Origin of the sequence: Thalassobacillus sp. B23F22_16 (assembly GCF_043496955.1) — a bacterium.
Classification (GTDB): domain Bacteria; phylum Bacillota; class Bacilli; order Bacillales; family Halobacillaceae; genus Thalassobacillus; species Thalassobacillus devorans_A.
Map to the genome: position 1 here is coordinate 57,434 of NZ_JBIEKD010000010.1, position 56,438 is coordinate 113,871.

At 41.1% G+C, this 56,438-nt stretch carries 65 protein-coding genes and 2 riboswitches (2 of these 67 running past the window's edge); of the genes, 14 read left to right on the forward strand and 51 right to left on the reverse strand.

Annotated features, from left to right (window positions below; all coding sequences use genetic code 11):
- Positions 1-510 carry the 5' portion of an NAD(P)/FAD-dependent oxidoreductase gene (locus ACGTNI_RS09730; protein ID WP_394461938.1) on the reverse strand. The gene continues 711 nt to the left of window position 1, outside the view, so 510 of the gene's 1,221 nt are visible here — the first part of the coding sequence; it begins with the start codon at positions 508-510; the stop codon falls past the left edge of the window.
- A 322-nt stretch (positions 511-832) separates the two neighbouring features.
- On the opposite strand from ACGTNI_RS09730, the gene ACGTNI_RS09735 reads away from it, so the two are divergent.
- Positions 833-1,822, forward strand: coding sequence for an NAD(P)/FAD-dependent oxidoreductase (locus ACGTNI_RS09735; protein WP_394461940.1), 990 nt, complete (start codon positions 833-835; stop codon positions 1,820-1,822).
- A gap of 71 nt (positions 1,823-1,893) precedes the next feature.
- On the opposite strand, the gene ACGTNI_RS09740 is transcribed toward ACGTNI_RS09735, so the two are convergent.
- The 5 genes from ACGTNI_RS09740 to ACGTNI_RS09760 all read right to left on the reverse strand — a co-directional run bounded on the left by ACGTNI_RS09740 (position 1,894) and on the right by ACGTNI_RS09760 (position 4,846).
- The gene (locus tag ACGTNI_RS09740) at positions 1,894-2,511 is read right to left on the reverse strand and encodes a hypothetical protein (RefSeq protein ID WP_394461942.1); all 618 of its coding nucleotides are present in this window, start codon (positions 2,509-2,511) and stop codon (positions 1,894-1,896) included.
- Positions 2,512-2,745: 234 nt separating this feature from the next.
- The gene (locus ACGTNI_RS09745; RefSeq protein ID WP_062440854.1) at positions 2,746-3,108 is read right to left on the reverse strand and encodes a HesB/IscA family protein; all 363 of its coding nucleotides are present in this window, start codon (positions 3,106-3,108) and stop codon (positions 2,746-2,748) included.
- 70 nt (positions 3,109-3,178) lie between these two features.
- On the reverse strand, positions 3,179-4,030 hold the full coding sequence (dapF, locus tag ACGTNI_RS09750) for a diaminopimelate epimerase (RefSeq protein WP_394461944.1): 852 nt from the start codon (positions 4,028-4,030) through the stop codon (positions 3,179-3,181).
- Positions 4,031-4,195: 165 nt separating this feature from the next.
- Positions 4,196-4,432 carry a YuzB family protein gene (locus ACGTNI_RS09755; protein ID WP_085505725.1) on the reverse strand — a complete coding sequence of 79 codons (237 nt, stop codon included), beginning with the start codon at positions 4,430-4,432 and terminating at the stop codon, positions 4,196-4,198.
- Between the two features lie 84 nt (positions 4,433-4,516).
- Positions 4,517-4,846 (reverse strand): YuzD family protein, encoded by a 330-nt coding sequence (locus tag ACGTNI_RS09760; RefSeq protein ID WP_394461946.1) that lies wholly within the window; start codon positions 4,844-4,846, stop codon positions 4,517-4,519.
- A gap of 383 nt (positions 4,847-5,229) precedes the next feature.
- Here ACGTNI_RS09760 and ACGTNI_RS09765 point away from each other — a divergent pair, with 383 nt between their 5' ends.
- Positions 5,230-5,451 carry a NifU family protein gene (locus ACGTNI_RS09765; protein ID WP_062440865.1) on the forward strand — a complete coding sequence of 74 codons (222 nt, stop codon included), beginning with the start codon at positions 5,230-5,232 and terminating at the stop codon, positions 5,449-5,451.
- 96 nt (positions 5,452-5,547) lie between these two features.
- Here ACGTNI_RS09765 and ACGTNI_RS09770 read toward each other — a convergent pair whose 3' ends face one another.
- Positions 5,548-6,513 carry a 2-hydroxyacid dehydrogenase gene (locus ACGTNI_RS09770; protein ID WP_394461948.1) on the reverse strand — a complete coding sequence of 322 codons (966 nt, stop codon included), beginning with the start codon at positions 6,511-6,513 and terminating at the stop codon, positions 5,548-5,550.
- Positions 6,514-6,618: 105 nt separating this feature from the next.
- On the reverse strand, positions 6,619-7,584 hold the full coding sequence (locus tag ACGTNI_RS09775) for a YutH/CotS family kinase-like spore coat protein (RefSeq protein WP_394461950.1): 966 nt from the start codon (positions 7,582-7,584) through the stop codon (positions 6,619-6,621).
- A 132-nt stretch (positions 7,585-7,716) separates the two neighbouring features.
- Between ACGTNI_RS09775 and ACGTNI_RS09780 the strand changes: the two genes are divergently transcribed.
- Positions 7,717-8,217: a phosphatidylglycerophosphatase A family protein gene (locus ACGTNI_RS09780; protein WP_394461952.1), complete on the forward strand. Its 501-nt coding sequence runs from the start codon at positions 7,717-7,719 to the stop codon at positions 8,215-8,217.
- 113 nt (positions 8,218-8,330) lie between these two features.
- Here ACGTNI_RS09780 and nucF read toward each other — a convergent pair whose 3' ends face one another.
- The 3 genes from nucF to ACGTNI_RS09795 all read right to left on the reverse strand — a co-directional run bounded on the left by nucF (position 8,331) and on the right by ACGTNI_RS09795 (position 10,317).
- Entirely contained in the window at positions 8,331-9,101 is a 771-nt protein-coding gene (gene nucF, locus ACGTNI_RS09785; RefSeq protein ID WP_394461954.1) for a 5' nucleotidase NucF, read from the reverse strand.
- 61 nt (positions 9,102-9,162) lie between these two features.
- Positions 9,163-9,792, reverse strand: a complete 630-nt coding sequence (locus ACGTNI_RS09790) for a helix-turn-helix transcriptional regulator (protein ID WP_394462072.1) — start codon at positions 9,790-9,792, stop codon at positions 9,163-9,165.
- A gap of 87 nt (positions 9,793-9,879) precedes the next feature.
- Complete coding sequence (locus tag ACGTNI_RS09795) at positions 9,880-10,317, reverse strand: DUF86 domain-containing protein (protein ID WP_085505732.1); 438 nt, start codon at positions 10,315-10,317, stop codon at positions 9,880-9,882.
- Between the two features lie 149 nt (positions 10,318-10,466).
- Here ACGTNI_RS09795 and glpX point away from each other — a divergent pair, with 149 nt between their 5' ends.
- Both glpX and ACGTNI_RS09805 read left to right on the forward strand, forming a co-directional pair.
- On the forward strand, positions 10,467-11,441 hold the full coding sequence (gene glpX / locus ACGTNI_RS09800) for a class II fructose-bisphosphatase (protein WP_085505733.1): 975 nt from the start codon (positions 10,467-10,469) through the stop codon (positions 11,439-11,441).
- Between the two features lie 13 nt (positions 11,442-11,454).
- Complete coding sequence (locus ACGTNI_RS09805; RefSeq protein WP_394461957.1) at positions 11,455-11,724, forward strand: DUF3055 domain-containing protein; 270 nt, start codon at positions 11,455-11,457, stop codon at positions 11,722-11,724.
- Between the two features lie 48 nt (positions 11,725-11,772).
- On the opposite strand, the gene ACGTNI_RS09810 is transcribed toward ACGTNI_RS09805, so the two are convergent.
- Entirely contained in the window at positions 11,773-12,045 is a 273-nt protein-coding gene (locus ACGTNI_RS09810) for a YutD family protein (protein ID WP_062440890.1), read from the reverse strand.
- 135 nt (positions 12,046-12,180) lie between these two features.
- On the opposite strand from ACGTNI_RS09810, the gene ACGTNI_RS09815 reads away from it, so the two are divergent.
- Positions 12,181-12,828 carry a YhcN/YlaJ family sporulation lipoprotein gene (locus ACGTNI_RS09815; protein ID WP_394461959.1) on the forward strand — a complete coding sequence of 216 codons (648 nt, stop codon included), beginning with the start codon at positions 12,181-12,183 and terminating at the stop codon, positions 12,826-12,828.
- Positions 12,829-12,951: 123 nt separating this feature from the next.
- Complete coding sequence (locus tag ACGTNI_RS09820; RefSeq protein ID WP_085505736.1) at positions 12,952-13,941, forward strand: M23 family metallopeptidase; 990 nt, start codon at positions 12,952-12,954, stop codon at positions 13,939-13,941.
- 47 nt (positions 13,942-13,988) lie between these two features.
- Here ACGTNI_RS09820 and ACGTNI_RS09825 read toward each other — a convergent pair whose 3' ends face one another.
- The 17 genes from ACGTNI_RS09825 to ACGTNI_RS09905 form a co-directional block, all read right to left on the reverse strand.
- Entirely contained in the window at positions 13,989-14,093 is a 105-nt protein-coding gene (locus ACGTNI_RS09825; RefSeq protein WP_085505737.1) for a methionine/alanine import family NSS transporter small subunit, read from the reverse strand.
- A 1-nt stretch (position 14,094) separates the two neighbouring features.
- Positions 14,095-15,630: a sodium-dependent transporter gene (locus tag ACGTNI_RS09830; protein WP_085505738.1), complete on the reverse strand. Its 1,536-nt coding sequence runs from the start codon at positions 15,628-15,630 to the stop codon at positions 14,095-14,097.
- A gap of 230 nt (positions 15,631-15,860) precedes the next feature.
- A complete protein-coding gene (locus ACGTNI_RS09835; protein WP_394461962.1) occupies positions 15,861-17,444 on the reverse strand; it encodes a Na+/H+ antiporter NhaC family protein in 1,584 nt (527 codons plus the stop codon).
- 170 nt (positions 17,445-17,614) lie between these two features.
- Positions 17,615-17,799, reverse strand: a riboswitch (Lysine riboswitch).
- Between the two features lie 81 nt (positions 17,800-17,880).
- Positions 17,881-18,666 (reverse strand): sporulation protein YunB, encoded by a 786-nt coding sequence (gene yunB / locus ACGTNI_RS09840; protein ID WP_254901714.1) that lies wholly within the window; start codon positions 18,664-18,666, stop codon positions 17,881-17,883.
- 219 nt (positions 18,667-18,885) lie between these two features.
- Positions 18,886-19,197: a YunC family protein gene (locus tag ACGTNI_RS09845; RefSeq protein ID WP_085506696.1), complete on the reverse strand. Its 312-nt coding sequence runs from the start codon at positions 19,195-19,197 to the stop codon at positions 18,886-18,888.
- Positions 19,198-19,297: 100 nt separating this feature from the next.
- Positions 19,298-20,689 carry a bifunctional metallophosphatase/5'-nucleotidase gene (locus tag ACGTNI_RS09850; protein ID WP_176223916.1) on the reverse strand — a complete coding sequence of 464 codons (1,392 nt, stop codon included), beginning with the start codon at positions 20,687-20,689 and terminating at the stop codon, positions 19,298-19,300.
- A 12-nt stretch (positions 20,690-20,701) separates the two neighbouring features.
- On the reverse strand, positions 20,702-21,529 hold the full coding sequence (locus ACGTNI_RS09855) for a sulfite exporter TauE/SafE family protein (protein ID WP_085505741.1): 828 nt from the start codon (positions 21,527-21,529) through the stop codon (positions 20,702-20,704).
- A 170-nt stretch (positions 21,530-21,699) separates the two neighbouring features.
- Positions 21,700-23,097: a Fe-S cluster assembly protein SufB gene (gene sufB / locus ACGTNI_RS09860; protein WP_028783597.1), complete on the reverse strand. Its 1,398-nt coding sequence runs from the start codon at positions 23,095-23,097 to the stop codon at positions 21,700-21,702.
- A gap of 33 nt (positions 23,098-23,130) precedes the next feature.
- Positions 23,131-23,577: a Fe-S cluster assembly sulfur transfer protein SufU gene (sufU, locus tag ACGTNI_RS09865; RefSeq protein ID WP_394461964.1), complete on the reverse strand. Its 447-nt coding sequence runs from the start codon at positions 23,575-23,577 to the stop codon at positions 23,131-23,133.
- Positions 23,567-24,787: a cysteine desulfurase gene (locus tag ACGTNI_RS09870; protein ID WP_394461965.1), complete on the reverse strand. Its 1,221-nt coding sequence runs from the start codon at positions 24,785-24,787 to the stop codon at positions 23,567-23,569. The genes sufU and ACGTNI_RS09870 overlap by 11 nt, the downstream gene beginning before the upstream one ends.
- Positions 24,787-26,097, reverse strand: a complete 1,311-nt coding sequence (gene sufD / locus ACGTNI_RS09875) for a Fe-S cluster assembly protein SufD (protein ID WP_394461967.1) — start codon at positions 26,095-26,097, stop codon at positions 24,787-24,789. Before sufD ends, ACGTNI_RS09870 begins: the two co-directional genes overlap by 1 nt.
- 18 nt (positions 26,098-26,115) lie before the next feature.
- Positions 26,116-26,901: a Fe-S cluster assembly ATPase SufC gene (gene sufC, locus ACGTNI_RS09880; protein ID WP_394461969.1), complete on the reverse strand. Its 786-nt coding sequence runs from the start codon at positions 26,899-26,901 to the stop codon at positions 26,116-26,118.
- A 247-nt stretch (positions 26,902-27,148) separates the two neighbouring features.
- Positions 27,149-27,289: a YuzK family famiily protein gene (locus ACGTNI_RS09885; RefSeq protein ID WP_166761380.1), complete on the reverse strand. Its 141-nt coding sequence runs from the start codon at positions 27,287-27,289 to the stop codon at positions 27,149-27,151.
- A 235-nt stretch (positions 27,290-27,524) separates the two neighbouring features.
- Positions 27,525-27,890 carry a carboxymuconolactone decarboxylase family protein gene (locus tag ACGTNI_RS09890; protein ID WP_062440922.1) on the reverse strand — a complete coding sequence of 122 codons (366 nt, stop codon included), beginning with the start codon at positions 27,888-27,890 and terminating at the stop codon, positions 27,525-27,527.
- Between the two features lie 86 nt (positions 27,891-27,976).
- Positions 27,977-28,813, reverse strand: a complete 837-nt coding sequence (locus ACGTNI_RS09895) for a MetQ/NlpA family ABC transporter substrate-binding protein (RefSeq protein WP_394461972.1) — start codon at positions 28,811-28,813, stop codon at positions 27,977-27,979.
- 25 nt (positions 28,814-28,838) lie between these two features.
- On the reverse strand, positions 28,839-29,507 hold the full coding sequence (locus tag ACGTNI_RS09900; protein ID WP_394461974.1) for a methionine ABC transporter permease: 669 nt from the start codon (positions 29,505-29,507) through the stop codon (positions 28,839-28,841).
- Complete coding sequence (locus ACGTNI_RS09905) at positions 29,500-30,525, reverse strand: methionine ABC transporter ATP-binding protein (protein ID WP_394461976.1); 1,026 nt, start codon at positions 30,523-30,525, stop codon at positions 29,500-29,502. The genes ACGTNI_RS09900 and ACGTNI_RS09905 overlap by 8 nt, the downstream gene beginning before the upstream one ends.
- 181 nt (positions 30,526-30,706) lie before the next feature.
- A riboswitch (SAM riboswitch) is annotated at positions 30,707-30,820 on the reverse strand.
- A 198-nt stretch (positions 30,821-31,018) separates the two neighbouring features.
- On the opposite strand from ACGTNI_RS09905, the gene ACGTNI_RS09910 reads away from it, so the two are divergent.
- Complete coding sequence (locus ACGTNI_RS09910) at positions 31,019-31,438, forward strand: TlpA family protein disulfide reductase (RefSeq protein ID WP_394461978.1); 420 nt, start codon at positions 31,019-31,021, stop codon at positions 31,436-31,438.
- 123 nt (positions 31,439-31,561) lie between these two features.
- On the opposite strand, the gene ACGTNI_RS09915 is transcribed toward ACGTNI_RS09910, so the two are convergent.
- The 9 genes from ACGTNI_RS09915 to ACGTNI_RS09955 form a co-directional block, all read right to left on the reverse strand.
- Positions 31,562-31,876 carry a thioredoxin family protein gene (locus ACGTNI_RS09915; protein ID WP_394461980.1) on the reverse strand — a complete coding sequence of 105 codons (315 nt, stop codon included), beginning with the start codon at positions 31,874-31,876 and terminating at the stop codon, positions 31,562-31,564.
- 11 nt (positions 31,877-31,887) lie between these two features.
- Positions 31,888-32,250 carry a toprim domain-containing protein gene (locus ACGTNI_RS09920; RefSeq protein WP_394461982.1) on the reverse strand — a complete coding sequence of 121 codons (363 nt, stop codon included), beginning with the start codon at positions 32,248-32,250 and terminating at the stop codon, positions 31,888-31,890.
- Between the two features lie 78 nt (positions 32,251-32,328).
- The gene (locus tag ACGTNI_RS09925; RefSeq protein WP_394461984.1) at positions 32,329-32,454 is read right to left on the reverse strand and encodes a hypothetical protein; all 126 of its coding nucleotides are present in this window, start codon (positions 32,452-32,454) and stop codon (positions 32,329-32,331) included.
- A 43-nt stretch (positions 32,455-32,497) separates the two neighbouring features.
- Positions 32,498-32,881: a glycine cleavage system protein GcvH gene (gene gcvH / locus ACGTNI_RS09930; RefSeq protein WP_394461986.1), complete on the reverse strand. Its 384-nt coding sequence runs from the start codon at positions 32,879-32,881 to the stop codon at positions 32,498-32,500.
- Positions 32,882-32,981: 100 nt separating this feature from the next.
- Positions 32,982-33,338: an arsenate reductase family protein gene (locus tag ACGTNI_RS09935; protein WP_394461988.1), complete on the reverse strand. Its 357-nt coding sequence runs from the start codon at positions 33,336-33,338 to the stop codon at positions 32,982-32,984.
- 195 nt (positions 33,339-33,533) lie between these two features.
- Positions 33,534-35,315, reverse strand: coding sequence for an acyl-CoA dehydrogenase FadE (locus tag ACGTNI_RS09940; protein WP_394461990.1), 1,782 nt, complete (start codon positions 35,313-35,315; stop codon positions 33,534-33,536).
- Between the two features lie 15 nt (positions 35,316-35,330).
- A complete protein-coding gene (locus tag ACGTNI_RS09945) occupies positions 35,331-36,506 on the reverse strand; it encodes an acetyl-CoA C-acetyltransferase (protein ID WP_394461992.1) in 1,176 nt (391 codons plus the stop codon).
- Between the two features lie 32 nt (positions 36,507-36,538).
- The gene (locus tag ACGTNI_RS09950; protein WP_394461994.1) at positions 36,539-38,938 is read right to left on the reverse strand and encodes a 3-hydroxyacyl-CoA dehydrogenase/enoyl-CoA hydratase family protein; all 2,400 of its coding nucleotides are present in this window, start codon (positions 38,936-38,938) and stop codon (positions 36,539-36,541) included.
- 229 nt (positions 38,939-39,167) lie between these two features.
- Entirely contained in the window at positions 39,168-40,085 is a 918-nt protein-coding gene (locus tag ACGTNI_RS09955) for a proline dehydrogenase family protein (protein ID WP_394461996.1), read from the reverse strand.
- A gap of 235 nt (positions 40,086-40,320) precedes the next feature.
- Here ACGTNI_RS09955 and ACGTNI_RS09960 point away from each other — a divergent pair, with 235 nt between their 5' ends.
- Together ACGTNI_RS09960 and ACGTNI_RS09965 are read left to right on the forward strand one after the other, a co-directional pair.
- Complete coding sequence (locus ACGTNI_RS09960) at positions 40,321-40,578, forward strand: hypothetical protein (RefSeq protein ID WP_394461998.1); 258 nt, start codon at positions 40,321-40,323, stop codon at positions 40,576-40,578.
- A 17-nt stretch (positions 40,579-40,595) separates the two neighbouring features.
- Positions 40,596-40,922 carry a spore coat protein gene (locus ACGTNI_RS09965; protein ID WP_394462000.1) on the forward strand — a complete coding sequence of 109 codons (327 nt, stop codon included), beginning with the start codon at positions 40,596-40,598 and terminating at the stop codon, positions 40,920-40,922.
- Between the two features lie 155 nt (positions 40,923-41,077).
- On the opposite strand, the gene copZ is transcribed toward ACGTNI_RS09965, so the two are convergent.
- From copZ to ACGTNI_RS09985, 4 genes are all read right to left on the reverse strand, one after another.
- Entirely contained in the window at positions 41,078-41,284 is a 207-nt protein-coding gene (gene copZ / locus ACGTNI_RS09970; protein ID WP_028783617.1) for a copper chaperone CopZ, read from the reverse strand.
- Between the two features lie 31 nt (positions 41,285-41,315).
- Positions 41,316-43,700, reverse strand: a complete 2,385-nt coding sequence (locus ACGTNI_RS09975; protein ID WP_394462002.1) for a heavy metal translocating P-type ATPase — start codon at positions 43,698-43,700, stop codon at positions 41,316-41,318.
- Positions 43,701-43,711: 11 nt separating this feature from the next.
- Positions 43,712-44,026 (reverse strand): metal-sensing transcriptional repressor, encoded by a 315-nt coding sequence (locus tag ACGTNI_RS09980; RefSeq protein ID WP_394462004.1) that lies wholly within the window; start codon positions 44,024-44,026, stop codon positions 43,712-43,714.
- A 153-nt stretch (positions 44,027-44,179) separates the two neighbouring features.
- Positions 44,180-44,563 (reverse strand): DUF302 domain-containing protein, encoded by a 384-nt coding sequence (locus tag ACGTNI_RS09985; RefSeq protein ID WP_394462006.1) that lies wholly within the window; start codon positions 44,561-44,563, stop codon positions 44,180-44,182.
- Positions 44,564-44,835: 272 nt separating this feature from the next.
- Here ACGTNI_RS09985 and ACGTNI_RS09990 point away from each other — a divergent pair, with 272 nt between their 5' ends.
- On the forward strand, positions 44,836-45,000 hold the full coding sequence (locus tag ACGTNI_RS09990) for a hypothetical protein (protein WP_394462008.1): 165 nt from the start codon (positions 44,836-44,838) through the stop codon (positions 44,998-45,000).
- A gap of 58 nt (positions 45,001-45,058) precedes the next feature.
- On the opposite strand, the gene ACGTNI_RS09995 is transcribed toward ACGTNI_RS09990, so the two are convergent.
- The 4 genes from ACGTNI_RS09995 to ACGTNI_RS10010 are packed head-to-tail and all read right to left on the reverse strand — an operon-like array spanning position 45,059 to position 47,147.
- Entirely contained in the window at positions 45,059-45,820 is a 762-nt protein-coding gene (locus ACGTNI_RS09995; protein ID WP_394462010.1) for an STAS domain-containing protein, read from the reverse strand.
- Positions 45,807-46,469 (reverse strand): cobalamin B12-binding domain-containing protein, encoded by a 663-nt coding sequence (locus tag ACGTNI_RS10000; protein WP_394462012.1) that lies wholly within the window; start codon positions 46,467-46,469, stop codon positions 45,807-45,809. The genes ACGTNI_RS09995 and ACGTNI_RS10000 overlap by 14 nt, the downstream gene beginning before the upstream one ends.
- Before the next feature lie 13 nt (positions 46,470-46,482).
- Positions 46,483-46,845 (reverse strand): hypothetical protein, encoded by a 363-nt coding sequence (locus ACGTNI_RS10005; RefSeq protein ID WP_394462014.1) that lies wholly within the window; start codon positions 46,843-46,845, stop codon positions 46,483-46,485.
- Positions 46,842-47,147 (reverse strand): antibiotic biosynthesis monooxygenase family protein, encoded by a 306-nt coding sequence (locus ACGTNI_RS10010; protein ID WP_394462016.1) that lies wholly within the window; start codon positions 47,145-47,147, stop codon positions 46,842-46,844. The genes ACGTNI_RS10005 and ACGTNI_RS10010 overlap by 4 nt, the downstream gene beginning before the upstream one ends.
- A 289-nt stretch (positions 47,148-47,436) precedes the next feature.
- On the opposite strand from ACGTNI_RS10010, the gene ACGTNI_RS10015 reads away from it, so the two are divergent.
- Positions 47,437-48,957, forward strand: a complete 1,521-nt coding sequence (locus tag ACGTNI_RS10015) for an AbgT family transporter (RefSeq protein ID WP_394462018.1) — start codon at positions 47,437-47,439, stop codon at positions 48,955-48,957.
- A 64-nt stretch (positions 48,958-49,021) separates the two neighbouring features.
- On the opposite strand, the gene ACGTNI_RS10020 is transcribed toward ACGTNI_RS10015, so the two are convergent.
- The 3 genes from ACGTNI_RS10020 to ACGTNI_RS10030 form a co-directional block, all read right to left on the reverse strand.
- Positions 49,022-49,825, reverse strand: a complete 804-nt coding sequence (locus tag ACGTNI_RS10020; RefSeq protein WP_394462020.1) for a VLRF1 family aeRF1-type release factor — start codon at positions 49,823-49,825, stop codon at positions 49,022-49,024.
- Positions 49,826-50,000: 175 nt separating this feature from the next.
- On the reverse strand, positions 50,001-51,497 hold the full coding sequence (locus tag ACGTNI_RS10025) for an esterase/lipase family protein (RefSeq protein WP_394462022.1): 1,497 nt from the start codon (positions 51,495-51,497) through the stop codon (positions 50,001-50,003).
- A 317-nt stretch (positions 51,498-51,814) separates the two neighbouring features.
- Positions 51,815-52,708, reverse strand: a complete 894-nt coding sequence (locus ACGTNI_RS10030) for a glycine betaine ABC transporter substrate-binding protein (protein WP_085505827.1) — start codon at positions 52,706-52,708, stop codon at positions 51,815-51,817.
- Between the two features lie 307 nt (positions 52,709-53,015).
- On the opposite strand from ACGTNI_RS10030, the gene ACGTNI_RS10035 reads away from it, so the two are divergent.
- Positions 53,016-54,482, forward strand: a complete 1,467-nt coding sequence (locus ACGTNI_RS10035; RefSeq protein WP_394462024.1) for a UDP-N-acetylmuramoyl-L-alanyl-D-glutamate--2,6-diaminopimelate ligase — start codon at positions 53,016-53,018, stop codon at positions 54,480-54,482.
- Between the two features lie 9 nt (positions 54,483-54,491).
- Here the strand turns inward: ACGTNI_RS10035 and ACGTNI_RS10040 are convergent, their stop codons facing one another.
- Both ACGTNI_RS10040 and ACGTNI_RS10045 read right to left on the reverse strand, forming a co-directional pair.
- Positions 54,492-54,863 (reverse strand): VOC family protein, encoded by a 372-nt coding sequence (locus tag ACGTNI_RS10040; protein ID WP_394462026.1) that lies wholly within the window; start codon positions 54,861-54,863, stop codon positions 54,492-54,494.
- A gap of 150 nt (positions 54,864-55,013) precedes the next feature.
- Positions 55,014-55,199 (reverse strand): YfhD family protein, encoded by a 186-nt coding sequence (locus ACGTNI_RS10045; RefSeq protein ID WP_394462028.1) that lies wholly within the window; start codon positions 55,197-55,199, stop codon positions 55,014-55,016.
- A gap of 402 nt (positions 55,200-55,601) precedes the next feature.
- Here ACGTNI_RS10045 and ACGTNI_RS10050 point away from each other — a divergent pair, with 402 nt between their 5' ends.
- On the forward strand, positions 55,602-56,438 hold the 5' portion of the coding sequence (locus ACGTNI_RS10050; protein ID WP_444875587.1) for an IS1182 family transposase. 831 nt of this gene lie beyond the right edge of the window; 837 of the gene's 1,668 nt are visible here — the first part of the coding sequence; it begins with the start codon at positions 55,602-55,604; its stop codon lies beyond the right edge, outside the window.

Sequence of the window (56,438 nt, forward strand, 5' to 3'; positions counted from 1 at the left end):
CTCAATTCCAGTAAAGCCAGCTCCGCCTACTACGATGTTAAGCAGCTCTTCCCCTGGATCTTTGATATTATTGTATTTAGCAAAGTTGTATTCAATATGCTGACGGATCAAACGGGAACTGTTGATGTTACTGATTCCATATGCATGCTCTTTCAATCCTGGAATTCCAAACGTCTCCGCTTCAAAACCTAGTCCAATAACCAGGTAGTCATAGTCCAGAGTTGTATTTTCAAGCGTAACCTTTTTCTCATCAGGCTGAATCGAGAGAACTGTATCCTGGATGAAATCAATTTTGCTTGTATCGATCACATCTTTGATTTGGATACGCGTACGGTCATGATGCAATGTACCGGCAGCATTTTCATGAAGCCAAGTAGTCTGGTAATGATAGCTGTGCTTATTGACTAGCTTGATGTTTGCTTCATTGACACCTAAACTCTTTTGCAATTTGACTGCAGTCATAATCCCGCCATAACCGGCACCGAGAATGACAATATTAGGTTTCTTCATCATAATCACTTCCAATTAGTATTTTTCTGCATGTTTTCCTACTCTGCTTCATAGAGATTTACAATGTATGTGACAGTTTTCACACATGATTCCATAAAAAAAGAGCAGAATCATTTGTTATTTTGTCACAAAATCGTAATAACTTTTTCTAGTCACCATCTTAGACTCTTTTAAAATAATTTTCAACCCTTTCTCTATTAATCCGAATGTTAAGAATTTTCCTTTATGCGTAATTGGAATATTTCCACAAGAGCCCAAAAGGTTTTGTTTTATGATAAAATGGAAAAGGCTGCACAATTTAGTTGGAATAGGGGGAAAAGTTATGAGTAAAAAAGTACATGACATTACGGTCATCGGGGGAGGACCGGTCGGCTTATTTACTGCATTTTATGGTGGAATGAGGCAAGCAAGTGTAAATATTATAGAAAGTCTGCCAGAACTTGGCGGACAATTGACTGCCTTATATCCGGAAAAGTACATCTATGATGTCGCAGGCTTTCCTAAGGTTAGAGCTCAGGAACTTGTTGATAATCTGAAACAACAAGCAATGGCTTTCAATCCTACTGTTTCTCTGGATCAAGCTGTGGAGAAAATAGAAAGATTAGAGGATGAAACGTTCAAACTGACTACAACAAAAGGAGAGCATTATTCCAGAACTATTATTATTACAGCTGGTAATGGCGCGTTCAGCCCGCGTAAACTGGAGCTTCCTAATTGTTCCGATTACGAAGGAGTAAACCTTCATTACCACGTGCCCGATATGAATAAATTCGCAGGGAAGAAAGTAATGGTTTGCGGTGGTGGAGATTCTGCTGTCGACTGGGCTTTAATGCTGGAACCCATTGCAGATGAAGTTACACTCGTGCACCGGCGCGATAAATTCCGCGCTCATGAACATAGTGTGGAGAAATTGATGGCATCATCTGTCAATGTCAAGACACCATTTGCCCCAGAAGAAGTAATTGGCGAGGACTGCATCAGACAGGTTGTCCTTAAAGAGACGAAGGGTGACCGTGTAGAAACTACTGATGTTGATGACCTCATCATCAACTACGGATTCATATCTTCCTTAGGTCCGATCAAGGAATGGGATCTCGAAATAGAAAAAAACAGCATTGTCGTCAATTCAAAAATGGAAACGAACATCCCTGGCATTTATGCAGCGGGTGATATTTGTACCTACCCTGGCAAGGTAAAACTGATTGCTTCCGGCTTCGGCGAAGGTCCAACCGCTGTGAACAATGCAAAAGCATTTATGGATCCTGACGCAAGAGTACAACCGAAACACTCAACCAGTATGTTCGGACAATAAATTGAAAGAAAAGCCGCGATTCTTTTGGAGTCGCGGCTTTATTATAAAGAAACCCTCTTGGTTTATTTCGGTTATTTCAGCTCAATTTTGACCTTATGGCTATCATCTTCAGTGGAGTTTTCGTTTTCAGCTATTCTTGATTTCCAATTTAACTCAATCCACTCTATATCAGCGGCTTTACCATTCTCAGGATAAAAAATAAGCTGCCCTTCTTTTTTCTCTTCTTCATGGAGATCCCCTCCTAAATCATCAGAAAAAATCTCATCTGCCTCTACTTTTTCACCTGTTGAAGTGACTAAAATAGATTCATCTATATTTGTAGAATAGACGTTAGAGTCAGAATTGTTTTCCACCTTTATAGTCATACCCAGAGCCGATGTGGACACTCGTTCTCCTTCATCATTAATCATAGGAGCGTCATCGCTTACACCGATATCCTGAATCGTATAGCTCACCTCTTCAAATTCTTCGGATGCTTTTACCTCTTCATAGTATGTCCATGTATCCCCTGCTGTCTCTTCTTTTCTATCTTCACGAGAATTATGGCTGTTTTCCTCCGGCGTATCTTCATTCATTTCCGTCGTTTTATCGTTATTATCATCTGTTTTATCTACTTCTTCGTCTATGTTGCAGGCAGATAATATCAGCATAATAGCTACAATATAAAATGATTGAAAAAAGAGATTCATTCTTTAACTCCTTTAGTCTTGTTTTAATAAAGTAACACCTAAACCTGTTATAATAAAGCAGGCATTTACAAAGTAACTATGGATATAAAATTATTAAAACTGCTCTATTCCATAACAAAAGCCCCCTTACAATGAAGTTTATCACTCACTGTTTAGAGGGCCTTCAGGAAGAGCTGTTTTAAATTGCCATGACCTTATATCAATTAAAAAGGATCTTCATCCGATTGCTCAAATTCAGCAGTTTTCATCAGGTGTCCCGGCATTTGTGGCGGTTTTGAATGACGAGCCACAGCCGCATGAAACAATAGCGTTCGGATTATCTATTGTAAAACCTCCACCCATCATATTCTGCTTAAAGTCGATGGTGGTTCCTTCGATAATCGGCACATCTTGACGATGGATGACGACAGGGATGCCATTAGCATCTTCTAACACATCCAGCTCTTCGTTTATATCCTCTTCAAATCCCATCGCGTAGGATAAACCACTGCAGCCTCCACCTTTAACACCAAAGCGCAGACGAATGTTTGCAGATTCTTCTTCCTTCATCATCTCTTTGATTTGCGAGCTGGCAGCATCCGTAATATTGAGAACCATCCGTGTCTCCCCTTTCGTTTCTTTATATTCAGTATACTAAACAATCGCATTTACTTTCAAATATGTGGAATCAATAGTAATAGGTACCCTCTGCAATGATTAATGCCGGGCCAGTCATCCATACCCTGTCCTCTTCATCCCAGCGGATGATTAAATCTCCACCACTCAGATGGACGAGAATCTCGGAGTTTTTACGTGCATAACCGTTCAGGACGGCTGCGACCCCGGCTGCACAGGCGCCTGTACCACAGGCCTGAGTAACACCAGACCCTCTTTCCCATACCCGGAAATGCATTTCTTGTTCTGAAATGACTTCAACAAATTCTACATTAACTCCTTCGTGGAAACGTTGATCTTCCGTAATTATAGGACCTAACTCATAAAGTGGTGCAGCCTGAATATCTTCAACAAAGAAAACAGCATGCGGGTTTCCCATCGATACTGCTGTCAATTCGAGAGGGTGGTGACTGACTTCAAATTGTTCCGCTACCACTTGCTCCGCTTTTGGACCTGCCATTGGAATGAGGGCACGCTCTAGCATCGGTTTCCCCATATCGATTGTAATATCCGTTACTTCCTTATCTTCCACCGAAACAGAAGCCTCTACAACCCCTGATTTTGCTTCAATTTTAAAAGAAGTCTGATCGACCAGTCCATATTCATAAGCATATTTCGCCACACACCGAAGCCCGTTTCCACAATTTCTCCCCTCGGATCCATCTTTATTGAAGATACGCATACCGACTTCTGCCAGGTCGCTCGGGTGAATCAGGATGAGACCATCAGAGCCGATACCTGTATGGATGTCTGAGACCTTTCTGGCCAGCGCCGGAAGAATATCCTCTTCTAAATTAACCTTAAATGTATCAATGAATATGTAGTTATTGCCCAACCCATGCATTTTAATAAATGGTATTTTCATCTCTGCCACATCCTTGATTCATTATGATGAGAAAGGCTCTGCTTGTCGCCTTCCTTTTTATAGCGAAAGCTTGTGTTTGAACAGTCAAACTTTCCATGAAGTATAAAAATAAGCCGTACAACTGGTGCACGGCTTTCCGCTGCTTTTCACCATGAGAACAGGCACTTAAAAAAGGGGATTCTCTTCTAGGTGCTGATAAATGTTTTCCACAAGCTCTTCAGCACTATCTGCCGTAACCCGTTCACCATTGACTAAAGCAAACAAACTCTGGGCGCATAGCCCACAATGGCTTAAACAGCCATACTCTATAACATCAAGATCCGGATCCTTTTCCAGCTCTTCCATAGCCTTTTGGGAACCACTTGCTAAGTTGTTAATACAAAATTCAATAATCGGATTCATCTGCGTCACCTCTTCAACCTAGATGAATCCCCCACTAATCATCAATATTATCATATCCAGTTTTATTCGGACAACACTGATGTTTTAAGAAACAGGCTGAAATCCTTTTTCATCGAGTACCTGATAAATAGATTTCAACCTGGGGTTCCCTTCCCCGACAATTTCCCCATCCAAAACCACCAATGGATAAAATAATTCATCATCCAGCAGCTGCTGAATATAATGCTGGTGTTCTTCATTGTTAGGATTCGAATAAATATCAATATATTTATAATGAATGCCATTTTCGCCATACTTTCTTGAGATAGCCGCTTGCAGCCATTCATACGTTTCTTTTGAACCAGGTGAGTTAACACAACTGGCACACACCTGATCCGCTCCATACACAACCAGCTGTACAGAATCCTTCTTCATGTAACCGCCTCCACAATTGTTCTGAACCTATATTTCCATTTTACAAAATAACCAAAAAAAGATAAAATGAAAATAGTTCTCAATACAATCAAAGGCGGAGGCGACCGCTCAGCGACGATTGGACTGGACTGAACCGCAGGAGATAAAGAAGACACAAAGAGCGTAGCGATTTGATGTCGCCTTATCGTACGGAGGTGAAGGAAGTACACGAGACGCTGGGAGCCGGAGCTAGATGCCATTGTATCAATGGCGGGGGCGACCGCTTAACAGCATTTGTAAGAAAAACCTCCGGAGAACATCCTTATAGAGATATTAAAACCAATAGATAGATTTTTATTTCTATCCGTTTTATAATGTGAATATGAGAAAGGGGAAGATTGCTTATGCAAACGCAGGTCCAAGAAGTACTGAATAAGCTACGTCCATTTTTACTTCGTGACGGTGGGGATGTGGAATTAGTGGATGTGGAAGAAGGAATTGTCCGTCTACGTCTGATGGGTGCATGCGGAAGCTGCCCAAGTTCTACCATCACATTGAAAGCTGGTATTGAACGCGCACTTGTCGAAGAAGTACCTGGTATCCGTGAGGTAGAACAGGTATTCTAAACACATAATTTAAATATTCAGGGGCTGTCCCACCGGGATAGCCCCTTTCTTTTATGCTCACCTGCTACACTTCCAAATAACCTCTATTATTACGAATCAGTTCACGGGCGTTTTTGGCTTTTCGCCCTTGAGAACCTTCCAGGCATTCTCCAGGCACAGCTCCATCATAGCTGTTCGAGTTTCCGTACTTGCCGATCCAATATGAGGAAGACATACCACTTGATCCAGCTCTAAAAGCGGATGATTCGCATCGATTGGCTCTTTTTCAAATACATCCAACCCTGCAGACTTTACTTCTCCACTAACCAGAGCTTCGTATAAGGCACTTTCATCCACTAGCGCTCCCCGGGAAGCATTAACAAAAATAGCACTGCTTTTCATTTTTTTAAAGGCTTCCTGATTAAACATGCCTCTTGTTTCCTCCGTCAATGGGGCTAAGCAAACCACATAATCGGCTTTCTCTAATAAATCATCAAAGCTATGATAAGAAGCTCCAAGTTCCCTTTCCGCCTCTTCTTTGCGGGAGCGGTTGTGATAAAGAATTTCCATACCGAAACCCTTAGCCCTGCGTGCTACTGCCTGGCCTATTCTCCCCATACCTACAATGCCGATCGATTTATGATGAACATCGGTCCCAGCCATAAATAACGGCGACCAGTTCTCCCATTTACCTTCTTTAATATGCTCGTTCGCTTCAATAATCCTGCGTGCGGCCGCCATCAACAAGGTAAACGTCAAGTCGGCTGTTGTTTCTGTTAAAACATCAGGAGTATTGGTTATCTGAATTCCGTGTTTATCAGCAGCCTGAATGTCTACATTGTCATATCCTACTGCCATATTAGCAATGATTTTCAGATGTTTCCCCTGATCCATCAACTCATCGTCAACTCGATCGGTAAGCATGGTAATCAGACCATCACACTGCCCAGCCTCCTGTAAAAGTCTTGTCCGGTCTACAGGCTCCTCTTCACTGTCCCACATGGTTATCTCCATGTTTTCTCTGAATTTATTCACTACCTCTTCTGGCAGCTTGCGAGCTATAAACACCTTAGGTTTTCCCATTACTAATCCCCTTCCCAATTAAGAAAATCTTATCACTGATTTTAGCATAAGCTTATCAGTAAAAGAAAAGACTTCCCATCATCCATGGTGGATGTGGGAAAGTCTTTACCAATCAAGTACAGGAATTTTCAATGGTACTGGATTAATCCCTAACGAATGGAAGAAATGGCGAAGTTGTTTTTCATATCGCTTCTGCCGCTTGAAAAGGATCCTTGTTTCTTTTAATAACGCTTCATCAAAAGGATTTTGGTATACTTCATCAAACTTATCGAGGAGATGAACCGGGAATAGCAGCCGGGCATATACTAATCGCAAACCAAATATGGATAACGGAGACCTCGTGTGGTAATTGTAAAAAAATGAAGTTAATTGTTCAGGAGAACGATCCCTCAGCATATAATTTCTCAATGCTTCCGCTAAATCCCGGGCCGGATGGTCATATCTTATTTGATCAAACCATAGCAGCCGTTTCTTATCAGATAAATATCTGTCAAAAGTAAATGTTGCCTGGTCCTTTCTTTGGTGGCGGGTTTCCTGTTCACTTTCTTGCACATACTGGATAGCATTTTCTCCTAAGCCAATAATATAAGGGGCAGTATCGACCCACAACCGGTGCATTTCACCTACCGGCCTCTGTTCATGCCAATGACGGATTCCAGCTTCAAACTGGTCGATTCGGTTCCCCCATAATGTTTTCCATTGTCCATAGGTTGATATGCCAGGAAGATGATAAGGATAAGAAGAGCCGAGTTCATGAAAATCCGCTAACCTCTGGGCAGAAAAAGGCAGCTGCCAGGAGGTATCAGGTTTAGCTTTAGCAATCACATAGTGACGTTGATTTTTGTTAATTTGATAACGGCTTTCCTCGATAGGAATTGGACTTACGATATTTTTAAACCCACCCTGCTGCAAAAACTCGCAGGCATGCTGCAATTCTTGGTAGATTCCTTCTCGGCCATGTGCTGGTATGACAAAATACACCTCCCCATCGTGAAAATAACCGGGGGTCTGATCAAACTCAACAGTGGCGGCGTTTGAGATGTCGATATAATCTGCTATAATTTCTTCCACAGCATATACACTCCTATCCATCATGCTATAATAGACCAATACACCTAGCACCATGTTTTAACTTTCACCGGTCAGGGAAGCTTATTTTATAAAAGGGAGGTCAATAGAGTATATATGAATGAGGTTAGAAAAATGAGTCAATTAGAAAAAAAAGCACGTGAATGGTTAGTCGAACGTGGCGTAACCATTAATGATATTTCAGAGCTTGTCTTTTATCTACAATCCAAATACCATGAGGATCTTACCCTTGATGAATGTCGATATAATGTGGAAAAGGTGCTGACGAAGCGAGAGGTGCAAAACGCCATACTCACAGGGATTCAATTAGATGTATTAGCTGAAAAAAAACAACTGGAAGAACCGTTGCAAGGGACAATCGATAAAGATGAAGGCTTGTATGGTGTCGATGAGATCATAGCGCTATCCATCGTCAATGTATACGGATCTATTGGTTTTACCAATTATGGTTTTATCGATAAACAAAAACCAGGGATTCTCAAAAAGCTGAATGATAAATCTACTGGAGAATGCCATACTTTCCTGGATGATATTGTAGGGGCCATTGCTGCTGCAGCTTCAAGCCGTCTGGCGCATAGTGCAGTCGGTGAAGAAGAAGCAGAAGATGATGAATAATAGTCTTTCAAGAGGGCTTGTCGCCTTACGATAGATGTTTGGTATTTTTATGGTATAACTGTTTAATAAAGGCAAAATGCCGTCTTTCCTTCTGGAATAGACGGCATTTTCATTTATAAATGAGAGAACCAATCCTCAAGAGAATCAATAGTATACGTCGGCTGTTCTTCATATGCTTCCAAATCTTCTTTTGATGTGACGCCAGTGAAAACCATCAACGTATCCAGGCTTGCATTCATCCCGGCTTTAATATCCGTGTGATAATTATCCCCGACCATTAAAACTTCTTTTTTGTCATACCCTAATGTTTGCATCGCCTGCTCCATAATGATGGGCTCGGGTTTCCCAATAAATATAGGCTCGACTCCAGTGCTAACCGTTATAACAGACGTCAATGATCCGTTTCCTGGCAGCATGCCTCGCTCTGTCGGAATCGCTACATCGCCATTTGTGGAAAGGAAGACAGCACCATTTCTCACATTCATACAAGCGCTAGCCAATTTTTCATAAGTGATTCCTCTATCAATACCTATTACGACAAAATCAGCACCCTCATCCACTAGTTCCAGCCCTGATTCCTTTAATGCTGTCAATAATCCCTCTTCGCCAATTGCATATACTTTAGCACCTGGGTGCTGATCTTTGATATATTGAGCAGTGGCCATGCTCGTAGTGTATACTTGTTCTTTGGCAACTGGTATATCCATGTGGTTCAGTTTATCTGCCACCTGCTCTGGTCTTCTTGATGAATTATTGGTTACAAAAAGATGTGGCAGCTTTTTTTCATTTAGTTTTTTAATAAAATCTGATGCAGCTTCAATTCGTTCTGTCCCCCGATACATGGTTCCATCCAAATCAATCAGATATGCTTGATATTTTTTCATACGTACACCTGCTTTCTATTGTTAACAGAAAAACTTCCCGCACCATACATGCGAGAAGCTGTCATTCACTCTTATGGATGATTTGAAAAGCACAGCAGGCTTCCCCGCTTAACATGCTCTTCTCAGCCACTACTTTACTGTCTTCCAAAAGATTTGAAAAAACTTTCACTTCCTGACCACACATACCTTTATAGTTACGAGCGATATTCCAAATCGGACAATTATATTGCTTTAACGTATAAGTATGATCGTTCTTTTTTTCCAACTCGACCATATAACCGTTCTGTTCTTGTATATGAGCCAGCTTTTCCACCCGTTGATGAAAATCTTCCTCGGGCATTTGGGTTTGGAGTTCTTTTTCCATCCGTCCTGCCCGTTGTTTTAACAAATCGTACACCATAGATTTTCCATAGAGTGCTTCCATATCATTCAACAATTCCAATGAAAAGGATTCATAATGGCTTGTAAATGTATGCTGGCCTCTTTCGGTCAATTCATAATAATTCAACGGCCGGCCGACAGATTGGCGAACTTGTCTTGCCTGGACCAGTTTCTGCCTCTCAAGGTCATGAATATGCTTCCTTACAGCAATTTCAGAAATTCCAACTTCTTCGGCAAGCTCTGATATGGTAAGACTGTTATTCTTTTTTAATAAAAGTAACAGCGACTCTTTCGTAGAGGATTGCTTCATCACCCATCACCTCTTCTTTCTTTCATTTTAAAGAGGAGAAAGAAGAAAGTAAATTTATAATTCCTATGTTATTAATATTGTCACAGTTTAGGAGTTTGAAAATGCAGAAACAGGTCCTAGCTCTTCATCCAAATATCTTCTGACGGATGACGGGAAGGTTTCAAGCACTTCCTGTGTGTTTTTCCAGCTCTTTTCGATGACTGGATGTTCGATTTCCAAATAATCCTGAATCAGCATCTTGCGCAACCGGATGAAATTTTTGAATGGCTCCTGGTGAGATTCTGGTATGACTTTTTCATCTGTAAGTATATCGATAATATCCTCATAGCTCCCTGGATCCCTCATAATAAACCCATCAATCATCATATTTCCGACATCAATTACCGCTTCAATCGTCATATGCGTAATCCGCTCAAGGCTTAACTTCTCTAATAAAGACTCAAAGTCATGATTTTGGTATTCCTGCATCAGACCTTCCATGTAAAGCAAGGTACTTTCAATTTTTTTTCGATCGACAAAATACATAACTCCACCTCCATACAATTGCATCATAACCTAATTCTTTCATCATGATATCACATTTACATACATAACAGGAAAAGGATGCATATTTACGGATTTGTGTAAACTCTGCTATCATATATAAGAACTTCATTGTATCGGAGGAGAAATGATTGGATAGAGAACTCGCATTAGAACTTGTACGTGTAACAGAAGCAGCTGCTATTGCCTCAGCTCAATGGATGGGCCGTGGCGATAAAATAAATGCAGATGATGCAGCTACATCAGCCATGAGAGCAATGTTCGATTCGGTTGCTATGGAAGGTGTCGTGGTTATCGGTGAAGGTGAATTAGATGAAGCACCAATGCTTTATATCGGAGAGGAACTCGGCAACAAGACCGGGCCTGCTGTTGATATTGCTGTCGATCCATTAGAAGGAACGAACATCGTTGCAAAAGGTCATAATAATGCTATGGCTGTCATTGCAGCAGCAGAACGAGGCGCCTTGCTTCATGCTCCTGACATGTATATGGAAAAAATCGCAGTCGGTAAAAACGCCAAAGGGCTAATCCACCTGGATGATCCGATCGAACGAACGATCGACATTGTCGCTCGTGCCAACAATAAACGTGTAAGAGACCTGACTGTGATCATTCAGGAACGTGACCGCCACGAGGACCTTATCCAACGAGTCATCAAAAAAGGTGCCAGAGTAAAACTGTTTGGTGACGGAGATGTAGGAGCTTCCATCGCCACTTGTTTAAGTCACACTGGTGTCGATCTGTTTGTCGGTACTGGAGGCGCTCCTGAAGGAGTCATTTCAGCTGCAGCGATTAAGAGTCTTGAAGGGGATATGCAAGCCCGTCTGCTTCCACAAAATGAAGCAGAAGCTGAACGCTGTAAGTCCATGGGGTTGGATGACCCAAATCAATTGTTGACGATGGACGACTTAGTAAAAAGTGATGATGCTATTTTTGCTGCAACAGGAGTAACAGAGGGAGAACTGTTGAATGGAGTTAAATTTCTCGGGGGCGATTTAACCGAAACAGATTCGATTGTCATGCGGGCGAAAACGAAAACCGTACGATTTGTAAAAGCTCATCACCATCTTGCCCATAAACCTCATCTCGTAATGAATGAAGAATAAGGAGGTACTTAATATGGAAGAGGAACGTTTCTTTCTATATGATGAAAAAGAAAAAAGCGACACCCGGTTTGTAAGCTTCATGGGAGAAACCCACCGACATGATCTGGCACTCGTGAAGACCAGTCGTTATTATGGCAAGACTTTAGTGCTGGACATCCAAGGCAATCGTTTTGCCATTATCGGCCACGATGATATCGAAGAACCTGGGTACCTGGAACATGCTTTTAATTTAAACGAGATAGATGCTGAGGAACTTAGGGAGTTCTTACGAGAAGCTATTTAAATCATAAAAAAGCAATCCTTCCCGATGATTTGGGAGGGATTGCTTTTTTTAATCAATTTTCTTCAATAAAAAATAGGCACAGCCAAAATTACAATACTCATATAAATAATCTTCTAAGGTACTGATTTTGGTATCAAAGGCAGCCTTAGGATTCTGGTCATCGTAAAATCCCCGCAAACGTAGCTGCCCATATCCCCAGTCACCCACAATATAATCATACTTGCTCAGAATATCACTGAACCGTTGCTCCAACGCTTCCGCTTGATACCCATTTCTATAATCTTTTACAATCTCATACTTCTTTCCAAACAATTCAATCATTACCATCACCTCTTACAATAACTAAATTTTATCACACTTGACGGTAAGTAGTCACAGAATATTTATTTCGTATGTAATTCGCTGTTTCGACAAAAATAAAGGAAGAGGGAGAATGGATAACAAGGAGGGATTTTAATGAGATATACGTTTGCAGCTTCCATCATGATCAGCGGAATATTGTTAGCTGGATGTACTGCTAATGAAGAGGAAAATACAATGGACCGTTACGGAGACCAGAACCAGGACCGTGGGTCTTTAAACGGAAATGCTATGGATAATTATCAGGATCCAATTGATCAGGATAGCGATGGGGATTTTAATGATCAATTAGGCTATGTACGTTACGACAAGAGCCAGGTAGATCCTGAGGGTAATTATAATACCGAAGTAAATAGGGAAGAAACCGCCGATATGATTACTAAAATGGTTCTCACCATGGATGCCATAAATGATGCAGGTACATTAGTTACCGATGATGAGGTTCTTGTAGCCTATAAGAAAGCCGACGATGCAGACAGGAACCAGGCGGCTGATATGGTGAAGAAAACAGTACTGTCACTGGTGCCGCGTTATTATGAAGTGTATGTTTCAGACCAGGAAAGTTCGTTTAAGGATATTCAAAGCTTAAGCAATACCAATATTTCGGATGAAAATTACGATAATGTACTTGAGAATGTGATTACCCGGATGCGGGAGGCCCCTCAAGGAGAAGACACGTACAATGATGAAACAAGATCAACCAAAGACCCACGTGACTCTACTGCTGAAGATATGAATCGATGACTATCTGACAGGAAAGTAACCTTACACTTTCCTGTCTTTTTTAAACTTTCACTAAATTTTCCATTAATAGTTGCGGCCTGCCTTTCATAAGCTAAGGTCATCAATTGGTTGGAGTGACGTATTATGAAACGAATTTGGATACTTCTCTTCCTCACACTTATACTAACAGGGGCAATTTTCCCTACTGTTACGTATGGAGCAGAGAAAAGTGAAGAAGAAATAAAAAAAGAAGAAAACCAGACCCGTATGGACTTATATAAAAAGACAGAAGCTACTACATTAATCCCGTGGTATTATTTAGCAGCGGTCGATCAGTTTGAACGCCAGATACATGAAGACTTTCCTGAGGAAAGAGTTACTGCTATTCAACCTGACCGGCTATTTTGGAACGGATTGGACAACCCGGATTCATCCGATCAGCAGTCCCCTTCTATAACAAAAATGTTTAATGGATGGGGAGATGATGGTAATGGAGATGAAGTAGCGGATAAGAACAATGATGAAGATGTACTTTACAGTATCGCTTCCTATCTCTCTTCATTTGGGCATAATCCAGACGATATCAAAATTGCATTATGGAAATATTATAAACGGGATCTTACCGTACAGACAATTATAAACAATGCGCGTGTATTTAAGCATTTTGGCACCATCCATCTGACAGACCGAGACTTCCCCCTCCCTCTTAGCGCAAATTATAGTTATAGAAGTACATGGGGGGATGCGAGAGGTTTTGGAGGAAGAAGAATTCATGAAGGAACAGATATATTCGCCAATTATGGTGTTCAGGTACGTTCCACCACTTACGGCGTGATTGAAATGAAAGGCTGGAACAGATATGGAGGATGGAGAATCGGGATCCGTGATATCTTCAACATATATCACTATTACGCTCATTTAAACGGGTTTGAAGATGGAGTAAAAGTTGGAGATGTGGTAAAACCCGGTGATGTCATAGGTTCGGTCGGTGCTACCGGTTATGGGCCACCAGGAACCTCCGGGAAATTCCCACCTCACTTACACTATGGCATGTACAAAGATAATGGATACAGTGAATGGTCTTTTGATCCGTACCCTTATTTAAGAAGATGGGAGCGAATGGCAAGAGATTAAAGATAAATTAAAAGCGTCGTACTGCTGAGAGTACGACGCTTACTCAATTATTGTTGTTTAGACTTCCGGACAGCATTCGTAATACTCGCTGTCAGACCTCCCCATATCACGACCATTCCAATAACCATCATGAAAATTGCACTTCCTGTCATATTAAATGACCTCCTCTTTGGAGTGTTTTTCTTCTGACAAAGCACTCGAATGCCAACGTTTAAAGGAGAGCAAGATGCCAATTACCAGGGCACCTGCCGCTACTGACCATCCACCAAATGTAATGAAGGCATCTGTATATCCTTCATAGTTTCCTGTTTCAGTATCAAACTCTTTTAAAATATTTTGCTTAAACAAATCAAACATCATATAACCGAGCACGATCGGTGTAATAATTCCTAAGCTAACTTTCCACCAGCTGCCTAGGCGGATATCTGATATAGCGTTCGCATGATCCTGAAAATCGGTAAGCTTGCGAAGGAACCATGCAATAATAACTACTTCAACCAACCCTACAAACGCTACACCAAATTGGTTGATGAAATAGTCTGCGGCATCGAGGAAGAATAATCCACCCTGGGTAGCAAACAGGATAGAAATAAGAGCCGCTAAGCCACCACCAATTCCTACAGCGGCAGTACGGGAAATTCCAAGTTTTTCTTTTAGCCCGGCAATATAAGTCTCTGAAATTGAAATTAATGAGGAGAGACCAGCCAAAACTAATGACAAGAAGAATAAGAAACCAAATAATCCATTGAGAGCAGGCAACTCGTTAATAATTTGTGGAAAGACTACAAATGCAAGACCTACGCCGCCACTTACTACTTCAGAGACACCAACTCCACTTTGCTGTGCCATGAAACCAAGTGCACCGAAGACACCAATACCTGCAAGCAATTCAAAACTTGAGTTACCAAATCCGGTAATGAAGGCATTATTCGTAATATCCGATTTCTTAGGCAGATAGCTCGAATACGTAATCATGATGGCAAAGGCAATCGATAAACTGAAGAAAATCTGCCCATACGCGGCTACCCATACACTACCATTTGTTATTGTTTCAAAGTTAGGCGCAAAGAATGTCTGCAGGCCTTCTGCTGCACCAGGAAGCGTGATTGCTCGTAGTACAATGATAAGGAATAAGACAATAAGGGTAGGAATGAAAATTTTGTTAGCCATTTCAATACCTTTCTTAACCCCTTTGAACAATACTCCAAGAGCAATCAGCCATACGATAAGAAGCGGGAAAAAGACTCCAGGTACAAGGCTTCCTGTTTGACCAGGATCTACGGATAAGTTCAAATAATCACTAAACAAGAAAGCCTCTGTATCTTGTCCCCAGCTTAAATTAAATGCGAAGAAACTGTAAGAAATAGCCCAGGCGATAATTACTGCGTAGTAGGTTGATATCACAAAGGATACCAGCACAGCCCACCAGCCAAGCCACTCTGTTTTCTTGTTCATTCGGAAAAATGAAAGCGGAGCTGAACCACGATATTTATGACCAATGGTAAATTCCATAATCAACAAAGGAATACCAGCGGTCAGTAAAGCAAATAAATAAGGAATAAAGAATGCTCCTCCACCATTCTCATAAGCTACTGCAGGGAATCGCCAAATATTACCCAATCCAATTGCAGAACCCATAGCTGCCAGAATAAAACCAGCCCGAGTTCCCCACTGTGAACGTTTTTCCATTTTTGCAAGACCTCCCTTTTGTTTTGATTCTCCCTCACTCTTCTATTATGCTTGTATCTAAGAGAGAATGTTATAAAAATTTACTTTTTTCAGATAATTCGCATTATCTGCTTGTATTATACCGTGACCAAAGAAGGGTGTCAAAGAAATATTATATTATTCAGATTTTCCTATCACAGGAAAATAAATGCAAAAGAAGCGCGTCATGACTTTGACGCGCTTCTTTCCTGTTATTGTTTATTTACTTTAAATGATGGTGAAATCAAATGAATCAAAAGACCTATGACAGCTACAATTACTAATGTCAAAATCAATGGAAGCAGAACTTGACCGCTGAATCCTAACACTAGATAACCAATACCTGCTGCGGAAGCAGCAATCAATGCATAAGGAAGCTGGGTGAGTACATGATCGATATGGTTAGAACCAGCACCGGTCGAGGATAATATGGTCGTGTCAGATATCGGAGAACAATGATCTCCAAATACAGCCCCTGCCAGCACTGCTGATAATGCTGGTAGTATCAGGCTTACATCTGATATTGCAGCAATTTCACCGGCTATTGGCAGCATGATTCCGAATGTTCCCCAGGAAGTACCAGTTCCAAGGGCCATGAAGCCCGATACCAAGAAAATCAAAAATGGCAGATATGCAGGACTTATGGAAGCTTTTTCCACAAGGCCAGCTAAATATTCACCTGTAGCCAATTGATCGATAACGGAACCGATGATCCAGGCAAAAACTAAAATATAAATAGCTGGAAGCATAGCTTTTGTCCCTTCCCAAAGCACATTACCCATGTGCGATTTCGGAGCCGGCTGAAGCCCATAGAAAATTGCCGCAGTAATGACTGACAGTAATCCTCCTGTGAATAATGAGATATTCACATTCGTATTTTCAAAAATGGCCAACAAGGTGGCCGTTCCCTCTGTATTTTGAATACCTGTAACTACCATGGCCCCTATGGTTCCGATAATCAACACAGCAATCGGAATTAATAAATGATATATTCTCCCGTTATTATGCGGCTTGAATTCATCATTCAGATCTCCCGGGATATCCCCGCGTGATGGGTCAGTTACTTCTCCTGTTTCCAATGCTCTTTTTTCATGTTTTCTCATCGGGCCAATATCAAGCTTCATATATGCTGCCATGAACACTAATAATAAAGCAGCAAATACGTAAAGGTTGGCAGGTATCATTTTAACGAAAGCTTCCAGAGGCTGAAAGTCAGATATTTCATTCGCCACGAGAATACTGCCGATTGTACCAATGATGTAAGCGCCCCAACTGGAAATGGGGGAGATAACTGTAACCGGAGCAGATGTAGAATCGATGAAATATGCAAGTTTGGCCCGTGATATTTTATACCGGTCCGTTAATGGACGAGCTACCTGTCCCACTGCCAAAGCATTGAAGTAGTCATCAATGAAAATGATGATTCCCAAATATGCCGGTACCGCCTGTGCACCCGTGCGAGTTTTAATACGATTGATGGCCCATTCACCAAATGCCTTGCTGCCCCCAGAGGCTGTCATGAAAGCAGTCGCCATCCCTAGCAGGATTAAGAATAAGAACAGATAAATATTGCCCATATTCCATCCTTCCAATGATAAAAGATTTGTTGTGTCGGCAATGAATATTTCATAGAACATCGTCCAAATTGCTGCCATCGTATCAATAACATTAAAATTATAAAGAAGCAAAGCACCTATAACGATTCCGATGCCCAGAGACAAGATAACCTTGCGTGTAACAATAACCAATATAAGCATTAAAATTGCAGGTATCAAAGAGTAGATTGTACCTTCCATGCTAGTTCCCCTCCATATCTGTGATTCTTAAGGTAGTCACATTCATTTGAATGTGGGGATGCCATGGGTATGTGGATATACTACTGGGGTAAATGAGGAATAAAAAAAGAACAATGAAAGAAAAATAATCCTTCATTGCTCTTTGACAGCAAGTTTGATTATCCTTCATTTCGATCAGTAGCGCACCATGCATCCATTTCCTTAGTATGCATGACAGTGCCTTTCCTATTAGGAAAAGCACCAGCATTTCCGTATTTGACCATACTTCATGCTTCGGCAGACAGCCCTTTCACCAACCATCATCGTTGTCATTCTCCAGTTGATTACTCATGCAGCCTGCGCCTCTACCTCACCGATCTGATAAGGTCACGCAATATTAAAATTTCCTAACGTATTGTATCAATTGTTCATGAGTTATGCAAGATATTTTTAATGATTACTGGGATGGATCAACTTGAAAGCCGTCCATAGGGACAGAGAATGACGGTGATTTTTCTCCACCGGAACCATTATAAAAATCAGGAACTGGTCCCATGATCGTACTGTGGGCAACCGGTATATCCGCTGTAACGGTAGAGGTCTTTGTAGAAAAAGGAATCACAATCCTTACTTCTGCCTTGATATGAATTACCAGTTCAAACAGCGCTGAATTAATCCCGTATTCAGTAATATTATTCTCTACATTGGACTCTACATAACCGATTACCTGGAATCTTACTGGAACTTTTGGACCTAGATTGGCAAGCAATGTATTTTTAGTTGCCTGGCCGATAGGGATTCGCACCAGGATAGGTGATTCTTCAATTTCATCTACATCATTCTCTTCATCTAATGGAACATCCAAAGGAGCTCCAGGATCAGGCAAATTGCCCTTTTCTATTTGTCTTAAGTAATTCTGTACACGGAAAGTAGTATTCCTTAATACACGATTGACCACGACTGAATTCCAACCCATATACACGATGTTGCCGTTATTATCCTTTTGAATATCCATTAAATCTTCATAGGTAAGATCATCAGCGATTCGTTTTCCAACAGCATCCACAATCGCATCTCTTCCAAACTGCTTTGTTCTGGTTTCAGCGATTTCAATCAGTGTAGGGGTAATGCCTTTGTTGATGATCCATAGACCAAGAATAGTGAAGAATATAAAGAATATGAAAGTAACTAAGAATATTTTTCCCATCGATGGAGGTGCATGATTTTTAGAATACTTGCTCACCTGATTCCCCCCTTGGGACATCATATGTATCTTTTTCATTAATTAGTATAAGCTTCTTGAAGCATCTGAAATATAACCTACAGGAAATGCAGTAATATCAGGATAGTAACTGGTCAGTTGATTTTGAACGAACGAAAGTTTGGCATAAATTCAAATAGCTATTCTCTTTTTACACATAAAATAAAGCCGTCAAAGATGACGGCTTCTTTGTATATTATCTTATTCTCTTGAAACAAGCTTTAGAAGGGCTTCTTTACCTGTCATTCCAGGAGACCACCCTTTTTCTTTACTTGCGTCAGTCACTTTCTCAAGAGGTGCGTCAAGCAGCTGTTCAATGGTACGGACACCGACAGCCCGACCGGCAATCACCTTACGATCTGCTAACTTTTCACTTAATAAATCTACATCGAGAGCAGCACACATGATATAGCCCTCATCATTAGATACAATCAGCAAGTTGGTTTTAGGAAGTGCCACACTAATAGCAGTAAAGGGGTATTCTTCTATGAAAATCGGTTTCACATCAATGATGGTCCCCACATCCTTTTTGTTTTACCCTATGAGGAAGGAGGTAAACGTGTGAAAAGAATATAAAAAAACTCTAACGTTTGTTCTAACGTTAGAGTTTATATTAATTTTCGCGTTTCAATGTCGCTACAAGCAAATCCCTCAACAGTTCAGGCATATAATATTTTTTCTTCTTTGCATACGCTACTTCAGGAAGCAGCCGCCCAAAGGTGAATGTATCTGCGGTAGCTACCTGATAAACAGCGTCATGCTCTAACGGTTCTCCTTTGAAAAGAACTTTTTCTACCCGTTCATTTCCATGGTCATCTTTTTTTGTATGGATTTTAATTCCGGAGAATACCATACGCCCAATGACCTCACCGCGAAAGCCAAACCCTTTCAACTTGATTTCAGTAAACTCTTTAGTATGTGCTGCCCGGATTACTTCAAGTAGCTCATCTCCAGTCAGTTCTACTTTACAAGGGTTCATCGGATGGGGGCAGATACGATGGACATCTTCATAACAAACTTCTCCGGCAGCCAAATGATCGAGTAATACGCCGGCATTAAGCATCGCGATATCCGCTTCCGTCCATTCTTGAAGCGTTTCTACAAGCTCTTTCATCAATTTTGTTTCATGAAACCAGCCTATTTCTTCAGTTGCAGGTAATTCCGTCACATGCTCTTTCAAATTAGCTATCGCTTCTTCCCTGATCGTTTGTAAAGTTTCGGCAGTGACCTGGTCTTTTGCCATATCCTCTGTAGGGATGGCATAGGCTTCTTTTCGTGTTAACTCCCCTGTCTCATGATCCCACTCCACCATAAGTTCTCCCAGGTGTGTACCATGTTTGCCTGCAGCAGTAAGTAACGTATTCCCAATAAACTCACCACTCCTGAACAAGTGGTGGGTATGACCTCCAATGATGATATCTATTTCTTTAAACCGGCGCGCGATTTCTTCATCATCATTGATGCCAAGATGGGACAGCAGCACGATGATATCTGTTTGCTCGGATAATGCCGACAGTTCTCGTTCTAAGGTTTCATACGGAGGTTCGACACTCCAGCCAAGCATGCTATAAAACAATTGGAAGGGAGCAGTCAAACCAATGACCCCGATTTTCACTCCTTGCTTGCTCTCGACCACTTTATGAGCTTTAAGCCATGTAGGCTGTGGTTCCTTCTCTCTTTTCAAATTGGCACATAACACTTCGAAGTCAGCGTCATTATACAATTCATACAATCCTTCACGCGATAAGGTAATGCCTTCATTATTTCCAAGGTTGGCAAAATGGTATCCTGCCTGATTCAATAGCTCCACATTGCCTTTTCCCATCAGTCCTTCAGCAATCGGATGGAACCTGTCTACATGATCCCCATTATCCAACAGCCAATAACTCTGCCCCTGTCTTTCCCGTTTAACTTTTTGTTGATTAAAATATCCAATGATTTGTGGCCAATTTTCAAAATGGCTGTGAAGATCATTTGTATAATATAAGAATATTTTTTCCTTCATCATCAAATCTCCTTATCCTATACCCTTCAAGATCAATCGAATCGCTACAATTATCAGCATCACTCTAAGAAACCATTCGACGTATTGTCCTTTCAACACTTTATTCACTTTTGCCCCTAACATGCCACCTAAATATGCTCCTGGAATAAACGCCAGTGTGTATAACCATTCTACATTACCTAATAGGATGTGGGTAACAGAATTGGATATGCTCATAAAGAAAATCATAAACATCGATGTAGCTGTTGCAACATGGGCTGGAAAACCAAATAATAAAATCATGGCCGGGACCATCAAGGAACCACCGCCGATTCCGAATAATCCGGACATCATCCCCACTGAAAATGCCAGCAAACCACCAGCAATCGAAGAATAAGCATACCGGTGTATCTCTCCATCGAGTTCCATTTCCCGTTGGATCCCACCCCGTTTTTTTTCTAACGGGGCCTTCTTACTTTTTCTTGGCAGGAAAAACACACCGAATACAAATAACATTAAAATCCCAAATAATAGCGAAAATTTTCCAGCAGAAAAAAACTGATTCAAAAAGGACCCCAGGATTCCTCCAGGAACACTTCCTATAAGAAAAATCCATCCGCTTTTAAAATCTACCCGGTTACTTTTCATATAGGATAAAGCGGAGGACATACCTGTGAAAATCATCGTAATTATAGATATTCCTACTATTTTTTGAGGCGTCGCCCAACTGAACGCCTCGAAAGTCTGGCTCAAGAACAACATGACAGGGACGAGAATAATTCCTCCGCCAAGACCGGCAATACTCCCAAAAAAAGCCGAAACCAATCCGATAAGTGCGGAGATGGTTAAAACGAATACCATTTATTTCACATCCATATTTACATTCTCATACTAACATATCATTGTTTATGTATAGCATGGAAGAGATTATAAACTCTTTTCCATACCCATACCCGCTAAAAAACAAGAAAAACCGTGCTGCTGATTCATATCAACAGCACGGTTCATTTCAAATTGAAAGTTATCGGGGATTAACCGATGGAACCTTCCATTTCGAATTTTATAAGACGGTTCATTTCAACCGCATACTCCATTGGAAGCTCTTTAGTAAATGGTTCGATGAAGCCCATGACGATCATTTCTGTCGCTTCTTCTTCAGAAATACCACGGCTCATCAGATAAAAGAGCTGTTCTTCAGACACTTTAGATACTTTCGCTTCGTGCTCTAACGAAATATTCTCGTTCATGATTTCGTTATAAGGGATGGTATCAGAAGTTGACTGATTATCCATGATAAGTGTGTCACATTCAACGTTCGAACGTGCACCTTCTGCTTTACGTCCGAATTGCACGATCCCACGATACGTTACTTTACCACCATGTTTTGAAATGGACTTCGAAACGATGGAAGAAGACGTATTAGGTGCCAGGTGAATCATTTTCGCACCTGCATCCTGATGCTGGCCTTTACCAGCCAAAGCGATGGACAATGTCATTCCACGGGCACCTTCGCCCTTCAGAATAACTGCAGGGTATTTCATTGTCAGCTTGGAACCAAGGTTGCCGTCAACCCATTCCATTGTTGCATTGGCATCAGCGGTAGCACGCTTCGTAACCAGATTGTAGACGTTGTTCGCCCAGTTCTGGATGGTAGTGTAACGGCAGTAAGCATTCTTCTTAACAAAGATTTCAACGACTGCACTGTGCAGAGAGTTTGTTGTATAGACAGGCGCTGTACAACCTTCTACATAGTGGACAGAGGCATCTTCATCAACGATGATCAACGTACGCTCAAATTGTCCCATGTTTTCTGAATTGATTCGGAAATATGCTTGTAGTGGCGTATCCACTTTCACGCCTTTTGGTACATAGATGAAAGATCCACCGGACCATACTGCAGAGTTCAATGCAGAAAATTTGTTGTCAGATGGAGGAATTACTTTTCCGAAGTATTCTCTGAAAAGTTCTTCATCCTCTTTCAAAGCAGAATCTGTATCTTTAAAGATGATTCCCTGTTTCTCAAGATCTTCTTGCATGTTGTGGTAAACTACTTCAGATTCATACTGAGCGGATACACCAGCAAGGTACTTCTGTTCTGCTTCTGGGATACCCAGTTTATCGAACGTATTTTTAATCTCTTCCGGAACCTCATCCCAGGAACGCTCAGAGCGCTCAGATGGCTTTACATAATAAGTGATTTCATCGAAATCAAGCTCGGCAAGGTCGCCGCCCCACTGTGGCATTGGCATTTTATAAAAATGCTCCAATGACTTCAAGCGGAAGTCAAGCATCCATTCCGGCTCTTCTTTATAACGGGAAATTTCCTCAACTACTTCTTTTGTCAGTCCTCTTTGAGTACGGAAAATCGAAACATCCTTCTCATGGAACCCATATTTATAATCTTCGATTTCTGGCGCCTTTTTGGCCATAATCAAAAACCTCCTTTTGGTGTTATGCCGCGACTAAGACTGTCCTTGTTCGTCAACACCTTTTTCCATAGCCTTCCATGCCAATGTTGCACATTTGATTCTAGCCGGGAATTTCGATACACCTTGTAGTGCTTCGATGTCCCCTAAATCAAATTCCTGTTCATCAATCTCTTTTCCTTGCATCATATCTGAAAAGAGCTTTGACATCGCCAAAGCATCTTCTACACGCTTTCCTTTGACGGCTTGAGTCATCATGGAAGCAGAAGACATGCTGATGGAACAGCCTTCACCATCAAATTTAGCATCCTTGACCATTCCATCATCTACTTGCAACTGCAACTGAATGCGGTCACCGCAAGTAGGATTGTTCATGTCGATGGACATGTGGTCGTCTCCTTCAATCGTTCCGCGGTTTCGCGGATTTTTATAATGATCCATGATGACTTGTCTGTAAAGTGTATCCAGGTTGTTAAAAGACATCGCCAAAATACTCCTTTGTTTTTTGTAATCCTTCGACAAGTCGATCAATATCTTCTTCGGTATTATATAGATAAAAGCTGGCGCGGGCAGTTGCTGATACATCGAGCCAGCGCATCAGCGGCTGTGCACAATGATGGCCTGCGCGTACGGCGATACCCTCCGCATCAAGTACGGTTGCTACATCATGTGGATGTACATCATCCAGGTTGAATGTAATAAGGCCTGCCCGTTCTTCCGGTCCATAAATCGTGAGGCCATCTATTTCTCTCATACGATCCATCGCGTAATCGACCAACCTATGCTCATGAGCCTCAATTTCCTCCAGCCCGATTTCATTGATAAAGTCGATCGCTGCTCCAAGTCCAATGGCACCACCGATTATCGGCGTTCCGCCCTCGAATTTCCAGGGAAGTTCTTTCCATGTGGAGTCGTAGAGATTAACAAAATCAATCATTTCACCACCGAATTCAAATGGTTCCATGTCATTCAATAAGGCCCGCTTGCCATAAAGAACACCGATACCTGTTGGTCCGCACATTTTATGACCCGAAAAAGCGTAAAAATCACAATCTAAATCCTGTACGTCTACTTTAAGATGAGGCGCACTTTGCGCACCATCTACGAGCATGACGGCTTCATGACGATGAGCGATTTCCGCTATTTCTTTAACAGGGTTGATTGTACCAAGTACATTGGAAACATGCATGACCGCTACTATTTTAGTATTACCAGTTACTGTTTCCTCAACATCTTCCAGGCTGATGGTACCATCTTTCTGCAACGGAATATATTTCAAAGTAGCTCCCGTAGCTTTGGCGACCTGCTGCCATGGAATAATGTTACTGTGGTGCTCCATTGGGGTGATGACAATTTCATCACCTTCCCCAAGTTTCGCACGACCGTAGCTTGTTGCAACCGTATTAATTGCAGTCGTAGTGCCTCGAGTGAATATGACCTCCTGGGTACTATTCGCATTAATGAACCTTCTGACCTTTTCACGGGCTCCCTCATATTCATCGGTAGCTTTTGTACCGAGTGTATGGACACCCCGATGGACATTGGAGTTGTATCCACGGTAGTAGTCATCTACCTTTTCAATCACAGAAGCCGGCTTCTGTGAAGTGGCAGATGAGTCCAAATAAACTAGTGGGTGTCCATTTACTTCCTGATCCAGAATCGGAAAGGATTGACGGACAGTTTTAATATCCATCAATTTACTTTCCTTTCAATTACCTGGGTCAGCTGCTCCTTCACTGCTTCTATCGGAAGCTGCTTAACAACTGGAGCCAGGAAACCATGTATGACAAGTCGTTCCGCTTCCTTCTGAGAAATTCCACGACTCATCAAGTAGAACAGTTGCATTGGATCAACACGGCCTACTGATGCAGCGTGACCGGCTGTAACATCATCTTCATCGATTAGAAGAATCGGGTTTGCGTCACCACGCGCATCTTTACTTAGCATTAGGACACGTGATTCTTGCTCAGCGTTTGACTTGGATGCTCCGTGTTCAATCTTACCAATACCATTAAAGATAGCCGTTGCTTTCTCCTTCATAACGCCGTGCTGGAGGATATACCCTTCGGAGGCTTTTCCGTAATGAACAATACGTGCCGTAAAGTTTTGTTTTTGACTTCCTCGGCCGACAGAAACTGTTTTAGCATCTCCAAGAGAGTTCTCACCCATCAAGTAAGTGTAGTTTTCGGAGATCGTATAGCCGTCATTCATCTGGCCAAGAGCCCATTCAATTTTGGCATCACGATCTGCCACACCTCGGCGGTTCACATAGGTAGTAGTGCCGGCGCCAAGGTTATCCACAGCTCCAAAGGATACTTTCGCATTATCATGAGCAAAAACTTCAGTAAGGATATTGGTTACAGCTTCTTCATCCTCTTTATTTTGAGAAAGATAATTTTCTACATAAGTGACTGAACTGTTTTTATCCGCTACAACAATAACATGGTTGAAAAGGGCTGATTCCGGATCTTCTTGCCAGAAGATTGCTTGAAGTGGTTCTTCCACTTGAACGTTTTCCGGCACATAGACGAAAACGCCACCATTCATCAAAGCGGCATGCAAAGCAGTGAGACGATGCTCATCTACTTGAATACCATCTTTCATATAATATTTTTCAACAAGGTCACTGTGTTCTCTGACAGCTGTATTCATATCCGTGAAGATAACACCTTTATCTTTCAATGATTGAGATAATGAAGCGAAACCAACACGTTGATCACGCTGAATGAATAAGTTTTGTTCTGCTTTATCCTGATCGACAAAGTCTTTGATTTGTTCTGGAAGATCAGCCAAAGAACTTAACTCTTCCCCACGTACATCGTGAGTGAACTTGGTAAAGTTCCAGCGATCAATTTTTGTTTTGTCAGGCTTTGGCATTGGCAGGCGTTCCGCTTGCTGCAATGCATCCAGACGAAGGGTCTTCATCCATTCTGGTTCGTTCAAGCCTTCGGAAAATTTGGTGACATATTCTTTGTCGTATCCTAGTGAGATTTCTACTGTCATGGTATCCCTCCTATCTGATTACGCTTTTTGACCTACAGTTTCATCTTCAATTCCCAGTTCTTGCTTGATCCAGTCATAACCTTCTTCTTCAAGACGCTGTGCCAGTTCCGGTCCACCGGATTTCACAATACGACCTTGCATCATGACGTGTACCTTATCAGGAGCGATATAGTTCAATAGGCGTTGATAGTGAGTGATAATCAAGCAGCCAAAGTTTTCATTACGCATTTGGTTGATCCCTTTGGAAACAACTTTCAATGCATCGATATCCAAGCCAGAGTCGATTTCATCCAGGATAGCAATTGCTGGCTTGAGCATCATTAATTGAAGAATTTCATTACGCTTTTTCTCACCGCCAGAAAAACCTTCATTCAAGTAACGTTGTGCCATGTTTTTATCCATGTCAAGAAGATCCATCGTGCCATCCATTTCTTTGATGAATTTCATTAATGAAATTTCATCACCTTCTTCACGACGAGCATTAATGGAAGAACGGAGGAAGTCAGAGTTTGTTACACCACTGATTTCACTCGGATATTGCATTGCGAGGAACAGACCCGCTTGTGCTCGTTCGTCTACTTCCATCTCCAATACGTCTTTTCCATCAATATATACTTCACCTTCAGTGATTTCATATTTCGGGTGACCCATAATCGCGGATGCTAATGTGGACTTACCTGTACCGTTCGGCCCCATTACTGCGTGGAATTCTCCACCCTTGATTGTCAAGTTGACACCTCTTAAAATTTCTTCACCTTCAATCGCTACGTGAAGATTCTTAATTTCTAAAGTAGATCCTGCCATAACTAATACCTCCATATCTATTGTGAATCATTTTTTTGAATAAGAATTATCAACCATTCTCAATCTATTCTCATTACAATCTTATATCATTTCGAAACTGTTATCAACTTTTTTCACTGTGCCAATCGACTTTCTAAACCATTAGGTTTAAAAATGCCACTTTATTAGGATAACACGGACTTTCCTTATTATATAGATAAAAACAGAAAAAATCAGGTAGGGATTTCCCACCTGATTTTTTTATTTATTATTTATGCAATTGACGATCTACTTCAGCCACTATTTTGCGGCTTTCTTCGTATTCCTTTTGACGACGTTGTTCAACTTTTAACCGCTGATCTAATTTATTGCTATATTCCGCATAGCCCATTCCGTGAGATTGCTGCATAGCTTTCTCCATCTCGGAAGTATAATTCAGCTTAAGTTGGTCGTTAATAATAAATCAATCCTTTCGGTTTTTGTATGCTATTAAGTGTAGCATAGATATATTACCCAGACCAAAAGGCATTTAAACCAGAATAGGGGAATTGTATAGGAAATGTATTTTCATACAACAATTAACAGGATACCATTCATTCATAGTCAGATTTGCTCCATATTTCTTCGATATCCTCGAAATATACTTAATGTTGCAAATTTTGCAACTCTTGATACGCTTCCTGCACCAAAGTGACTGCCTGGCTCATTGCGGCACCTCCACCAAAGGCTGCAGAAACGCCACAAGCTTCCATTATTTCCTTTTCACTTGCCCCCTGGTCGATACATCCTTTCGTATGATAAATCATACAATATTCATCTTGAGCTACCACACTAATACCGAGTGCAATCAATTGTTTTTCTTTCTCTGTCAATTCGCCTGCTTCAAAGCAAGCTTCTGTAAAAGCATTAAAATGATGAGCGATTTCCGGCATCTTTTCCGTAAATGTACCGATTCCATGCTTATATTCTTGCAGGTATGCTTCAGTAAAAGTCATTTTATTTTCTTCCATAAATAAAAACCTCCCAGGATATTCGTTATTGCTAGTATGAGCAATATCTATGAGAATATCCTGAGAGGTATTAATCAACATATTATTTATTTGTCGCTATCTACTGGAACTACAGCTCCATCATATTCTTCTTCCATAAAGGTTTGTATTTCCTCTGAACGCAATACTTCGACGAGCTTTTTCAAGGCTTCTGAATTTTCATCTTCACTTCTTGCTGCAATCACATTCACGTAAGGTGATTCAGACCCTTCCAGGATGAGGGCATCCTCACTAGGATTCAAATCAGCTTCAATCGCATAGTTGGTATTAATTGCTACAAGTGCATTTTCTTCTCGCTCATAATTGGAAGTAAGCATTTCTGCATTGACCCCTGAGTCGAATTGAAGATTTTTAGGGTTTTCTGTTATATCGTCTACTGTTGCGTCGACTTTTTCTACCTCTTCATCCAATTTAATCAAGCCTTCACGCTCAAATAAAGAAAGGATTCGTCCATGATCAGCAACCGAACGGCTCATAAGCACAGTGGTACCTTCTGAAATATCATCTACACTGGTAATATTTTGTGAGTAAATTCCCATTGGTTCAATATGAATGCCGCCTAAGTTTACAAAATCATAATCGTTCTCTGCTTTTTGAGATTCAAGATAAGGGATGTGTTGAAAATAATTCGCATCGATTTCCCCACTCTCCAAATCCTTATTCGGCAAGACATAATCCTGGTATTGTTCAATCTTCAACTGAATTCCTTCCTCTTCCAGAAGCGGCTGTGCTTCCTGTAAAACTTCAGCATGAGGAACACTGGTTGCACCTACCACAAGTTCGTCTTCGGAGCCATTATCGGAACCTCCACTGTCGGAACCTCCACAAGCTGCAAGTACTAAAATTACAGAACTGAATATTAACCCAATCAACCATTTTTTCATTTTTAATTCCCCTTTACTTTATTATCTATCTTTTATCCAAGGCTCGGGAAGTAATATCCCCGATAAATTGGAAAATAAATACGATTAATACAATCAGGACAGTACATACAAAAACCACATCGAAATCACTGCGCTGGAAGCCATAGAAGTAGGCAAAATCTCCCAACCCGCCAGCTCCAATTACACCTGCGACTGCAGTATAACCAATTAACGCGATTGCTGTGACTGTCAAACCAGAGACAAGGGCTGGCATTGATTCCTTCAATAATACTTTAAAAATGATTGTGGATGTTTTTGCACCCATCGACTTAGCTGCCTCAATAACTCCTTTATCTACTTCTTTCAAAGCTATCTCAACTAACCTGCCATAAAATGGAGCTGCTCCAATAATCAACGCAGGTAACGCAGCTTTAGGGCCGCGAATAGTCCCCATTAAAAAATCTGTAAACGGAAATAAAAGTAAAATCAATATAATGAAAGGAATAGCCCGGAAAACATTGACTAAAGAAGATATAATCCAATTTAAAGTTTTGTTTTCCCACAAGCCGCCCGGACGGGATAAATACAGTAATAAGCCAAGCATTATTCCTAAAATCAGAGTTCCTATTACCGAAATAACTGTCATATAAAGTGTTTCATTGGTAGCAGTAATCATATCAGCCATATCTACATTAGGGAACAGTTCATTAAACATGTGTAATCACCTCCACTTCAACAGAGGTGCCTTCAATGTAAGTAATAGTTTTTTCTATTTCACCTTGAGAGCCTTCCAAGTGTACAAAAAGTGTTCCATAAGCGCCTTTTTTCGTCTGCGTGATCTTTCCATGAAGGATGTTGAGATCAATGCTGAACTCTCTGGAAAGCTCGCTGATTACAGCCTGATTAGTGCTCTCCCCAACAAAATGCAACCGAAGCACTTTTCCTGAAGAGTATTTTTCATGTATTAAATCCAAAGAGTGATCTTGATCAGGATCTCCCATCACTTGATCCACGAATTTCTTTGTCACTGGGCGTTTTGGGTGAAGAAACACATCTAAAACATCCCCTTGTTCCACCACTTTACCGTTTTCCATTACAGCAACGCGATGACATATTTTTCTGATGACATGCATTTCATGGGTGATTAAAATGATGGTCAAGCCTAATTTTTCATTAATATCGACTAATAAATCGAGAATCGAATCGGTAGTCTCTGGATCAAGTGCTGAAGTTGCTTCATCACACAAAAGCACCTTAGGGTTATTCGCTAATGCCCGTGCGATACCGACACGCTGTTTTTGACCGCCACTTAATTGGGAAGGATAGGCGTTCTCTCTCCCTTGAAGTCCTACCAGTTCGATCAATTCCATTACTCTTGCTTGCCTTTTATCCTTAGGTACACCGGCTATCTCTAACGGAAAAGCGATATTATCTCTGACTGTACGAGACCAAAGTAGATTGAAATGCTGAAATATCATACCGATTTCCTGACGGGCAAGCCGCAGCTTATTTTTGCTCATGCTTGTTATTTCCTGCCCATCTATCGTTATCGAGCCGCCCGTGGGATCCTCCAGACGATTTAATAAACGGATGAACGTGCTTTTTCCAGCTCCACTGTATCCGATAACACCGTAAATTTCCCCGGCCTCAATATTTAGATCGAGATGATCAACCGCAGTGACATCCTGGTCTTTCGTGTGAAAGACTTTAGATAAATCTTTTATCGAAATCATTCTGTGCTGCCTCCTACTGCTTGCTGATGGTTTAAAGCAAAGAAAATACTGCTTGTCCCGAGTCTTACTTAGAAAGACTTTAATTCCAACATTTCTATAAAGTAAAACTTACTTTATGCATAAAAAAACACCTTTTCTGCTTAGAGAACAGAAAGGCGCTTAGGTAACAAGCTGCTCCGTTCTCTTATCTGCCAGAGCTTATGAACTCTGCAGGAATTGGCACCTTTTCAAGCTTGGAAAACTTGACGGTTGCCGGGCTTCATCGGGCCAGTCCCTCCACCACTCTTAATAAGAGATGTGATTAATTTTATTACTTTAATCCGTTTAAGTGTCACAAAAAAGATTGTAGCATGTGAGCGAAATTATTGTCAACAAAATTCGATTAATTTCGGCAAATAAGTATTCTTACTATGCAATACTTCTAATATGCGCTGTCTTCCATTTATATGGTAGGATAATGACAGAATTCTATGAATACGGAGGAGGTTTCTTTATGGAGAAAGCGCCACTTTTCCAATTGCCTTATATCAATAATTCAGGCGTCTATGATTTACAAGATGATCTCGGAAAAGTAATCGTTCTTACTTTTTGGGTATCCTGGTGTCCAGACTGTTCCAGGGATTTACCCATGAAGGAGCAGTTATACCGGTCTATGGACTCAGACAAAATTAGTCTTCTTACTATTAATGTAGCAGGTCGGGAGAGAGAAGGCGACGCAGGAAAATCATTCGCTGAAAAATTCCTGACCCAGCCCACTTTAGTGGATGATGGCAGATCAACTTATGACCAATACCAATGCAGCGGTGTACCAACCACCGTTATCATTGACCAATACGGTAATATTTCTGCTAAGTTCGGAGATCAGGCAGAGTTTCTTGAAATAGTTGAAAAAATTGGAGAGTTAGTGAAATAACAGTTCCTAATAAAGCAAAAAGCCGAAATAAATATAATTTCGGCTTTTTGCTTTATTTAAATTGAAAATAAACTCTTAAATTAGACCAAAGCTATTCCTCTCGTTATTTCTCGGGAAATAATGTTAGGAATTGACGTGTTTAGACACGATCCTCTGCATGTAAGGAACGGAACGAAAAGCATAAACCTTATCCTTCACCCTGCCATTAGATACAATTAATAAGCATGGTACGCTTTCAACTTGATTTTCCTGCATAAAACCAGGATGTAACGATGCATTCAGTTCAAAAAACAGGTTTTGCTTCCACAACGATTCAATCGTATCAAGCATTTTCCTGGCCATGCGGCATGTCCCACAAAACGGACTATGAATAAAAATCATGGCACTCCTATTAGTGTTAATTAAGTCTTTTTCTGATGACAGTTCTAATACTTCCATCGTACCCACCTTTATATCAGGTAAATTGATTTAACATGAAAATGTTGGCTTAATAGTGCTCGAGCCAGTTCCGGTTCAGGAGTTGTTGCTACTTCCCGGTAAGCTTTATCTACATATATATGTTCCGCATGCGGGAGTTCATGAGTCAGTTGTTTCCTCAACTTATGACCTGAATCATCTTCATCCACCAGAATATAGACAATGCGATCATCAAGATTATAGTCGAGGATCATTTCCTCCATCCGTTCTACCCCGAGCGTACCATGCGTACATAATATTTCTACCTGATTGTGATCATCCAATATCTTTTTTATATGTTTTTTATCTGTAATCCCTTCTACGATTAGAATGGGGACTTGGTTTTGATCGTTCATATCAGGATCCCACCCAGTTCTTTTAGTAAAACAGACCATGCTGTAGGATAGCATGGTCTGTGGGTATCTAACGTTTATTCAACACCAGCCGCCACCATCACAATCTACATATTGACGGACTTTCGGCGCCTCTTGTTTTGCAGGTTTAGTTTTACGCTGGCGCTGTCTGCCAGTAGTATCGGCACGTCTTTTAGATTGATTCATAATAGGTCACCCCTTGTCCATAGGATGTCCGTTGAAGAAAAAATTAGTCTTCTGTAATCATTTCTTCATACTGTTCAGCTGTCATCAATTCGTCCATTTCGGACTTATTAGAAGGCTCAACAATAACCATCCACGCTTTTTCATATGGAGATTCGTTAACGAATTCTGGAGAATCTTCCAATTCCTCATTGATTTCAACGACTTTACCGCTGATAGGAGCATAAAGCTCAGAAACAGTCTTCACAGATTCTACACTGCCGAACGGCTCATCTGCTTCAAGCTCGTCCCCGACTTCTGGTAATTCCACGAATACGATGTCGCCAAGCTCAGATTGTGCAAAGTCTGTAATACCAATACGAACTTTTTCTCCTTCAACTTTTACCCATTCATGCTCTTCGGAATAACTTAATTCTTTTGGCAAACTCATGACTAATCCCTCCAAATTATAATTATTATAAATAAACTGCATTACTAACATAAAAGCTTTCCAATTATAATGCCAGTGATTTGCTCATTTTTCAGAAGCATTATTTCCAAGTATTCTCGAAATCAGCTTCTTTAAAACCTACGGTTACATCTTTTCCATTTGTTACGATTGGTCGTTTGATCAGCATTCCATCGGAAGCTAACCACTTTATCATTTCAGACTCATCGGCTTCCTTAAGCTTGTCCTTCATACCAAGTTCGCGATATTTCTTGCCACTGGTATTAAAAAACTTCTTAGCAGGAAGACCGCTTTTCGTTATGTAGTCCTGCAGTTGGGACTCTGTTGGTGGATGTTCAACTATATGAACAGGCTCATACTCGACACCATTTTCATCCATCCATTTCTTGGCTTTTTTACATGTTCCACATTGTGGGTACCAATAAAAGGTTACTGCCATTGGCTCTTACCCCCCTTATTATTTACCATGCTTTTATTCTATCATAATCTGATAAAACATTTCATCAAACAGTGGAAGCAGCTCCAATTTTTTCATTTCTCAATTGCTTTTTTCTAAACAAAAACAGACCGGTTCACTTTCCCAATGAACCGGTCTTGTTATATCCGTACGTGTGTGACCCCCTGTTAGCTATCTTTATACGATATATTTTTCTTCTTTGATCAGATTGGCAGCAATTTCACGTTTCTTCGCAATGACATTGGTAGGAGTGTGACGTATCAATTTCTTCAATGCTCCCAGCATCATACGAAGTGTATCGCCCGATTCAGATGCAATTAACGTTTCTTTTGCATGAGCTTCAATACGGTTGAATGCTTCCTGGACATAAACTTGTGTGTAGAGTAATTTTTGCTGAGCTTTTTCAGAAGATTTATTCATTGCTTTCTCTGTACGAAGCACTGCTGATTCCATATTATAGATTTCGGCGACGATATCTGCAATATTAACAAGCAGCTCTTGTTCTTTTTCTAATTTCTCTCCGTATTTTTGAGCAGCAAGCCCAGCTGCCACAAGAGCTATTTTTTTCGCATTTTTCACCAAATACTTTTCTTGCTCTAATGGTTCTGTACCAGGCTCTTCCGGCATCATCATCATTAATTCTTCTTGCAGGGACTGAGCCTTTTGCAACAATGGCAGTTCGCCTTTCATTGCTTTCTTCAACAAAGTTCCTGGAACAATCATCCGGTTGATTTCATTCGTTCCTTCAAAAATCCGGTTGATCCTGGAATCACGGTAAATACGCTCCACTTCATACTCCTGCATAAATCCGTAGCCCCCATGGATTTGCACCGCTTCATCCGCTGTAAAGTCCAGCAATTCTGTACAGAATACTTTATTTAATGAACATTCGATCGCATATTCAGCAATAACCTTTGCCACTTCTTTACCATTTTTCAACTGTTCATCCGTAAGTTTACCCATGCTTTGTTCAAAAAGCCCGACAGTACGGTAGACAGAGCTTTCATTGGCGTAGGTGTTTACAGCCATGGAAGCCAGTTTTTCCTGGATAAGCGAAAAGCTGGAAATTGGAGTCTGAAACTGCTTTCGCTCATTGGCATATTTAACGGCAAGTTCAATAGCACGTTTGGAACCACCGACGCCCCCGATTGCTAATTTATAACGGCCGACATTGAGAATATTAAAGGCGATAATATGCCCCCGTCCGATGTCTCCTAACACATTCTCAACCGGCACCTGTGCATCTTCCAGCACTAACGTTCGAGTGGATGAACTTTTAATCCCCATTTTCTTTTCTTCCGGTCCTGTAGATACACCTGGATAATCTCTTTCTACAATAAATGCTGTGAATTTATCTCCATCTATTTTTGCATATACGACGAAGACATCAGCAAAAGCAGAGTTTGTAATCCATTGTTTTTCACCATTCAAAACATAATGGGTTCCAGCTTCATTTAGTTTAGCAGTAGTTTTCGCACCTAAAGCATCGGAGCCGGAGCCTGGTTCGGTTAAAGCGTATGCTGCAATCAGTTCACCTGTCGCAAGCTTCGGCAAATATTTTTGCTTTTGTTCTTCATTACCAAAGAATACAATAGGAAGAGAACCGATGCCTACGTGCGCTCCGTGTGTTACAGAAAATCCGCCTGCCCGGGAAAACTTTTCTGTAATCAATGAGGAACTGATTTTATCCAATCCGAGACCGCCATACTCTTCCGGAACATCTACACCTAACAGCCCCAGCTCACCAGCTTTTTTCAGCAAATCGACAGAATGCTCGAATTCATGATTTTCCAGGTTATCTATTTTGGGGACAACTTCTCCAAGCACAAAATCCTCTGTGGTTTTCGCGATCATTAAATGTTCATCCGAAAAGTCCTCTGGTGTAATAACATCCTCCGCTGCTACATCCTCGATTAAAAATCCGCCGCCCTTGAACATTTTTTCCTTTGTTTCACTCATTTTATATTCCTCCCCTTATAATAATTCGAACACTCCAGCTGCACCCATTCCGCCACCAATACACATGGTTACGACACCAAATTGTTCATTACGACGCTTCATTTCATGCATTAATGTAAGCGTCAGCTTCGTACCAGAACAGCCCAGCGGATGGCCTAATGCAATTGCCCCGCCATTAACATTGACTTTATCCATATCAAGGCCCAGCTCTCTGATAACACGTAACGATTGGGAAGCAAAAGCTTCATTAAGTTCAAACAGTCCAATATCGGATTGCTGCAGACCAGCTAATTTCAGAGCTTTCGGAATCGCTGCGATTGGACCTACCCCCATGATTTCCGGCTCTACACCAGCTACTGCAAAGGATCGGAATTTGAGCAAAGGTTTTAGTCCTTCCGCTTCTGCTTTATCCTTATCCATAACTAACACGGAAGCGGCTCCATCACTCATTTGTGACGAGTTTCCTGCCGTAACTGTACCTGTAACAGAAAATGCAGGCTTTAATTTAGCCAGTACTTCCTGCGTTGTTCCTGGACGCACGCCTTCATCCTGTGTAAATAATCTGGTAGTTTCTTTTACCTTATTATTCGCTCCCAACTGTCGCTCGGTAACTTCAACTGGGACAATTTCATCCTCGAATCTTCCAGCTTCTATTGCTGCAGCTGCTCTTCTGTGACTTTCCACTGCAAAGGCATCTTGTTCTTCTCTTGAAATTTCAAAACGGGTTGCTACCTCTTCCGCCGTATGCCCCATGGACATATAGTAGCCTGGGGCATTTTCTACAATCTCTATATTTGGCTTGATCACATGACCAGGAACAGGGACCATGCTCATCGATTCGGCTCCTCCTGCAATAATGGAACCACTTTGGCCCAGCATTATTCTTTCCGATGCATAGGCGATACTTTGTAAACCAGAGGAACAATACCGGTTAATCGTTATCCCGGGAATTGTATGAGACAATCCTGCCAGTGCACCGATATTGCGTGCCATATTCATCCCCTGCTCTGCTTCCGGGATAGCACATCCGATAATGACATCATCAATTTCGCCTTCATAGTTACCTGCACGTTTCAATGTTTCTTTTATGGTTAATGCCGCCAAATCGTCCGGCCTTGTGTTGGCAAGCGTTCCTTTTTTCGCTTTCCCAACAGGCGTTCGAGCCCCTGCGACTATTACTGCTTCTTTCACATTACCTTCCCCCTTTGGTTAGATTCCCGTCCTTAGTTTCTTAAAGGTTTGCCTTTCAAAAGCATATGCTGCATACGCTGCTGAGTCTTAGGTTCACCGATAAGGCTCAGGAATGCTTCCCTTTCCAGATCTAGCAAGTATTGCTCATCTACAAGCGTCCCCTCTTTCAAACGTCCACCTGCTAAGACGAATGCCAATTTTTCTGCGATTTTCAAGTCATGTTCCGAGGCGTACCCTCCATAACCAAGTGACTTTGCTCCAAGCAGCATGGTTGCATAACCTTGTTCACCTACAACTGGAAACTTGGTACGTTTTGGGGCACGATATCCGGAATGAGCAAGCCCTAAAACCTTTTGCTTCGCATCATGGAGCAAGTGATCCCCATTGACGCTGATGGCATCCTGTTGATCAAGGAAGCCGTTCTCCCTTGCTTCTTCACCTGATGTAGAAACCTTTGCCATGGCAATCTTCTCAAAAACAGCATTGGCAACCTTTTGCAGGTCGATATCTACGCCTTGTGGAATATTGTTTAAATGTTTCAAGTAAAGTTCTTTGTTTCCTCCACCGCCAGGAATAAGTCCCACTCCCGCTTCGACAAGGCCCATATAAGTCTCCTGTGAGGCTTGGATAGCACTCGATGGCAGACAAACCTCAGCTCCTCCGCCTAACGTCATACCGAATGGTGCAGTTACTACTGGTTTATCTGAATATTTAATATTCATCATCGCTTCCTGGAATTTCTTGACGACTAATTCAATTTCAAAGAAATTATAATCTTGTGCCTCCATCAGCATCATGCCCAGGTTTGCACCGACACAGAAATTTTTGCCCTGATTACCGATCACAAGACCTTCATAGTTCTGATCCACCTCTTCAATCGCATCATTGATCATCTGTATGATATCCAGACCGATAGCATTGCTTTGAGAATGGAATTCCAGACCGGCCACTCCATCCCCAAGGTCAATCAGGCTGGCACCAGCATTCTTTTTGATGACATCCTTTGTATCCTTCAGACGCTTGAGGTTAATCTCTTTTTGATTGAACTCTTTTTGCTGATAGTTGCCGTCTGCATAGTAGTAAACGTTTCCATTTTCTTTTTTATAAAAGGAGGCGCTCCCTGAGGCGATCATCTCATCTACCCATGCCGGGACGGTCATGCCTTCTTCTTTCATACGATCAACTGATTTCTTCACACCGATAGCATCCCACATTTCAAATGGGCCCAGTTCCCAGCCGAAACCCCATCGCATCGCTTCATCAATCGAAGGAATATCATCGGCTATGTCACCGAGTAATTCTGCGGAATAGACCAGTACTGGAGCTGCTACCGACCAAATCAAATCACCAGCACGATCCCCTTTAGCTGAAACAAGAGTTTTTAATTTTCTTTTTGTACCTTTTTCTTGTTTTGCCAATTCCGTAGCCTTGGTTTTCAATTTCCTTCGTTCTTCATATACGAGTGTTTCTGGATTCAACTCGTATATTTCGCTTCCTTTTGACCCTTTTTTCTTAAGGAAAAATCCTTGCCCACTTTTAGACCCCAGCCAGCCTTTCTCCTGCATTTGTTTCATGAAGCCTGGCACTTCAAATACTTTCTTTTCTTCTCCATCTACTTGCTCGTAAACGTTATTTGCCACATGAATAAACGTGTCAAGACCAACTACATCAAGGGTACGGAAGGTAGCACTCTTTGGCCGGCCGATCATTGGCCCGGTCACAGAATCAACTTCCCCTACACTGAAACCCTGGTCAAGCATTTCCCGCACAGTTACAAGCAACCCGTAAGTTCCGATACGATTGGCAATAAAGTTAGGTGTATCCTTTGCTTCCACAACACCTTTGCCGAGATTGTCTTCCCCAAACTTTTTCATGAAAGCAACTATATCCGGGTCTGTATGTTGAGTTGGGATCACTTCCAATAATTTTAAATATCTAGGCGGATTGAAGAAATGCGTGCCAAGGAAGTGTTTTTGGAAATCTTCCGAACGGCCTTCAGCCATTGCTGCAATCGATATACCAGATGTATTGGAACTGATTATCGACCCAGGCTTTCGATGTGTATCTACTTTTTCATAGACCTTTTTCTTGACTTCCAGGTTTTCAACAACAACTTCAATAACCCAATCTACATCTGCAAATTTGTTCATATCATCTTCCATATTCCCGACCTGAATCATATCCAGGTTCGTTCTGCTTGTTATTGGGGAAGGTTTCTGCTTTAACAATCCCTGCTTATTCATGGCTGCGATTCGATTACGAACACTAGAATCTTCTAATGATAAGCCCTGCTTCTTTTCTTTATCCGTCAATTCACGAGGCACAATATCCAACATTAATGTCGGGATTCCAATATTGGCCAAGTGGGCAGCAATACCGGCCCCCATGACTCCAGAGCCCAATACGGCGGCGCGCTTGATTTTGCGATTCATTACTTTTCCCCCTATCCCTTTTGAATGAATACTCATTCATTTTAAAGCTAAAAAAATAAGATAGTCACCTATCAACATCTATTCTTACTATAAAATATTTTCAGACATTTCGCAATCGTTTTTGTATAACTTAGGAAAATATTTCTTTTTCAGTGGCGCAGTTGAATCTCGGGAGACATAAAAAAGAGGAAGAAACCCCGTTTTGTCTCCCCCCCAGTCTGTTACATGCTTATTTTTTCAGCACACCCTTCAACACGAATGCTACATTAGCCGGACGCTCTGCCAGACGGCGCATGAAATAACCGTACCAGTCGTTGCCATAAGGTACATACACACGCATATTATAGCCTTCCTTCACTAATTCTTCCTGGCGCTCCACCCGAATCCCATATAGCATCTGAAATTCGAATTGATCATTAGGAATGTTATGATCTTTCACTATTTTTTTAGTGTAGTCAATCATAGCATCGTCGTGGGTAGCTACTGCTGTATAATTTCCATTTAATAAGTGGGTTTTTATAATTTCTTTGAAATTTTCATCTACATCCTTCTTTTCGGGAAAAGCTACCTTTGGTGATTCTTTGTAAGCTCCCTTGACCAGGCGTAAATTAGGGTTGTATTGATCAAGATCTTTTATGTCTTCTGCCGTGCGGTATAAATAAGCCTGCAGTACCGTACCTACATTGTCAAACTCTTCTCGGAGTTCCTTGAAGATATCTATTGTCTTTTGACAGCGTTCGAAATCCTCCATATCAATCGTTATGAATACCCCATATTCTTTACCTGCCTCTAAAATCCTTCTCATGTTATCCATGACGAGATCATATGAGATATCCAGCCCCATGGACGTCATCTTTAAAGATAATTGGGAATCAAGGTTATTTTTTGAAATGGCCTTAATCGCTTCTATACATTCGTCTGCTGCTTGTCTGGCTTCAGCTTCGCTATCAATGAATTCTCCTAAATGGTCTATAGTTACCGACATTCCGTTTTCATTTAGTTTGCGGATTGTCTGAACAGCGTCAGGAATCGTTTCCCCAGCTACAAAACGACCTGCCCCAAATCTTAATCCGTATTTTTTAGCTAACTTAGTGAAAAATTTATTTTTGGATAAAAACAGAAAGAAATTACGTAACAACTGCTCCATGATGCATCCCCCTACACCAAACTTTTATCTAATTGTGTGAAAATTACAACATGTAATCGCTATCACATTTACATTCTATCATTTTTCATAGAATGTGGGTATTATTTAGCAAAAATAATCAAAGAAACGAACAAAACATAAAATTATGTTAAAAAACAACGAAATTCGCAGGTTTCCTAATAGGAAACGGCTTATAGGACAAAATAAACCTGAAAAATCTTAAGGAGGTCATCATATGCAACAACAACAGCCTGGTATGCAACAAGCCCAGCCGATGGCACAGCCGCCTAATATGGTAAGCGGAAAGGACCAGCTTTATATAACGGACATGCTTTCCTGGAATTTGAATGCCTGTAAAAAGGCCCATTTCTTTGCCCAGCAATGTCAGGATCCCGAGCTGCAAGCCGCTTTGGAGCAAGCTGGCCAGATGCATCAGAGACACTATAACAAAATTTTAGAGCACTTGAACAATCAATCACAACCAATCAATTAACAAGGAGGGAGTATATTATGAATCAACAAAGCCAAAAGATTCAAAACCCTGAAACGAACGTACCGAAAACACCGCAAATGAATGAACGTGACTTCGTCAATGATCAATTATCGACGGAAAAATACATGACGGATGCCTACAACATTGCTTTGAATGAAGCAAGTAACCAAAATCTTTATAACGACCTTGCTGCTATTTTTAAAGAAACACAAGACTGCCAGCGTGATCTGTTCAATCTCATGTTCAAAAAAGGCTGGTATACCATGGAGCAGGCCGATCAGCAAAAAATGCAGCAATCCTACCAGCAATTCAGCGGATACAAAAACCAATTACCTTATCAGTGATTAGAAAAACTTGGCTTGTCGCCAAGTCCTATGGCGAAAGCCTAGTTTTTCTTATACTTTTAATCCTTTAACAAAGTTAATCTTTCTTAAAGTGTAAAAAAAGCTATCTTGAAGGGGCATCCCTTTCAAGATAGCTTTTCATCTGTTAACAGCCTTTATCCGACGACATCATAACCTTGGTCTTCAATTGCGTCTTTCATTTTTTCCTTCGTTACAAAAGCTTCGTCATATTTAACGTCTACTTTCCCTGCATCTAAGTGAACTTCAACACCGTGGACACCTTCCAATTCCTCTAAGGCTCCTTTAACCGCCTTTTCACAATGCCCGCAGGTCATTCCATTTACTTCTAAAGTCATTTCCATACATGAACATCCTTTCTCATTAAACTGTGATTTATAACTTAACTCGCTTCAATCGAAGTGAGTTAGACACAACACTTACAGAACTGAATGCCATAGCTGCCCCAGCTATCCACGGTGCCAGCAAACCTGCTGCCGCGATAGGAATTCCGGCAGAATTATAAGCAAGTGCCCAGAATAGATTCTGACGAATATTTTTCATCGTCTTTTGACTTAATTGCACGGCTTTAGGAATTAATGTTAATTCGCCGCCCAAAATCGTCAGGTCAGCAGCTTCAATTGCCACATCTGTTCCAGTTCCGATCGCAATTCCTACATCTGCAATAGCTAGTGCAGGTGCATCATTGATGCCGTCCCCGACCATTGCTACTTTTTTGTCTTGCAGCTGTATTTCTTTTACCCGTTCCGCTTTTTCTTCCGGAACAACTTCCGCAATGACACGATCGATTCCCAGCTGTTTAGCAATTGCCTGAGCAGTCCTTTCATTATCCCCTGTCAACATCACTAATTCAATGTCTGCTTCTTTTAATTGACGCAAGGCTTCTGGTGCAGATTCTTTAATCGTGTCAGCCACAGCAATAATACCTTTAACCTTATTATCAACTGCAATAAGCATAGCTGTTTTACCTTCATTTTCCCATTTTTCCATTGTTACTTCATATGATTCGTATTCCACATTCAGCTGACGAATTAACTTCCTTGTGCCGATTTGTACTTCTTTTCCATCTAACACAGCTTTAATACCATGACCTGGTACCGCTTCAAAGCTGCTAGGCTCCATCAGCTCTAAACCTTGTTGTTCCGCATAGGTGACGATCGCATCCGCTAAAGGGTGTTCGGAACTTTTTTCTGCACTCGCTACCAGCTGCAGAATGTCAGGTGCTCCTTCGTAGTTTGTCACTTCCGGTGTACCTTTGGTTAATGTACCAGTTTTATCAAATACTACCGTATCAATTTTGTGGGTGTTTTCCAGGTGCTCGCCACCTTTGAATAAAATGCCTTGTTCTGCACCTTTACCAGTACCGACCATGATGGAAGTCGGTGTCGCCAGACCAAGGGCACATGGGCATGCGATAACCAAAACAGCGATAGAAGCAACTAATGCAGATGTGAAATCACCCGGAGAAACAATCGTCATCCAGACAATGAAGGTAATGATGGAAATAGCTACTACAATTGGTACAAAATAGCCTGAAATGACATCGGCCATTCTTTGAATTGGCGCTTTTGAACCCTGTGCTTCTTCGACAACTTTAATAATGCCTGCAAGGGCTGTGTCTTTTCCAACCTTTGTCGCTTTCATCTGAATATGACCATTTTTATTGATTGTAGCTCCGATCAATTGATCCCCTGGCTCTTTTTCTACCGGGATAGATTCGCCTGTTATCATCGATTCATCTACAGAGGAATTACCTTTTATGATTTCTCCATCCACAGGAATTTTTTCACCAGGTTTTACTATAAGAACATCCCCAGCCGAAACTTCATCCAGCGGAATTTTTATTTCTTGCCCATTCCGTAGAACAGTCGCTTCTTTCGCTTGCAAATTCAGTAAACTCGAGATAGCCGCCGTCGTTCTTCCCTTGGCAACTGCTTCAAAATACTTCCCTACCAGAATCAACGTAATGAGGATGGCACTTGTCTCAAAATATAAATGAGGATCCATACCAGGGTTTCCAACTGAACGAATTGCTTCAGCCAGACTATAGAAATAAGCGGCGCTCGTTCCCAATGCAACCAGTACATCCATATTGGCGCTCTTATTTCTTAGACTTTTATATGCACCCACATAGAACTGCCAACCGATGATGAATTGTACTGGTGTAGCTAACGCAAACTGAAACCATGGATTCATCAAGAGATGTGGTACCGGCAGTCCAAGCAAATGATCAAACATCGTAAGCAGCAATGGCAAGGATAAAATAGCAGAGATATAAAGCTTCATACGCTTTTTCTTTAATTCCTCTTCCTTTTGAGAAGCCCTTTCCTCACGATCCGCCCGTAATTTAGCATCATAGCCTAGTTTCTGGACACGAGCGATAATATCATTTTCATTAATATCCCCGCTATATTCAACGGTAGCTGTTTCATTGGTCAAATTAACCGTAGCCTGCTGTATTCCTTCAGTTTTATTTAACACTTTCTCGATACGTACAGAACAAGCGGAACAAGTCATACCAGTGATATCGAATTCGGCTTTTTCGGTCTTTACGCCGTAACCCAGCTTTTCGATACGTGCTGAAACATCATCCGGAGATACTTTATCCGGATCATAAGCTATTCTTGCATTCTCCATCGTCAAATTGACGTTTGCTTCAACACCATCCATTTTGTTCAATACTTTCTCGATCCTCGTAGAACAGGCAGAACAAGTCATACCTGTAATATCGACGGAAAGGTTTTTTTTGTCACTCATCATACCTCTCCTTTCTATTTTGCAAATTGTTTCATGACTTTCATTAACTCTTCGATAGATTCATCTCCGTTACCAGCCTTTATCGCATGGCTGACGCAATGTTTTGTGTGACGTTCCATCAAAGAAAATCCCACTTGATTAAGTGCTTTATCTATAGCAGAAATTTGTACAAGTACATCGACACAATAACGGTCCTCTTCAACCATTTTTTGAATCCCTCTCACTTGCCCTTCGATTCGTTTCAAACGGTTCAAAACTTTTTGTTTCTCCTCATCTGTTCGTGGCTTAATCGGTTGTTTCCCACTATTTTCTGGTAAATGTTGATCCAACCTCGTCACCTCCAAGAGTACTTAACTTAACTAAACTATACCCCCGTATAGTATTATTGTCAAACTGAAACACTTCATAATTTTATTATCCTGGATAAACTGCCGTTATGAGAGCATTAAAAAGAGCAGCTTTTACACTGCTCTTAATTTAACCTATTTTGCCTCGTTAATAGCATTGATCATACGCTGTTCGATATGTTCGGCAATTTGGTTCAATTCCTGATCCTCTACGAATTCAATTAACTTGGTAGGTTTCGGCATACCTATTTTTGTCATGCCGTCACTTTCATGGACAACAATTTTACACGGAAGAAAGTAACTTACCAATTCATTCTTTTCCAGGACTTTTTTTGCTTCCGAAGGATTACAAACCTCTAAAATCCTCACTGGCTTGTCAAAATCCAGTCCTTTGTTATTTAAGGTGGCTTTCACATCAAAATCCCATAAGACTCCAAACTTGTCATTTTTCAATTCGGCTTCTAAAGCTTGTACCGCTTCATCCAAACTCTTATTAGTGTCGACTGTGTAATGGAACAATCTGAATACCTCCTTCAAAATCTTTTCACTTACACATTATACCCTGTTTGGTATAATTAAAACGAGTGATATACTTTCATTGCTGCACACTAAAAGAATGCTGCTAATTATTTGAAAGTGTTGGAATTCTGACCTATGATGTCATTGTAAAGAGGGGTGAGATGATGCAAATAACAGATGAAGCGAAAACTGATATCATTCAAATTTTAGAAGATAATGATGCGGAAGGTATCCGTCTGTTTTTAGCCGGCATTGGCTGAGGGGGCCCACAATTGGGACTGTCCCTGGATGGGGCAGAAGAAACAGATACGCTGGAAGTCATTAATGGGATAAAAGTATCAATTGATCCGCACATTAAAGATATGACTAATTCCTTGCGACTGGAAAAACGTCCGCATGGTTTAGTGCTCGCTGGCATCCCGGCAGGGGATTGTTAGGTAAGAAGTATTCATATAGAAAAACCGTGGTACATCCTTTGATGAATACCACGGTTTTTTAATTGCAATATTTACGTATGGCCTGTTGAAGAGAACGCAAAAATTTAAGTCCCAATTTTAATTGAAGGTCATTTATCCTTTGAGCATGATCTGGTTTCACGCCAATCACTACAATTTCCATTCCCATATAGGCTAACGATTGAACAACCCCTTGAAACGCAATGACTCCATCCTGTTCAATTTCTCCAACGGCCGTGAGATCAAATAAAATGGTTTCTATATCTGACTGTTGAGCTGACGTTAACAGTTCATCACCAACAGCGTTTATTTTTTCTGCATTGAGATCACCAAAAAGAGGGACCAGCGCCGTAGTGGAAGAAAGCTCAATAAATGGGGCGGAAAGCCTGTTATTTTCGGCCATGGCTTCCTGCAGCTTTTCTTTTTCCTCCAGCAGCTCAAAGTTGGTTGTATTAAGACGTGAACGAAGTTGACCTAAAGAAGCTGTCACATCCAGCATTCCTTGATCTTTCGGAAGGATCATCATTTCTGCATGAAGGTCATTTTTCCAATTCACATAGAGATCTACGAGTAGAAGGTCATGGTTAGCAGAGGAAGGTACCAGGTTAATTTCTATTTTATTTTTACTTTTACCAGGCACCACTTCTTTGCGTACTTTATGAACGCTTTCTTCATCACACATTTTTAAAAAGTTATGATGCATGACAAAAATATCCTCGACTTCAGTAGAATACTGAAGAATTTCAAATTGTTTAGTTATAAGAAGGTAAGGAACCGAAAAAAATTCATCAACTTGTTTCATCCACGACGCCTGCTTTCCATACATTATGCACTTGCTCTAACTCAGCCAGCCCCTTTACTACACGCACTTGCCCTGTTTCCAAGTTAGATAAATCATACTTCTTCGCTATTCTGCCACCGATAATAATACCAGGGGACCAACTTAGCTGACTGAAAGCTTCCGTCATTTGCTTTACTACCGGTAATCGATATGATAAAGCTGCTGACAAGCCGATAACATCGGGCTGCCAATCTTTGATTTGTCTCAATGCATGATCTAAAGGAAGATTGGGACCCAGATAACGTACACGCCAGCCCTTTTCTCTGTAAAAACCGGCAACCATTTTCAACCCTAAATAATGTTGTTCTTCTTCTGCACCCAAAAGGATGATCTTTTTTCTTGTTTTAGATTGAAATTTATTTTCATAAACCCCTGCGTCCAGCCTGGAAAGAACAAAATCACATACAGCTGTAGCCAAATGTTCATCAGCAACAGAAATTTCGTTTTTTTCCCATAATGCTCCAATATAATACATGGCAGGAGTAATAATATCGTCAAAAAGATATAGTCTCGGATGCTCTGCAAGAAGATTATCGACTAATTCAACAGCCTCATCTTCCTTGCCTTGCAAGAGATACTCCGCAAATTTCTCATAATGTTTTCTGGTCATTCCCACACCTCACTTAGGACAGGGTCTTAAGTTCTTTTATTCCTGCCTGTAAATACTCCAAATAAGCATCTCGTTCATCAGAAGATTCAAAAGCTGCATTTTCCATGCCTTTGATCAGCCTTTCATAATTATCAACAATTAATTCAGTACCTACTCCCCTGGAAGTCAAAACACTGTTCAGCCATAACGTATAATCCACAAAAAATGTACTGCTGCCCATCTGATATGCTGTATCAAGGTGATCAAGATGATGATGGTTATCTTCTACGGTCCGTCGTCTGCCATTTTCCCCGAATTTATCGATTAGACCTGGATAAGTCTGATAAATATCGTTGACTACACGGTCAACCAATTTAGTCTTCTCGGACACTTTCATCGGGCAACAACCTTATAGCGGGATACTTTAGGCACAATACCAGCCAGCTCCTGATCGGGATAATTCTTTTCCAATTCATGAATGCGTTTGAAATCTTCACTCCGCACCCACTTCAAGTAATCTTCTTTTGTCTCCCATTCCATATGAACAGTCAGCTCTCCCGCCCGTTTATCATTTTGTAATAACTGAAAGGAACGAAAGCCTTCTGACTGGTCTACTGATCTGCTTCTTTTATTATAAATTTCTATTAATTCCTCAGCTTTATGGTCAGGAACTGTAACTGTTGAGTCGACGATATACATAATTCATCTCCTTTTTCACACCTAAAAGACTATTTTTTCAATCGTACCATATTAAAGATCGCCTTGTATAACAATGGGGTTTAAATCGCCTTTAGTCGCATTATATATGTCCATGAACATGTAAGCGGTTTCTTGTTATCTGAATTGCTTGAAAGTTTCTATTTTTTTCAAACGTATTTAAATTTTTGTTCTTAGTGTTTATACTAGTATTCGACAAAAAATTACAAAATCAGAAAACTAAATTCTTTTTTCAGAATTTTAGTTTTTTTATTCGGAAAGGAGTATGAATATGGCGACTAAAAAAAGGGGGATGTTCCAGAGGTTTTTGGATGGAATTGAAACGGTTGGTAATAAACTTCCCCACCCAGTCACCTTATTTGCTGTTTTAGCTCTGCTAGTCATTGTTCTATCTGGCATTGTGTCCAGTCTGGGAATATCAGTAGAACATCCTGGCGAAGAAGGAGAAATGGTTGAAGTAAAAAATCTGATGAATAAAGAAGGAATCCAATACCTTTTCTCCAGTATGACCGAAAACTTCATCGGGTTTGCACCATTAGGAGTAGTATTGGTCACAATGCTTGGTATTGGTATTGCTGAGCGGACAGGCCTGATCAGTGCCTTATTAAGAGGTTTTGTCTTATCTGTACCGCAGCGCTTGATCACTTTTGGTCTTGTTTTTGCCGGGGTAATGTCCAGCGTAGCTTCTGATGCTGGTTATGTTGTCCTGCCACCATTAGGAGCGGTTATCTTTGCTGCTATCGGGCGCCACCCTCTTGCAGGTCTTGCAGCGGCGTTTGCGGGGGTGTCAGCAGGGTTCAGTGCCAACTTATTCTTATCCGCAACGGACGCCATGCTTGGCGAATTGACAATCGATGCGGCTGCAATTATTGATCCTGCATACGCAGAAACAATGAATATCGCCATGAACTATTACTTTATCATAGTATCTGTTTTTCTTTTATCCATTGTTGGTGCATGGGTCACCGAAAAGATAGTTGAGCCACGCTTAGGGGAATATAAAGGAGAATACCGTGAGGATCTAAAAGGCTTGGACGCCACAGAGAAAAAGGGCTTAAAGTGGGCAGGTATTTCAGTAGCGATTGCAATTATCCTTACCGCATTACTGATTGTTCCTTCAGGTGCTCCATTGCGGGGAGATGATGGAAGTATCATCCAGTCACCTTTCATGAGTTCACTTGTACCGATCATTACGATTCTATTCTTCATCCCTGGCTTGTTTTATGGGATCGCAACAAAAGAAATCCGAAATGATAAAGATGTAGCGAATCAGCTTTCCGATACGATGGCTGCTATGGGTATGTTTATTGTTCTTGCATTTACTGCAGGTCAATTCGTTGCTTATTTCTCCGAAACTAATATGGGGCTTGTCATTGGTGTGTATGGAGCTGAATTTTTAGAGGCTGCCAATTTATCCGGTATCCCATTGATTTTAGGTTTCATCCTGGTATCTGCAATCATAAACTTGTTCATCGGTAGTGCCTCAGCTAAATGGGCGATGATGGCTCCTATCTTCGTACCAATAATGATGCAGCTGGGGTATTCACCGGAATTGACTCAGATGGCTTACCGTGTTGCAGATTCAACAACCAATATTATTACACCATTGATGACATACTTTGCGATCATCATTGCATTTGCTCAAAAATATGATAAAAAGATGGGAATTGGAACCATGATTTCAGTTATGTTTCCCTACAGTATTGTCTTCTTGATAGCATGGACAATCATGCTAATCGTATGGATGATGTTCGGAATCGACTTAGGGCCTGGTTCCCCGATCAAATACTAGACTTAAAGGCGAAAGCCTAAGTATTAAAAAAATGCTTGCAGGAAATCCTGCAAGCATTTTTCATTTATTGCGATACAACTTCATCGATGACTTTCATTTCTTCGTGATCAAGCATGTTTTTGTTAACGATGTCCGTAACTTCCTTGTTCATGTTATCTCTCAAATCATCTGCTTCCTCCTTATCGCCTACCAGATAGATACGTTCCCACTGCCTGTCTTTCGCAAGCTTATCCAATTTAGGCGCAAGGCTCTTATACCAGCGATAACGGTTAGCTTCAAAACGCTCCTTGTATTGCTCCTGCGGTGTGCTGCGGCTGCTGTCTCCCTTTGGCGCCTGGGCTGGATGGGTCGTATATTGCTTCCAATCTTCTGTATTCAGATCCAGCTCGAACATTTGTGAATCTTTCAATGTCCCCAGTTCTGTGTCCATGATTTTAATCGCTTCTTTTTGGGTCAGTATAATTCCGGTTTTAGGGAAGCTATCATACATTTGTTTCAACTGATCCACTTTAGCAGTTTCCTCCCAGTGGAATTCTGTTTCTACTGGCATTTGGAAACGTTCGGCGAACCAGATAGAATCATCTGCTGTAGCAAAGATAACCAGACTTTTACGGAAATTCTGCTCATTTTCTTTCACAAAGTTTTCTACCTTCTCTTTAACTGCCCAGAAATTTCGTTTTTCATCAGAGTCACCATCTTCTTGAAGATAACTCTCAAAGTTGTTCAAACCATTCTTCAAGTGTATTTTCCATTCCCCGCCTTGCTGGTCCGGGTCAGATGGATCTGTATTTAAATACATGCTGAATACACGCTGAGGCTTTTCTAAATAAACACTTTCTAACTTCTTAATTTCTTTATTCATATCCATAAGGCTACATCTACTCCTTTATAAAAACTGTTTGTCTACTAGTTATGTAACCGCGTTGTCTAGTACTCAAACCTGCTCACTTAAATTTCATAAAGAAAAAGCACCCCACGCAATCGAAAGGTGCTTTAAGCCAAGCGCAGAAGCCTTGCAGAAGGAATAAATTCCCAACAAAAAATCATCTCTGATACACATTCCCTTTATCATCTATATAGATGGTTTGGACAATGGAACGGTTAAACTTAATGCCCATTTGTGTCTCACCTCTCACCTGAGCAGTTATGTTATAAAACCCTTTCTCCATTCCTCTTAAAAAAATCGTACCGTCAGCAGCCATATCTATAGTTGAAGATTTTACTTTATCCGGGCTTTTAAAAGACTCGTGACCAAGTGTAAGTGTGGTCCTGACATTTCTCACTGTATCTTTCCCTGTAAGAAGACGGACCTGGGGATTGTTCCTTCCGCTAACTTCCAAGTTTATATTTTCATTGATATCACTTTGAAAATGAACATTTAACAAATAGGCTTCCGTATCAGCAGAGTGAGCCTGGATGCGCCATAAGCCATGCTCAGGATTTTCTAGTGTTATCGTATGGTTGTATGCACCATGGAAGTAACTGCTTTGGTCTTTTGAGGTGCGAAAGTTTTCAAGTTGCTTCCCTTTTGGACTGTACAAGGTGAGGTCACTTGTCGGAGAACTGCTCGTCCATTGTATGGTAACAGACTCTACGTTTTCTTCTATATGAAAAGTTTCTGTCTTTTGTCGCTTGAACTTTCCTCCACTATGAAAGGTTGCAGCGGAATGTGGAGACAAACTTTCCATTTGGACATTACTCGGCAAAGAAGAGGTTTGTAAATAGGGTTGAAAAAGGTTGAACGTTGCATTTCCTTCTTTGATGGTGTAATGAGTCCAATCATCAACCATAATTTCCTCCGCATATGGCAAACGGGAACTCGATACGGTTACTGCCCCATCATTGGAACCGTATTGGCTTAAGTATAAACCTCCCCAAAACAGAGACCCCCACGCAGGCCCCCATCCGGTTCCACCAAAGGTATACATAGAGGTATTTTCAATACCGGGCTCTCTATCCGTCATATCTCGAAAATAAGCCATATAACCTGTTTGCAAAGATTGTGTTGCTTCATTTTTATTACCTATAATATCCGCAAGCCAACTGGCACCCTCACTATGGGCTAAATCCGCCAGTTCCGAGCCATGATGAGGACTTGAAAGTGTGACCACCCGTTCCACATACTCATCGGCACCAAAATAAATTAAGGCTGTCTGTGCATCTACACCGCCTTTACTATGAGCTGCCAGTACTACTTTTTTCCCAAAATGTTCGTATATTTCACCAAGCTTTTCCGCAAGCAGTTCTCCGTTGTTCCACATATTTTTATCGGGATACAAGTCGATGAATGCTGTCTGGTAGCCATTTGTATAAGCTGTCTCATACATATCATTTTCTTTCCACCATGTAGCTGAGGAACTATTCAATCCATGAATAAATACAATTGGTGCTTTGTTTTCATCAATATCGGCGGGGTCCTCACCGACGTACCACTGACCCGGCACTCCTGATGGGTCATCCTTGCCAAACGATCCTGCCCAAATCTCAGCCGGCCATGCCATCAATAGAAACAGTCCAAGAATTATGATCCTCTCCCTCATATTCTTTTACCTTCCCCTTCCCGTTTAGGTATGGTAAACATATTCTGTGTTGACGCTCCTATCCCCTTTTATATAGGAAGAAAAAAACAAAACAAGCCGAAGGCATCAGACGAAGCCTTAGGAAGCTCACCGTACGCCTATGGGAAGCGAGTGATTTCCCGGCCCCCCCAACCGTTACTATCGTAACGGAAACAACATATCCTGAAACTGAGTCTTCAGTAAAAGGGAGCTTTTATGTAAAATCACCAAGGAAATTTAACAGATCAAATCAAAATAAGGCCTGTTCCTTTTTCCTGGAACAGGCCTTATTATTCGTATTATTCAGAGCTTCCGGTCCATTCTTCAATGAGATCCCGGTTATCTTCTAACCATGTTTCCGCTCCTTCTTCAGGAGAACCTGCTTCGTTGATTTCTGCCATCAAACTTCCTAACTGATCATCGTTCAGCATGAAGTTATCAAACCACTCTACAACTTCCGGCTGATCTTCTTCCAGTCCTTTACGTGCTGCATAAGAAATGTTTTCAGAATCGCCATAGATGTTTTTTGGATCCTCCAAAATTTTCAAATCCATTTCTGCAAAAGTCCAATGAGGCTTCCATAGGGTCACAACAATCGGCTCTTCATCTTCCATACTATTTTTCAATTCAGATATCATCGTTGGCTCTGATGAGGAGGATAATGAATAGTCAAGATCATACTCATTGATGACCTGATCGGTCAGATCCATGATACTGGCACCTGCATCAATACCGACTATCGTTGAATCAAATTTTTCCTTATGTTCATTTAAATCTTCAATTGAATTTACTTCTTCTACATAAGATGGTACCACTAATGCTAAATCTGTACCTTCATACCAGGTTTCCCGCCAATCGATTTCATCTTCAAACTTTTCATAAAAAGGCTTATCCGTATTAGGCAGCCAAATTTCCATCCCGATATCGATATCGCCGGAAGACAACGCTTCATATAACGCACCTTTTTCCACGTTATTCAATTCAACGTCGTATCCTTTTTCCTCTAATACGATTTTCCACATGTTAGAAACGGCAACATTTTCGGCCCAGTTGTTCATGCCGATATTGATAGTTCCTTTTTCTTCACTATCTCCCCCGGCATTGCCTTCATCATCAGAATCTCCACCGCAGGCTGCTAAAATAAGTACAGCCGCCAAGGCTAACATTGTTAAGTAATTACGTAGATTTTTCATCTGTATTCCTCCTTTTAATGTTATTGTGATATTAAATTAAAAAAATAAACCAAAACACACTACTTGAGTAATACAATTTACGATTTTACCATATATTCTATAAAGTTTGAACAAAATAAACTGTATAAAACAGGAATTCAGATTACATTCCTGTTTCTTTAACTAAATTTTTATTACAATTGCTGATGAAAACAAGAGAAAGAGATACAATAATACAAGTGATTCTATTGTTCGAGTTTGAAGAGCATTAGATTTGTCTATACAATAGTATAAATTCATCCACGACCCATGAAGGAGATACATGCTCATGAAAGCTGCTGAACTACTTACAAATATACAATTAGATCATACCCTCAGCCCGTCAGCGATGTCTGTCCACATTGCTGATATTTCTTGTGATTCCCGTGAAGTAAAACAAGGGACATTGTTTGTGGCTGTTCCAGGACATGCTGCCGATGGACACAATTACATAGATAGCGCTGTGGAAAGAGGGGCATCATTAGTCATTGGGGAAAAAGAAGTTGCCAATGCTGACTTCCCATATATACAGGTTAAAGACAGCAGAAAAGCATTGGCTCAAATAGCCAAAGCTTTCTACATGAAAGATAAGCCTTTACCTAAAACGATTGGAATCACTGGTACAAATGGAAAAACAACGACGACCTATATGCTGAAGAGTATCTTCGAACAAGCGGGATACTCGTGTGCCACTTTTGGTACAGTCTCTTATATTATTAATAAAGAAGCATATCCATCTTCCAATTCTACCCCGGACCCTTTGACACTATATAAACTTCTGGCACAGAGTAATGATGATGTCGCCATTCTTGAAGTCTCTTCCCACGGGATTAGACAAGGCCGGGTGCATGGTCTTTTCTTTGACCATCTGGTGTTTACAAACCTGGCACATGACCATTTGGACTACCATGGGAGCATGGAAGACTATTTTGAAACAAAGGCCAGTCTTTTTCAGCAACTGAAACCAGATGGTAAAGCTGTTATTTATACCGGACAAGGCTGGGGAAAGCAACTGTCAGAACGGTTGAAGGATGAAGGAAAACATGTCTACACTGTTAATTCTTCTGAACAGGATGACATGATCGTTCAGCCTGAACAAAATTATGTGATTGTAAACGGCGAGCAATGGCCCCTTTCCCTACAGATGCCTGGTGTCCATAATTTCCATAATGCTTCTTTCGCCGCTTACACTTCATACCTGGCAGGTATTGATTGGAATTCGATAACCGATACCTTAGCACGAAAGCTGCACGTGCCAGGTCGTTTCGAGGAATACAGACACCCGAATGGAGCTACTATCATCGTCGATTATGCCCATACGGCGGATGCACTTGAAAATATCTTTCATACTGCTAAAAAAGAAGGTGCCAAACGAATTGTTCATATTTTTGGCTTCCGTGGCGGAAGAGACCAGACGAAGAGAAAAGAAATGTTAAAAGTGAGCGCCTCAAATACCTCGCGCTACATCTTGACCGGGGACGATTTATACGGAGAAGCACCTGCCACAATGGAAAAGGAACTCTATGATTTGCACAAGCATTACGGAAACAGTGCGGGGAAAGTAATGTATGATCGGACGAAAGCAATAAAGTCAGCTTGGGATCACGCTCGCCCAGGGGATTGGATTATCATTACTGGCAAGGGACATGAAACTTATGAACAGGTTTATAAATACCCAGTCGATTCCGACATCAATTGCATCCGCTATTTAGATCGGTTTACAAGAAACCCACAGAAGAAATTAATTCAGAGTTGACGCATTGCGTCAACTCTGCCATTCTAATATTTCTATTCTGTTGCCAAACGGATCTTCCATATAAAGCCGCCTTGCATTCGGTAAGTTATCATCCTCTTGATAAGGTACATTCTGATCAGTTAAATGATTCATCAAGTGTTTGATATCCTTTACAACCAATGCTGGATGAGCTTTTTTGGCAGGCTGAAAATTATTTTCCACTCCAATATGCAGCTGATGGTTACCACAGCGGAACCATACGCCTCCCCTTTTCTTTAATTCGGGAGGCTTTTCTAATTCTTCCATCCCTAAAATTTCAACAAAGAACTTTCTCGCTTGTTCTTCACAATTAGCTGGAGCGGCCAATTGAATGTGATCGATTCCTTCAAACTGATATGTCATAGTTATCACCCCCTCGTTTCATTCTACATCCATCATGATAATACCTTTAATTATCGTAACTTAGTTAAATCCCTGTTTATTCGTTAGGCCTATAAAAAAGCCAGCCTCTTTCCTTTCACGTGTCAAAGGAAAGAGGCTGGCTTTTTAGTGTTAATCTTTATTCTTCATACGAGCATCTGCTGCTTGTGAGCGAGCTTGCGCTTCTCTATCTTCATGATCAGCTAATTCTTCCGAAAATTCAATATCAAGCGCATGAGCTTTCTTTTCATATTTTGGTGTTTGTGGAAGTGATGAATCATTTTTTCCATTTGCTTTACGATGATCGTCTCTGCCCATTATGCCACCCCTTTTCTTATTTCATTACAGTTATTATGTGTTCAAGACATTATTCTATTCCAGCCCCAATGGGATTAGGTTAAGGATTGTTCCATATAGAAGGGGCTGTCCCATAAGTCTGTAACAGACTAATTGGGGCAGCTTTTTTCGTTTATTGTTGATATCAAAAAAGTGGGGCTGGGAAACGATTCCCTTTCCGCGGGGAAGACGACAAGTCTCCTCGGGCTACGCCCTGCGGGGCCTCGTCAGCCTTGCTTCTCCCGCAGGAGTCTCATCGTTTCCCTGCCCAAATTGCCCATCAACAATGCAAAAATCTTCTTTTTTACATACAAAAAAATCGCCTCATTCGTTATAATGTAAGCGACCAAACCAACAAAAAACGAAAAGCGAGGCGATTTTTTTATGAGTAACTCTTCAGCTACTTTCATTGATTATAACATGGGGCAGTTAGTTCTACCAATGGACTTCAGTGATTTAATTCCTGAGGACCATGTGGTCCGGGTCATTCACGCCATGGTGGAACAGGTGAACGATGACATCTTCTTTTCCCAATATCAAGGCGGCGGCCGGAGCTCCTATCATCCCAAAATGATGACAAAAGTTATCTTATACGCCTACACGCAAAAAATCTATTCCTGCCGCGAAATCGCCAAAGCACTTCGGGAACATCTGCCGATGATGTGGCTGGCCGGCCAACAGACACCAGATTTCCGAACCATCAACCGATTCCGCTCAGAACGGATGAAAGCTATCATTGAACCTTTATTCACGGAGTTGATTAAACTTCTGATCGACCAAGAATACATATCCATGGACAACTACTTCCTTGATGGAACCAAAATCGAGGCGAATGCCAATAAATACACGTTTGTGTGGAGAAAATCCGTCCAACGTTACGAAGAAAAACTACAGGAAAAATTAAATCAAACGTTCGCGGATATTGAAGATGCCATTGAGATGGATGAAAAAATACTCACTGATGAGGGGTCTCCTGCCAAGCGAGTAACTTCGGAGCAACTCGAAAAAGTTGTTGAGCAGGTAGAAGTTCAGGTAGAACAGGCGGAAAAAGCGGTCGAAGAAGAAAATGATAAGGAAAAGAAGAAAGAAAAAAAGGAAGTATTCCGTGCCAAACGACGTATCTATAAAACGTTGAGTCAGGACTACCTTCCTCGTTTGAAAAAGTATGAAACCCAGTTGGCCACCTTCGGTGATCGAAATAGTTTTTCCAAGACAGATACC

Coding starts and splice junctions, on each gene's coding strand:
- ACGTNI_RS09735 (WP_394461940.1), top strand. CDS start 833: ATGAGTAAAAAAGTACATGACATTACGGTCATCGGGGGAGGACCGGTC.
- ACGTNI_RS09740 (WP_394461942.1), bottom strand. CDS start 2,511: ATGAATCTCTTTTTTCAATCATTTTATATTGTAGCTATTATGCTGATA.
- ACGTNI_RS09745 (WP_062440854.1), bottom strand. CDS start 3,108: ATGGTTCTCAATATTACGGATGCTGCCAGCTCGCAAATCAAAGAGATG.
- dapF (WP_394461944.1), bottom strand. CDS start 4,030: ATGAAAATACCATTTATTAAAATGCATGGGTTGGGCAATAACTACATA.
- ACGTNI_RS09755 (WP_085505725.1), bottom strand. CDS start 4,432: ATGAATCCGATTATTGAATTTTGTATTAACAACTTAGCAAGTGGTTCC.
- ACGTNI_RS09760 (WP_394461946.1), bottom strand. CDS start 4,846: ATGAAGAAGGATTCTGTACAGCTGGTTGTGTATGGAGCGGATCAGGTG.
- ACGTNI_RS09765 (WP_062440865.1), top strand. CDS start 5,230: ATGCAAACGCAGGTCCAAGAAGTACTGAATAAGCTACGTCCATTTTTA.
- ACGTNI_RS09770 (WP_394461948.1), bottom strand. CDS start 6,513: ATGGGAAAACCTAAGGTGTTTATAGCTCGCAAGCTGCCAGAAGAGGTA.
- ACGTNI_RS09780 (WP_394461952.1), top strand. CDS start 7,717: ATGAGTCAATTAGAAAAAAAAGCACGTGAATGGTTAGTCGAACGTGGC.
- nucF (WP_394461954.1), bottom strand. CDS start 9,101: ATGAAAAAATATCAAGCATATCTGATTGATTTGGATGGAACCATGTAT.
- ACGTNI_RS09790 (WP_394462072.1), bottom strand. CDS start 9,792: ATGAAGCAATCCTCTACGAAAGAGTCGCTGTTACTTTTATTAAAAAAG.
- ACGTNI_RS09795 (WP_085505732.1), bottom strand. CDS start 10,317: ATGTATTTTGTCGATCGAAAAAAAATTGAAAGTACCTTGCTTTACATG.
- ACGTNI_RS09805 (WP_394461957.1), top strand. CDS start 11,455: ATGGAAGAGGAACGTTTCTTTCTATATGATGAAAAAGAAAAAAGCGAC.
- ACGTNI_RS09810 (WP_062440890.1), bottom strand. CDS start 12,045: ATGATTGAATTGTTTGGAAAGAAGTATGAGATTGTAAAAGATTATAGA.
- ACGTNI_RS09815 (WP_394461959.1), top strand. CDS start 12,181: ATGAGATATACGTTTGCAGCTTCCATCATGATCAGCGGAATATTGTTA.
- ACGTNI_RS09820 (WP_085505736.1), top strand. CDS start 12,952: ATGAAACGAATTTGGATACTTCTCTTCCTCACACTTATACTAACAGGG.
- ACGTNI_RS09825 (WP_085505737.1), bottom strand. CDS start 14,093: ATGACAGGAAGTGCAATTTTCATGATGGTTATTGGAATGGTCGTGATA.
- ACGTNI_RS09830 (WP_085505738.1), bottom strand. CDS start 15,630: ATGGAAAAACGTTCACAGTGGGGAACTCGGGCTGGTTTTATTCTGGCA.
- ACGTNI_RS09835 (WP_394461962.1), bottom strand. CDS start 17,444: ATGGAAGGTACAATCTACTCTTTGATACCTGCAATTTTAATGCTTATA.
- ACGTNI_RS09850 (WP_176223916.1), bottom strand. CDS start 20,689: ATGAAGGAAAAAATATTCTTATATTATACAAATGATCTTCACAGCCAT.
- ACGTNI_RS09855 (WP_085505741.1), bottom strand. CDS start 21,529: ATGGTATTCGTTTTAACCATCTCCGCACTTATCGGATTGGTTTCGGCT.
- sufB (WP_028783597.1), bottom strand. CDS start 23,097: ATGGCCAAAAAGGCGCCAGAAATCGAAGATTATAAATATGGGTTCCAT.
- sufU (WP_394461964.1), bottom strand. CDS start 23,577: ATGTCTTTTAACAACCTGGATACACTTTACAGACAAGTCATCATGGAT.
- ACGTNI_RS09870 (WP_394461965.1), bottom strand. CDS start 24,787: ATGGATATTAAAACTGTCCGTCAATCCTTTCCGATTCTGGATCAGGAA.
- sufD (WP_394461967.1), bottom strand. CDS start 26,097: ATGACAGTAGAAATCTCACTAGGATACGACAAAGAATATGTCACCAAA.
- sufC (WP_394461969.1), bottom strand. CDS start 26,901: ATGGCAGGATCTACTTTAGAAATTAAGAATCTTCACGTAGCGATTGAA.
- ACGTNI_RS09885 (WP_166761380.1), bottom strand. CDS start 27,289: ATGCAGCAATCTCACGGAATGGGCTATGCGGAATATAGCAATAAATTA.
- ACGTNI_RS09890 (WP_062440922.1), bottom strand. CDS start 27,890: ATGGAAGAAAATAAAATGACTTTTACTGAAGCATACCTGCAAGAATAT.
- ACGTNI_RS09895 (WP_394461972.1), bottom strand. CDS start 28,813: ATGAAAAAATGGTTGATTGGGTTAATATTCAGTTCTGTAATTTTAGTA.
- ACGTNI_RS09900 (WP_394461974.1), bottom strand. CDS start 29,507: ATGTTTAATGAACTGTTCCCTAATGTAGATATGGCTGATATGATTACT.
- ACGTNI_RS09905 (WP_394461976.1), bottom strand. CDS start 30,525: ATGATTTCGATAAAAGATTTATCTAAAGTCTTTCACACGAAAGACCAG.
- ACGTNI_RS09910 (WP_394461978.1), top strand. CDS start 31,019: ATGGAGAAAGCGCCACTTTTCCAATTGCCTTATATCAATAATTCAGGC.
- ACGTNI_RS09915 (WP_394461980.1), bottom strand. CDS start 31,876: ATGGAAGTATTAGAACTGTCATCAGAAAAAGACTTAATTAACACTAAT.
- ACGTNI_RS09920 (WP_394461982.1), bottom strand. CDS start 32,250: ATGAACGATCAAAACCAAGTCCCCATTCTAATCGTAGAAGGGATTACA.
- ACGTNI_RS09925 (WP_394461984.1), bottom strand. CDS start 32,454: ATGAATCAATCTAAAAGACGTGCCGATACTACTGGCAGACAGCGCCAG.
- gcvH (WP_394461986.1), bottom strand. CDS start 32,881: ATGAGTTTGCCAAAAGAATTAAGTTATTCCGAAGAGCATGAATGGGTA.
- ACGTNI_RS09935 (WP_394461988.1), bottom strand. CDS start 33,338: ATGGCAGTAACCTTTTATTGGTACCCACAATGTGGAACATGTAAAAAA.
- ACGTNI_RS09940 (WP_394461990.1), bottom strand. CDS start 35,315: ATGAGTGAAACAAAGGAAAAAATGTTCAAGGGCGGCGGATTTTTAATC.
- ACGTNI_RS09950 (WP_394461994.1), bottom strand. CDS start 38,938: ATGAATCGCAAAATCAAGCGCGCCGCCGTATTGGGCTCTGGAGTCATG.
- ACGTNI_RS09955 (WP_394461996.1), bottom strand. CDS start 40,085: ATGGAGCAGTTGTTACGTAATTTCTTTCTGTTTTTATCCAAAAATAAA.
- ACGTNI_RS09960 (WP_394461998.1), top strand. CDS start 40,321: ATGCAACAACAACAGCCTGGTATGCAACAAGCCCAGCCGATGGCACAG.
- ACGTNI_RS09965 (WP_394462000.1), top strand. CDS start 40,596: ATGAATCAACAAAGCCAAAAGATTCAAAACCCTGAAACGAACGTACCG.
- copZ (WP_028783617.1), bottom strand. CDS start 41,284: ATGGAAATGACTTTAGAAGTAAATGGAATGACCTGCGGGCATTGTGAA.
- ACGTNI_RS09975 (WP_394462002.1), bottom strand. CDS start 43,700: ATGATGAGTGACAAAAAAAACCTTTCCGTCGATATTACAGGTATGACT.
- ACGTNI_RS09995 (WP_394462010.1), bottom strand. CDS start 45,820: ATGAAACAAGTTGATGAATTTTTTTCGGTTCCTTACCTTCTTATAACT.
- ACGTNI_RS10000 (WP_394462012.1), bottom strand. CDS start 46,469: ATGACCAGAAAACATTATGAGAAATTTGCGGAGTATCTCTTGCAAGGC.
- ACGTNI_RS10005 (WP_394462014.1), bottom strand. CDS start 46,845: ATGAAAGTGTCCGAGAAGACTAAATTGGTTGACCGTGTAGTCAACGAT.
- ACGTNI_RS10010 (WP_394462016.1), bottom strand. CDS start 47,147: ATGTATATCGTCGACTCAACAGTTACAGTTCCTGACCATAAAGCTGAG.
- ACGTNI_RS10015 (WP_394462018.1), top strand. CDS start 47,437: ATGGCGACTAAAAAAAGGGGGATGTTCCAGAGGTTTTTGGATGGAATT.
- ACGTNI_RS10020 (WP_394462020.1), bottom strand. CDS start 49,825: ATGGATATGAATAAAGAAATTAAGAAGTTAGAAAGTGTTTATTTAGAA.
- ACGTNI_RS10025 (WP_394462022.1), bottom strand. CDS start 51,497: ATGAGGGAGAGGATCATAATTCTTGGACTGTTTCTATTGATGGCATGG.
- ACGTNI_RS10030 (WP_085505827.1), bottom strand. CDS start 52,708: ATGAAAAATCTACGTAATTACTTAACAATGTTAGCCTTGGCGGCTGTA.
- ACGTNI_RS10035 (WP_394462024.1), top strand. CDS start 53,016: ATGAAAGCTGCTGAACTACTTACAAATATACAATTAGATCATACCCTC.
- ACGTNI_RS10040 (WP_394462026.1), bottom strand. CDS start 54,863: ATGACATATCAGTTTGAAGGAATCGATCACATTCAATTGGCCGCTCCA.
- ACGTNI_RS10045 (WP_394462028.1), bottom strand. CDS start 55,199: ATGGGCAGAGACGATCATCGTAAAGCAAATGGAAAAAATGATTCATCA.